At 61.3% G+C, this 57,671-nt stretch carries 52 protein-coding genes, 1 tRNA gene and 1 pseudogene (2 of these 54 running past the window's edge); 22 read left to right on the top strand and 32 right to left on the bottom strand.

Annotated elements, in window-relative coordinates; genetic code table 11:
* The 4 genes in view from mutL to IPM06_11720 are tightly spaced (at most 53 nt apart) and all read right to left on the bottom strand, a layout consistent with a single transcriptional unit that may run on beyond the window.
* Positions 1-689, bottom strand: partial view of a DNA mismatch repair endonuclease MutL gene (gene mutL, locus IPM06_11735; protein ID MBK8771090.1) — the 5' end (the start) only. It extends 1,063 nt beyond the left edge of the window; 689 of the gene's 1,752 nt are visible here — the first part of the coding sequence; it begins with the start codon at positions 687-689; its stop codon lies off the left edge, out of view.
* Between the two features lie 38 nt (positions 690-727).
* The gene (locus tag IPM06_11730; GenBank protein ID MBK8771089.1) at positions 728-1,195 is read right to left on the bottom strand and encodes a hypothetical protein; all 468 of its coding nucleotides are present in this window, start codon (positions 1,193-1,195) and stop codon (positions 728-730) included.
* A 39-nt stretch (positions 1,196-1,234) separates the two neighbouring features.
* Positions 1,235-1,681 carry a signal peptidase II gene (locus IPM06_11725; protein MBK8771088.1) on the bottom strand — a complete coding sequence of 149 codons (447 nt, stop codon included), beginning with the start codon at positions 1,679-1,681 and terminating at the stop codon, positions 1,235-1,237.
* Between the two features lie 53 nt (positions 1,682-1,734).
* On the bottom strand, positions 1,735-4,782 hold the full coding sequence (locus IPM06_11720; GenBank protein MBK8771087.1) for an isoleucine--tRNA ligase: 3,048 nt from the start codon (positions 4,780-4,782) through the stop codon (positions 1,735-1,737).
* Positions 4,783-4,879: 97 nt separating this feature from the next.
* Here IPM06_11720 and IPM06_11715 point away from each other — a divergent pair, with 97 nt between their 5' ends.
* Both IPM06_11715 and IPM06_11710 read left to right on the top strand, forming a co-directional pair.
* Positions 4,880-5,473, top strand: coding sequence for an urea carboxylase-associated family protein (locus tag IPM06_11715; GenBank protein MBK8771086.1), 594 nt, complete (start codon positions 4,880-4,882; stop codon positions 5,471-5,473).
* Positions 5,474-5,481: 8 nt separating this feature from the next.
* Entirely contained in the window at positions 5,482-6,144 is a 663-nt protein-coding gene (locus IPM06_11710) for a hypothetical protein (GenBank protein ID MBK8771085.1), read from the top strand.
* Here the strand turns inward: IPM06_11710 and IPM06_11705 are convergent.
* The 4 genes from IPM06_11705 to IPM06_11690 form a co-directional block, all read right to left on the bottom strand.
* Complete coding sequence (locus tag IPM06_11705) at positions 6,141-7,262, bottom strand: autotransporter outer membrane beta-barrel domain-containing protein (protein ID MBK8771084.1); 1,122 nt, start codon at positions 7,260-7,262, stop codon at positions 6,141-6,143. The two genes, IPM06_11710 and IPM06_11705, sit on opposite strands and share 4 nt — an antisense overlap.
* A gap of 472 nt (positions 7,263-7,734) precedes the next feature.
* Positions 7,735-9,096, bottom strand: a complete 1,362-nt coding sequence (gene gor, locus IPM06_11700; protein MBK8771083.1) for a glutathione-disulfide reductase — start codon at positions 9,094-9,096, stop codon at positions 7,735-7,737.
* Positions 9,093-9,806 (bottom strand): ribose-5-phosphate isomerase RpiA, encoded by a 714-nt coding sequence (gene rpiA, locus IPM06_11695; GenBank protein ID MBK8771082.1) that lies wholly within the window; start codon positions 9,804-9,806, stop codon positions 9,093-9,095. The genes gor and rpiA overlap by 4 nt, the downstream gene beginning before the upstream one ends.
* On the bottom strand, positions 9,803-11,278 hold the full coding sequence (locus IPM06_11690) for an NAD-dependent succinate-semialdehyde dehydrogenase (GenBank protein MBK8771081.1): 1,476 nt from the start codon (positions 11,276-11,278) through the stop codon (positions 9,803-9,805). Before IPM06_11690 ends, rpiA begins: the two co-directional genes overlap by 4 nt.
* Positions 11,279-11,368: 90 nt before the next feature.
* Between IPM06_11690 and gph the strand changes: the two genes are divergently transcribed.
* Positions 11,369-12,034, top strand: a complete 666-nt coding sequence (gene gph / locus IPM06_11685; protein MBK8771080.1) for a phosphoglycolate phosphatase — start codon at positions 11,369-11,371, stop codon at positions 12,032-12,034.
* Here the strand turns inward: gph and IPM06_11680 are convergent.
* On the bottom strand, positions 12,019-12,852 hold the full coding sequence (locus tag IPM06_11680) for an alpha/beta hydrolase (GenBank protein ID MBK8771079.1): 834 nt from the start codon (positions 12,850-12,852) through the stop codon (positions 12,019-12,021). The two genes, gph and IPM06_11680, sit on opposite strands and share 16 nt — an antisense overlap.
* A gap of 118 nt (positions 12,853-12,970) precedes the next feature.
* Here IPM06_11680 and IPM06_11675 point away from each other — a divergent pair.
* Positions 12,971-13,046, top strand: a tRNA-Val gene (locus tag IPM06_11675).
* Positions 13,047-13,260: 214 nt separating this feature from the next.
* Here IPM06_11675 and IPM06_11670 read toward each other — a convergent pair.
* The 4 genes and pseudogenes from IPM06_11670 to IPM06_11655 form a co-directional block, all read right to left on the bottom strand.
* Complete coding sequence (locus tag IPM06_11670) at positions 13,261-15,696, bottom strand: autotransporter domain-containing protein (protein ID MBK8771078.1); 2,436 nt, start codon at positions 15,694-15,696, stop codon at positions 13,261-13,263.
* Between the two features lie 347 nt (positions 15,697-16,043).
* Positions 16,044-16,808, bottom strand: a pseudogene (locus IPM06_11665) (6-chlorohydroxyquinol-1,2-dioxygenase).
* Positions 16,809-16,904: 96 nt separating this feature from the next.
* Positions 16,905-17,267 carry a VOC family protein gene (locus tag IPM06_11660; protein MBK8771077.1) on the bottom strand — a complete coding sequence of 121 codons (363 nt, stop codon included), beginning with the start codon at positions 17,265-17,267 and terminating at the stop codon, positions 16,905-16,907.
* Positions 17,194-17,421 carry a VOC family protein gene (locus tag IPM06_11655; GenBank protein MBK8771076.1) on the bottom strand — a complete coding sequence of 76 codons (228 nt, stop codon included), beginning with the start codon at positions 17,419-17,421 and terminating at the stop codon, positions 17,194-17,196. The genes IPM06_11660 and IPM06_11655 overlap by 74 nt, the downstream gene beginning before the upstream one ends.
* Positions 17,422-17,498: 77 nt before the next feature.
* Here IPM06_11655 and IPM06_11650 point away from each other — a divergent pair, with 77 nt between their 5' ends.
* The gene (locus IPM06_11650; protein MBK8771075.1) at positions 17,499-19,202 is read left to right on the top strand and encodes an extracellular solute-binding protein; all 1,704 of its coding nucleotides are present in this window, start codon (positions 17,499-17,501) and stop codon (positions 19,200-19,202) included.
* Between the two features lie 3 nt (positions 19,203-19,205).
* Here the strand turns inward: IPM06_11650 and IPM06_11645 are convergent, their stop codons facing one another.
* From IPM06_11645 to IPM06_11610, 8 genes are all read right to left on the bottom strand, one after another.
* Positions 19,206-19,988: a glucose 1-dehydrogenase gene (locus IPM06_11645; protein MBK8771074.1), complete on the bottom strand. Its 783-nt coding sequence runs from the start codon at positions 19,986-19,988 to the stop codon at positions 19,206-19,208.
* Between the two features lie 18 nt (positions 19,989-20,006).
* Entirely contained in the window at positions 20,007-22,526 is a 2,520-nt protein-coding gene (locus IPM06_11640) for an ATP-binding cassette domain-containing protein (protein MBK8771073.1), read from the bottom strand.
* Between the two features lie 70 nt (positions 22,527-22,596).
* On the bottom strand, positions 22,597-23,661 hold the full coding sequence (locus tag IPM06_11635; GenBank protein ID MBK8771072.1) for a substrate-binding domain-containing protein: 1,065 nt from the start codon (positions 23,659-23,661) through the stop codon (positions 22,597-22,599).
* Positions 23,658-24,578 (bottom strand): ABC transporter permease, encoded by a 921-nt coding sequence (locus tag IPM06_11630; GenBank protein MBK8771071.1) that lies wholly within the window; start codon positions 24,576-24,578, stop codon positions 23,658-23,660. Before IPM06_11630 ends, IPM06_11635 begins: the two co-directional genes overlap by 4 nt.
* A gap of 91 nt (positions 24,579-24,669) precedes the next feature.
* On the bottom strand, positions 24,670-25,731 hold the full coding sequence (locus IPM06_11625; GenBank protein MBK8771070.1) for an SDR family oxidoreductase: 1,062 nt from the start codon (positions 25,729-25,731) through the stop codon (positions 24,670-24,672).
* Positions 25,731-26,717, bottom strand: a complete 987-nt coding sequence (locus tag IPM06_11620) for a zinc-binding dehydrogenase (protein ID MBK8771069.1) — start codon at positions 26,715-26,717, stop codon at positions 25,731-25,733. The genes IPM06_11625 and IPM06_11620 overlap by 1 nt, the downstream gene beginning before the upstream one ends.
* Before the next feature lie 9 nt (positions 26,718-26,726).
* Positions 26,727-27,737: a Gfo/Idh/MocA family oxidoreductase gene (locus IPM06_11615; GenBank protein ID MBK8771068.1), complete on the bottom strand. Its 1,011-nt coding sequence runs from the start codon at positions 27,735-27,737 to the stop codon at positions 26,727-26,729.
* Entirely contained in the window at positions 27,737-28,804 is a 1,068-nt protein-coding gene (locus IPM06_11610; GenBank protein ID MBK8771067.1) for a 2,3-butanediol dehydrogenase, read from the bottom strand. The genes IPM06_11615 and IPM06_11610 overlap by 1 nt, the downstream gene beginning before the upstream one ends.
* A 452-nt stretch (positions 28,805-29,256) precedes the next feature.
* Here IPM06_11610 and IPM06_11605 point away from each other — a divergent pair, with 452 nt between their 5' ends.
* From IPM06_11605 to IPM06_11570, 8 genes are read left to right on the top strand one after another with little or no spacing between them, the layout of a single operon-like run.
* Positions 29,257-30,267, top strand: a complete 1,011-nt coding sequence (locus IPM06_11605) for a thiamine pyrophosphate-dependent dehydrogenase E1 component subunit alpha (protein MBK8771066.1) — start codon at positions 29,257-29,259, stop codon at positions 30,265-30,267.
* Complete coding sequence (locus IPM06_11600; GenBank protein ID MBK8771065.1) at positions 30,255-31,235, top strand: alpha-ketoacid dehydrogenase subunit beta; 981 nt, start codon at positions 30,255-30,257, stop codon at positions 31,233-31,235. Before IPM06_11605 ends, IPM06_11600 begins: the two co-directional genes overlap by 13 nt.
* A gap of 4 nt (positions 31,236-31,239) precedes the next feature.
* Complete coding sequence (locus tag IPM06_11595; GenBank protein MBK8771064.1) at positions 31,240-32,481, top strand: 2-oxo acid dehydrogenase subunit E2; 1,242 nt, start codon at positions 31,240-31,242, stop codon at positions 32,479-32,481.
* A 19-nt stretch (positions 32,482-32,500) separates the two neighbouring features.
* A complete protein-coding gene (locus IPM06_11590) occupies positions 32,501-33,757 on the top strand; it encodes an aminopeptidase P family protein (GenBank protein MBK8771063.1) in 1,257 nt (418 codons plus the stop codon).
* A gap of 35 nt (positions 33,758-33,792) precedes the next feature.
* Positions 33,793-34,893: a GTP-binding protein gene (locus tag IPM06_11585; GenBank protein MBK8771062.1), complete on the top strand. Its 1,101-nt coding sequence runs from the start codon at positions 33,793-33,795 to the stop codon at positions 34,891-34,893.
* The gene (locus tag IPM06_11580) at positions 34,893-35,759 is read left to right on the top strand and encodes an NAD(P)-dependent oxidoreductase (GenBank protein ID MBK8771061.1); all 867 of its coding nucleotides are present in this window, start codon (positions 34,893-34,895) and stop codon (positions 35,757-35,759) included. The genes IPM06_11585 and IPM06_11580 overlap by 1 nt, the downstream gene beginning before the upstream one ends.
* 36 nt (positions 35,760-35,795) lie before the next feature.
* Complete coding sequence (locus tag IPM06_11575; protein MBK8771060.1) at positions 35,796-36,857, top strand: hypothetical protein; 1,062 nt, start codon at positions 35,796-35,798, stop codon at positions 36,855-36,857.
* Positions 36,854-37,036 (top strand): hypothetical protein, encoded by a 183-nt coding sequence (locus IPM06_11570; protein ID MBK8771059.1) that lies wholly within the window; start codon positions 36,854-36,856, stop codon positions 37,034-37,036. The genes IPM06_11575 and IPM06_11570 overlap by 4 nt, the downstream gene beginning before the upstream one ends.
* A 201-nt stretch (positions 37,037-37,237) precedes the next feature.
* Here the strand turns inward: IPM06_11570 and IPM06_11565 are convergent, their stop codons facing one another.
* Complete coding sequence (locus tag IPM06_11565) at positions 37,238-37,786, bottom strand: cupin domain-containing protein (GenBank protein ID MBK8771058.1); 549 nt, start codon at positions 37,784-37,786, stop codon at positions 37,238-37,240.
* 115 nt (positions 37,787-37,901) lie between these two features.
* Between IPM06_11565 and hisD the strand changes: the two genes are divergently transcribed.
* The 6 genes from hisD to IPM06_11535 all read left to right on the top strand — a co-directional run bounded on the left by hisD (position 37,902) and on the right by IPM06_11535 (position 44,827).
* Entirely contained in the window at positions 37,902-39,221 is a 1,320-nt protein-coding gene (hisD, locus tag IPM06_11560) for a histidinol dehydrogenase (GenBank protein MBK8771057.1), read from the top strand.
* 19 nt (positions 39,222-39,240) lie between these two features.
* A complete protein-coding gene (locus IPM06_11555) occupies positions 39,241-40,770 on the top strand; it encodes an amidase (GenBank protein MBK8771056.1) in 1,530 nt (509 codons plus the stop codon).
* A gap of 25 nt (positions 40,771-40,795) precedes the next feature.
* Positions 40,796-41,902: a spermidine/putrescine ABC transporter substrate-binding protein gene (locus tag IPM06_11550; GenBank protein MBK8771055.1), complete on the top strand. Its 1,107-nt coding sequence runs from the start codon at positions 40,796-40,798 to the stop codon at positions 41,900-41,902.
* A 71-nt stretch (positions 41,903-41,973) separates the two neighbouring features.
* Positions 41,974-43,083, top strand: a complete 1,110-nt coding sequence (locus tag IPM06_11545; protein ID MBK8771054.1) for an ABC transporter ATP-binding protein — start codon at positions 41,974-41,976, stop codon at positions 43,081-43,083.
* On the top strand, positions 43,080-43,994 hold the full coding sequence (locus IPM06_11540) for an ABC transporter permease (GenBank protein ID MBK8771053.1): 915 nt from the start codon (positions 43,080-43,082) through the stop codon (positions 43,992-43,994). Before IPM06_11545 ends, IPM06_11540 begins: the two co-directional genes overlap by 4 nt.
* On the top strand, positions 43,991-44,827 hold the full coding sequence (locus tag IPM06_11535; GenBank protein ID MBK8771052.1) for an ABC transporter permease: 837 nt from the start codon (positions 43,991-43,993) through the stop codon (positions 44,825-44,827). The genes IPM06_11540 and IPM06_11535 overlap by 4 nt, the downstream gene beginning before the upstream one ends.
* A gap of 326 nt (positions 44,828-45,153) precedes the next feature.
* Here IPM06_11535 and IPM06_11530 read toward each other — a convergent pair whose 3' ends face one another.
* A complete protein-coding gene (locus tag IPM06_11530; GenBank protein ID MBK8771051.1) occupies positions 45,154-47,784 on the bottom strand; it encodes a sulfatase-like hydrolase/transferase in 2,631 nt (876 codons plus the stop codon).
* A 111-nt stretch (positions 47,785-47,895) separates the two neighbouring features.
* Between IPM06_11530 and IPM06_11525 the strand changes: the two genes are divergently transcribed.
* The gene (locus tag IPM06_11525; protein ID MBK8771050.1) at positions 47,896-48,078 is read left to right on the top strand and encodes a hypothetical protein; all 183 of its coding nucleotides are present in this window, start codon (positions 47,896-47,898) and stop codon (positions 48,076-48,078) included.
* Positions 48,075-48,323, top strand: coding sequence for a hypothetical protein (locus IPM06_11520; protein ID MBK8771049.1), 249 nt, complete (start codon positions 48,075-48,077; stop codon positions 48,321-48,323). Before IPM06_11525 ends, IPM06_11520 begins: the two co-directional genes overlap by 4 nt.
* A gap of 388 nt (positions 48,324-48,711) precedes the next feature.
* On the opposite strand, the gene IPM06_11515 is transcribed toward IPM06_11520, so the two are convergent.
* From IPM06_11515 to IPM06_11475, 9 genes are read right to left on the bottom strand one after another with little or no spacing between them, the layout of a single operon-like run.
* The gene (locus tag IPM06_11515; protein ID MBK8771048.1) at positions 48,712-49,764 is read right to left on the bottom strand and encodes a dehydrogenase; all 1,053 of its coding nucleotides are present in this window, start codon (positions 49,762-49,764) and stop codon (positions 48,712-48,714) included.
* A complete protein-coding gene (locus IPM06_11510) occupies positions 49,764-50,540 on the bottom strand; it encodes a hpch/hpai aldolase (GenBank protein ID MBK8771047.1) in 777 nt (258 codons plus the stop codon). The genes IPM06_11515 and IPM06_11510 overlap by 1 nt, the downstream gene beginning before the upstream one ends.
* Positions 50,540-50,857, bottom strand: a complete 318-nt coding sequence (locus tag IPM06_11505) for an antibiotic biosynthesis monooxygenase (GenBank protein MBK8771046.1) — start codon at positions 50,855-50,857, stop codon at positions 50,540-50,542. Before IPM06_11505 ends, IPM06_11510 begins: the two co-directional genes overlap by 1 nt.
* On the bottom strand, positions 50,854-51,948 hold the full coding sequence (locus IPM06_11500; protein ID MBK8771045.1) for an ABC transporter ATP-binding protein: 1,095 nt from the start codon (positions 51,946-51,948) through the stop codon (positions 50,854-50,856). The genes IPM06_11505 and IPM06_11500 overlap by 4 nt, the downstream gene beginning before the upstream one ends.
* Positions 51,949-51,950: 2 nt before the next feature.
* Positions 51,951-52,778: a carbohydrate ABC transporter permease gene (locus IPM06_11495; GenBank protein MBK8771044.1), complete on the bottom strand. Its 828-nt coding sequence runs from the start codon at positions 52,776-52,778 to the stop codon at positions 51,951-51,953.
* Positions 52,775-53,686, bottom strand: a complete 912-nt coding sequence (locus IPM06_11490; GenBank protein ID MBK8771043.1) for a sugar ABC transporter permease — start codon at positions 53,684-53,686, stop codon at positions 52,775-52,777. Before IPM06_11490 ends, IPM06_11495 begins: the two co-directional genes overlap by 4 nt.
* Positions 53,683-55,092 (bottom strand): sugar ABC transporter substrate-binding protein, encoded by a 1,410-nt coding sequence (locus tag IPM06_11485; GenBank protein ID MBK8771042.1) that lies wholly within the window; start codon positions 55,090-55,092, stop codon positions 53,683-53,685. Before IPM06_11485 ends, IPM06_11490 begins: the two co-directional genes overlap by 4 nt.
* Positions 55,093-55,148: 56 nt before the next feature.
* Positions 55,149-56,423 (bottom strand): D-amino acid dehydrogenase, encoded by a 1,275-nt coding sequence (locus tag IPM06_11480; protein ID MBK8771041.1) that lies wholly within the window; start codon positions 56,421-56,423, stop codon positions 55,149-55,151.
* Positions 56,420-57,268: an FCD domain-containing protein gene (locus IPM06_11475; protein MBK8771040.1), complete on the bottom strand. Its 849-nt coding sequence runs from the start codon at positions 57,266-57,268 to the stop codon at positions 56,420-56,422. Before IPM06_11475 ends, IPM06_11480 begins: the two co-directional genes overlap by 4 nt.
* 137 nt (positions 57,269-57,405) lie before the next feature.
* On the opposite strand from IPM06_11475, the gene IPM06_11470 reads away from it, so the two are divergent.
* Positions 57,406-57,671: the start of a DSD1 family PLP-dependent enzyme gene (locus tag IPM06_11470; GenBank protein MBK8771039.1), read on the top strand. It continues 829 nt past the right edge of the window; 266 of the gene's 1,095 nt are visible here — the first part of the coding sequence; its start codon is at positions 57,406-57,408; its stop codon lies beyond the right edge, outside the window.

The following is a 57,671-nucleotide window of genomic DNA, read 5'->3' as shown; positions in this document are numbered from 1 at the left end:
ACCACATCTTCGCCGCCATGGCTCACGGTGACGCTGTTTTCCATGAAGTCCGCGCCCATGATGCGGCCGATACGGGCCTCGCGCGTCTCGCCCGGCGGACAATCCAGCCAGCGCCGGTCCTCGCTGGCAAATGAAAAGCCGACGGCCGGGTTGGCCAGCGCGAGGCGCCGCACCACCTCCAGCGCCTCCGCCGTTTCGCTGCGGTCGGTCTTGAGAAACTTCAGGCGCGCGGGCGTGGCGAAGAAGAGGTCGCGGATTTCGGCTTCCGTGCCGGCCTTCAAGGCTGCGGGCCGCACGTCACTCCTGCGCCCGCCCTCCACCGCTATGGCATGGGCGGCATCGGCATCCACTGCGCGCGAGGTGAGCGTGAAGCGGGCAACGCTGCCGATCGATGGCAGGGCCTCGCCGCGGAATCCCATGGTGGCGATGGCGGAGAGATCATCATCCGGGAGCTTGGAGGTGGCGTGGCGTTCGAGCGCCAGCACCAGTTCATCGGCTGTCATGCCGAAGCCATCGTCCGAGACACGGATCAGGGACTTGCCGCCGCCCCGGAACACCACGTCGATGCGGCTTGCGCCGGCATCAATGGCGTTTTCCACCAGTTCCTTCACGGCACTGGCGGGGCGCTCGATCACCTCACCCGCAGCAATGCGGTTGACGGTGCCTTCGGGAAGGCGGCGGATTCGCATGGGCAGAGGTTAGCAGGCGGCTTTGCGCGGCCTCAAGTTCAGTTGAACAGTTCGCCGAAGTTCTTGAACGTGCCGTAGTTGGGGTTCTGCTGGCGCTTCTGGGCCTGGATGGCGGCGCGCAGTTCGAGGCTGAGTTCGGCGGTCGATTTCTTGGTACCGTCGGGCTTCAGCTTGTTGATGTTGTAGCAGGCGTAGATGTCGATGGCCTTGGTGCCATTGGGGCATTGGGTGTTGCCGATGCCACGGCGGGGCAGCGCCGAAGGGGCGCCATAGACATCCGCGTCCCCGCCCGGTGCGGCGGCAGGTGCAGACGGCTGGTAGGCCACCTGGGTGCCGCTTCCCGGTGCCGGAAGCTGCAAATCCGGCGGCATGGTGAGGTTGTTCCCGGCGGGAACACTGGTGGCCTGCGGTCCCCGGCCACGGTTCAGGAGGCCGGACGTCGAGCATCCTGCCAGGAAGAGGCTGGCAGCAAGGAGGCTCAAGTTCACGACGCGGACATTCAACATACTGGCAACCTGCTGCGGGATTCCGGCAAAACCATGGCCCTATGACGTGCTGTTCTGGCGTGGGAAAAAGCCATCATAGACGAGCAAAACCACCCCGGCAACGATGGCGATATCGGCCACATTGAAGATGTACCAGCTCCAGGTTCCCCAGTGGAGGTGAACGAAATCCGCCACCGCGCCATAGATCACCCGGTCAAGGGCATTGCCCAGGGCGCCGCCGATGATCAGGCCCAGCGCCGCCGCCGCCAGCGGATGCGTGGCCCGCGCCAGCCAGATCCACAGGACCACGGTGATCAGCAGGCTCATCATTACCAGGATGAACTGGGCATGGGTGGTGAGGAGGCCATAGGACACCCCCTTGTTCCAGGCCATGAGCAGGTCGGCGAAAGGCGTGAGCTGAATGGGCGGCCGCTCATCCAGATTGATGACACGCAGGATCCAGGCCTTGCTCAACTGGTCGAGCGCAAATACCCACACCGCCAGCATCAGCCCGAGCCGCGACAGAGGTCCCCAGAGCCGGGCGGTCATCGCAAGCGCCGTCATACCGTCTTGCCGAAGCGCGTCTGCCATTCGCGCACGGCGTCGGCATCGCGCGGGGTGATGTCGGGGAAATCCTTGTCGCTGCCAATCGCCTTCGAGATCTTCCACGAGCGCGCACACTTCGGACCTTCGGCCTTGGCGAAGACGACGCCCACGCCCTTGACGTTGTCGAGCGTGAAGGCTCCCGCCGGTGCAGCGCCGGCGATGACTTCGATGGCAGAGGTGATGCAGACCTCGGCAAAATCATTGGCCATCAGTGCCTCGACCTCGCCAGCGTCGCGCGCCACGTAGACCTTGGGAGCGGCTTCGAGTGAGGAGCCGATCGACTTGTTGGCGCGTTCGATTTCAAGCGCGCCCGTCACCACGCTCCGCACGTCGCGGATCTTTTCCCACTTGGCGGCCAGCGCATCGTCGCGCCATTCATCCGGCGCCTTGGCGAAGGGCATGAGGTGCACCGAGGAACCCTCGCCGCCGAAGCGCGAGAGCCAGACCTCTTCCATGGTGAAGACGAGGATGGGCGCCCACCAGGTGGTGAGGCAATGGAACAACTGGTCGATGACCGAGCGGCAGGACTTGCGCCTGGCGCTGGACCACGGGTCGCAATAGAGCGTGTCCTTGCGGATGTCGAAGTAGAAGGCCGAGAGATCGGCATTCATGAACTGGGTGAGTGCCGCGAAGATGCGCTTGTAATCGTACACCTTGTAGGCGGCGCGGACGATGCCATCCAGTTCCCACAGCTTGTGCAGCACATAGCGCTCAAGCTCCGGCATGTCCTTGCAGTAGACCTGCTCCCAGTCCTTGAGACCATCGAGTGCGCCCAGCATGTAGCGGAAGGTGTTGCGGAGCTTGCGGTAGGCTTCGACGTTGGACTTGATGATCTCGGGTCCGATGCGCATGTCGTCGGAATAATCCGAAGACGCCACCCAGAGGCGGAGGATGTCCGCGCCGGAATTCTTGATCACGTCCTGCGGGGCCACCACGTTGCCCAGCGACTTCGACATCTTGCGGCCGTCCTCGGCCATGATGAAGCCGTGGGTGAGCACCTGGTCGTAGGGCGCGCGGCCGCGGGTGCCGCAGCTTTCCAGCAACGAGGAATGGAACCAGCCGCGATGCTGGTCCGAGCCTTCGAGATAAATATCGGCCGGCCACTTCAGTTCCGGGTTGCCTTCCAGCGTGAAGGCATGGGTGCAGCCGGAGTCGAACCAGACATCAAGGATGTCGCGCACCTGCTCGTAGTCCTGCGAATTGTACTCGGGCGCGAGGAAGCGCGTCGCCGCGCCATCGGCGAACCAGGCGTCGGCGCCCTCTTCACAGAACGAGTCATAAACCCGTTGGTTCACCTTGGAATCGTTCAGGATTTCACCCGTCGCCTTGTTCACGAACACGGCAATGGGCACACCCCAGGCGCGCTGGCGCGAGATCACCCAGTCGGGCCGTTCGCTGATCATGCCGCGCAGGCGGTTCTGGCCTGCAGGCGGAAAGAACTGCGTTTGTTCGATGGCGGCCAGCGCCTTGTCGCGGAGCGAGTTGGGCTGGCCATCGCCCATGGAGATGAACCACTGCGGCGTGTTGCGGAAGATGATCGGCTTCTTGGAACGCCAGGAATGCGGATACTGGTGCTTCAGGCGTTCGCGCGCCACCAGCATGCCGGCCGCGCGCAGGGCCGCGATGACCGCCTCGTTGGCATCGCCCTTCTCGCCCTTGTCAGTGATGACGCGCTTGCCTTCGAAGCCCGGCGCATCCTTGGTGTAATATCCGTCGGCATCGACAGGTGTCGGGATCAGCGTGAAGTCGTGGCCGTATGTCTCGGCGAGTTCGCGCTGGTGGTGAATCCAGATGTTGTAGTCGTCCGCACCGTGGCTGGGTGCCGTGTGGACGAAGCCTGTGCCGGCATCGTCGGTGACGTGGTCGCCATCCAGCAGGGGAATGGCGTAGTCATAACCCATGGCCTTGAGGGGATGGTCGCAGACGATTGCTGCAATTTCCTTGGCCTCGACCACGCGAAGATCGCGCCAGCCTGTCACCTTCGCGGCCTTCATCACGGCTTCGATCAGCTTGCTGGCGATGATGAGCTTGTCGCCTGCGACCAGCCAGTTGCCCTCCGGTGCTTCCGTCACCTTCACGAGGCTGTACTCGATGCGCTGCGAATAGCTGATGGCGCGGTTGCCGGGGATGGTCCAGGGCGTGGTGGTCCAGATCACCACGCTGGCATCGTCAAGGGACTGGTCGGCGGTGAACTCCGCCTTGTCCACCGTCTGGCCGGGGTGGCTTTCGCCCGCCACAAGCGTGACGAGATCATAGAGGCGTTGCAGCACCGAGCCCGTGTGCGCCTTGTCGTGGCTGCGCACCGGGAACTTCACGGTGATCGCGTCGCTGGTGTAGTCCTGATATTCGACTTCGGCTTCGGCGAGCGCGGTCTTTTCGACCACGGACCACATGACGGGCTTCGAGCCACGGTAGAGCTGCCCCGTTTCGGCGAACTTCATCAGCTCACGGGCAATCACCGCTTCCGAGCGGAAGTTCATGGTGGTGTAGGGGTTGTCCCAGTTGCCTTCCACGCCGAGGCGCTTGAATTCGGCGCGCTGCACGTCAATCCAGCCTTGCGCGAACTCGCGGCATTCGCGGCGGAACTCGTTCACGGGAACCGCGTCCTTGTTCTTGCCCTTGGCGCGATACTGCTCCTCGATCTTCCATTCGATGGGAAGGCCGTGGCAATCCCAGCCCGGCACATAGTGCGAGTCATAGCCCGCCATCTGGGCCGAACGGGTCACCATGTCCTTGAGGATCTTGTTGAGCGCGTGGCCGATGTGGATATTGCCGTTGGCATAGGGCGGGCCATCGTGCAGCACGAACTTCTCGCGCCCCTTGCCCTGTTCGCGCATGCGGCGGAACAGGCCCATGTCGGCCCAGCGCTTGAGGAGCTGCGGCTCCTTCTCGGGCAATCCGGCTCGCATGGGAAAATCGGTTGCGGGCAGGAAGACGGTATCGCGGTAGCGGTCGGTCTTCGGATCGGATTTGGGATCGGATTTCTTGGGCTGGTCGGTCATGGTGGCGGGCTTGTAACTGCTTTGGTGCAATGAATAAAGTACTGTTGGATTGGACCCCGCGTCCGGCTTTTGGCATGCTGGGCCGGAAGGAGAACCCATGTCCCGCCACACCATCCCCGCCCGGGCCGGAAAGGCCCATCGCCTCGAAAAGGGCCAGTCCGTCCGCGTCGTCAATACCCACGGCAACCAGGTGGTGGATTTCTGGGCCTTCAATGCCAATGATTTCCGGGAATACATGGGCATGGAGCATTGCCGCGCCTTCTGGTCCCGGCTCTTCCCCGTGGCAGGCGACAAGATGATCACCAACCGCCGCCGCCCGATCCTCACCCTGACGGAGGACAATTCGCCCGGGCGGCACGATACGCTGATCGCCCCTTGCGACAACGAACGCTACGGCCTCCTCGGCTGCACCCACTACCACGACAATTGCCGGGACAACCTGCATGCGGGGCTGGCGGCCCTGGGCATCACCATTCCCTACACGCCGGATTCCCTCAACCTGTTCATGAACATTCCCTGGCGGCAGGACGGCGCGCTGGAATGGGGCAACTGCCTGTGCAAGCCCGGCGACAGTGTGGTGTTCAAGGCGGAAATGGATGCCATCATTGCCTACTCGGCCTGCCCGCAGGACATGCTGCCCATCAACAACGGCGTGACCACGGAAGCCCACTACGAAATCCTGACGGGCTGAACCGGCCGATGCCGCTCGTCGAAATGGTGGGCGCAAACGGAGTGGGCAAGAGCACGCTGGCGGCGGCGTTGCTGGCGGGCGAACCGGAAGACGGGTGGAAGGACCTCCAGTCTCTCGTCATCGATGCGGCAAGGTTTGAGGAGCCCCTGCCCCCGCCCTATCCCCACCTGATCGAGGGCAAGGCGCGATGGCTCGCGGCGCAGGGCGCGCCACCGGAGGTGATCGCCCGCGCATCGGAAACATCCGTTCACCGGGCGTGGCGCGACCATATGGTACGGGCAGAAAACCCGGAGCTGCTTTTGCTCTCAGATGAACATGTGCTGCAACACTTCTGCGGGGAAGTGCTGGACCTCGCCGTGCAGGAGCCTGCCATGGCGCGGACGTTCCTCGACCGGCGCTTCGTGATGTATCTGGAAAACACGCCAGCCAACATCCTCGCCAATCTCAAGACCCGCACTGCCGGTGGCGCAGCGATGCGGGAAGAGGCCGTGGTGCGCGACGTGACACGCTTCCAGCAGCGCCTGCGGGAGTTTGGTCACGTGCTGCATGCGTTGGGCGGCACCTGCATCTTCCTCGACATGCAACAGGGCCTGGCCGCTTGCGAAGCGCAGGCCCGTCTTTTCCTTGCAGACGTGAAGATGCTCGCAGAGGCTGGTGCAGGAAGCGCCTAGAACGCCCAGCCCACGGTAGCTGACGCCGCGATTGATTCACGCCCATCTCCCCGAAGCGGTGTCATGTAGCTGGCATTCACGCCGAAGCGCGGGCCATCTCCCAGCGGCACCCATTGGAGCGCGCCATCCACGATCGCTGCCGTGCCACCCGCTCCGCCAAAGTCGAGTGGCACGCCACTCAGTTGCACGCCACCGCTGTCGAGGAAAGCGTGGGACAGTGTGGCTCCGAGCTTGCCCGTGAGCTGATAATCACCCGAAGACGGGGCTGTGTATACAAGCTGAAGGCCTGCCTGGCCCTCAAAACGCGTGGCCTCGTCGAAGCTGTAGGTCATGGCGGCGCTATCGGTGAAGGTGTTGATCTCCGTATGCTGCACGACAGCTTGTACGCGAGGGATGACTGAAACCGATTCCGTCAGGGCGATACGGCGGCCCACTTCCGCGGTTGCGGCACCAGTCATGGCGTCGGTGCTTCCTGCCGCGCCGCCTGTCGTGGAAACATCGAGGTCATGGGCAACAAGAAGCGCTGATGCATCTCCATACCAGCCGGACGCGGCCAGCCAGGTGAGTGCCGCGCCAGCACCGAGCCCTTCCGTATCCACATCACCGGCCTTTCCCAGTGCGCCGTCGACGTCGCTGGCACTGGCAAGGTAGTGTCCAAAGACCGAAGCGACCAGGCGCGACTCCGCTGACGTCGCAAGCGTGGCGCTGCCGCCCGCCTGCAAGAAGCCACTCTGTTCTTCATAGCGTGCCGTGCCCAGGATGTTCGCGCCGACCGCCCCTTCATTCTCCGAAATTGCGCCCCCCACCCGCAGCCATAGCCCCGCCGCTGTCTCGCCGGCAGGTGCGGTGAAAGGATTGGCAACGTCTGCCGCGGGCGTGATGCCGCCACCCCAGCTTGCGGACATGCGGTCATCCAACGATCCGACAAGGTTGTGCACATCGCCGGCAATGATATCCGGAATCGTGGTGCCGACGAGATCCTGCTCCAGGGGCAGTACGGTGAGGATGAGGGACCAAGAAAACAGATAGCCGGGAACGGTGTAGCAACAGCCGTCGGATACAGCGAGGGTCCAAACCCCACTTTCGCTTTGCCCGTTGAATGCACTCAAAGGTGACAAGGGCTTGAATCCACTGCCCGAGAAAGCCATTCCCAACGCGTCAGGGAATTCGTCTCCCACCAGTATTGCTCCGGACGGATATTCTGGCCCACTGATGTATGAATAGAGCTGAACGTTGGTCGATCCATTGCTCAGTGTGATGTCAACAACCCTTGAGAGCATGTCCACGTCAAACACTACATTGACATCGGCTATCGTCCTCCCGCCCGTGGGATTGACGGAAGTGGATGCCGGGTTTTGATTGCCCAATGTCCAGTATACGGACTGATTGTCATTGGTCCACGTGCCGGCGAATGCTGTTGAGATCCCCAGCGTTGATGCGAAAGCGGCACACGCGAAGCGACTGATTTCCGCGAGACGGGGAATTGCCGGCATGATTCTGCGCCCTCTGATCAAACAACCCCCAGAAGAGATTGCTATGCGGTGGCATGCACTGCGTCAAGCGCGCGACCGGACCGCAATTGGAAGTTGATCAACCCTTCCAGGGTTCTCGCATGGTCACGAGTTCTTCTGCGGCTGTGGGGTGCACGGCCATGGTGGCGTCGAACTGCGCCTTGGTGGCGCCGCAGGTGATGGCGATTCCGAGGAGTTGCGCCATTTCGCCGGCGTCCGGACCTGCGATGTGACAGCCGAGCACGCGGTCGGTTTCGCCGTCGACGACGAGTTTCATCAGCATGCGTTCCTCGCGTCCTGACAGCGTATGCTTCATGGGCCGGAAGCTGGACTTGTAGATCACTACCTTCTCATGGCCCGCACGGGCCTGCGCCTCGGTGAGGCCCACTGTTCCCAGTTCCGGTTGCGAGAACACCGCCGTCGGGATCAGGGAGTGGTTGACGGAGGTCGGCTTGTTGCCGAACACCGTGTCGGCGAAGGCGTGGCCCTCGCGGATCGCCACCGGTGTGAGATTGACGCGGTTGGTCACATCACCCACCGCGTAGATTGAATCCACCTTCGTCTTCGAATGGGCATCGACGTCGATGGCGCCATGGGGTGTGCCATGCAGCCCCACGCTTTCGAGACCGAGGTCGAAGGTGTTGGGAATGCGGCCTGTGGCAAACATCACCTGGCCGGCGCCAAAGGCCGTGCCGTCGGTGAGTGTCACGCGCACGCCGTCTCCGGAGCGGGCGAGCTCATGCACATCCACGTTGGTGCGGATGTCGATCCCCTTCTTCTTCATTTCGGCGGCGAGATGATTGCGGAGGTCATCATCGAAGCCGCGCAAGATCTGTTCGCCGCGATAGAGAAGAACCGTTTCGACTCCGAGACCATTGAAGATGCCGGCAAATTCCACGGCGATATAGCCACCGCCCACGATCACCATGCGGCGCGGCAAGCGCTCGAGGTGAAAGGCCTCGTTCGAGGTGATCGCAAGTTCGCGGCCCGGCAGATGCTGGGGCACGAAGGGTGAGGCGCCGGTGGCGACGAGGATGTACTTGGCGCTCACCTTGCGACCGGACGCCAGTTGCACCTCATGGGGCCCGGTGATGGTGGCGCGCTCCGGGATCAGTTCCGCGCCGGAGGATTCGAGGTTGCGGATATAGGCCTTGTTCAGGCGGTCGATTTCCTTGTCCTTGTTTTCCACCAGCGTGGACCAGTCGAAGGACACCTTTTCCGTGGTCCAGCCGAAGCCCACTGCATCTTCAAACTCCTCGGCGAATTTTGAGGCGTAGACGAAGAGTTTCTTGGGCACGCAACCGCGGATGACGCAGGTGCCGCCGACGCGGTATTCCTCCGCCACCGCAACCCTGGCACCATGCCGTGCCGCGATGCGGCCGGCCCGGACACCGCCCGAGCCTGCGCCGATCACAAAGAGGTCGTAGTCGTAGGCGCTCACTTGGCCTTGATTTCCTCGGTTCCGCTTGCCGTCGCCATGATGACACGGGAGGCGATGCCATTGAAGAGGCCGTTGTTCACAACACCGGGAATGTTGTTCAACATCACTTCAAGGCGCTCGGGTTCCTTGATCTCGCCGCAGGCCGCATCGATAATGGCATTGCCCATGTCGGTGCGGAACATCTGCCCGTCACGCGCGCGCAGTGTCATTTTCGGGTTCATGCCGAGCATGCGGAACACGCGCTCGATCTTCCAGGCGGTGGCCTTGATCCCCATGTTGACGACTTCGATGGGCAGGGGGAACTGGCCCAGCATCTTCACGCGCTTGCTCTCGTCGGTGATGATGACCACGTCCTTGGCAGACGTCGCCACGATCTTCTCGATCAGCAAGGCACCGCCGCCGCCCTTGATGAGGCGGAGTTCCGGATCGAATTCATCCGCGCCATCAATGCAGAGATCGAGGAAGGGATGTTCGCCCAGCGTGGTCAGGGGAATGCCGAGTTCCTTGGCAAGATCGGCCGTTGCCTTCGAGGTGGGCACGCCCTTCACCTCAAGACCCTGCTTCACCTGCTCGCCGAGGCCACGGATGAAATGATTGGCCGTGGACCCCGTGCCGAGGCCGAGGTTCATGCCGGACTTCACAAGTTTCAGGGCCTCCAGCGCCGCGGCCTTCTTCTGTTCGTCGGCGCTCGCCACTTTCTTCGCACTCATTTGCCCAGGCCACCCATCAGCATGTATTTCACTTCGAGGTATTCTTCCATGCCGTGCTGCGAACCTTCACGGCCAATGCCAGACTGCTTGACACCGCCGAACGGCACCTCCGAGGTCGAGATGATGCCTTCGTTGATGCCGATCATGCCGTATTCCAGCGCTTCGCCGACGCGCCAGATGCGGCCGATGTCGCGGCTGTAGAAATAGCAGGCGAGGCCGAACTCGGTGGCGTTGGCGGCCTCGATCACTTCCTCTTCCGTCTTGAACGTGAAGAGCGGCGCGACGGGCCCGAAGGTCTCCTCGCGGGCCACGGCCATGTCCTTGGTGACGCCGGTGATGATGGTAGGTTCGAAGAAGTTTCCGCTCAGGCGCTTGCCGCCGGTGGCGATCTTGCCGCCCTTGGCCACGGCGTCGGCGATGTGCTCCTCCACCTTCTTGACGGCGGCAGGATTGATGAGCGGGCCCGTGGTCACGCCCTCCGCGGCACCATTGCCCACCTTCAGCTTCTTCACGGCGGCCGAGAGTTTCTCGGCGAAGGCTTCGTAGACGCCTTCCTGCACATAGAGACGGTTCGCGCAGACGCAGGTCTGGCCGTTGTTGCGGTACTTGGAGGCCATGGCGCCGGCGACGGCGGCGTCAAGGTCGGCATCGTCGAAGACGATGAAGGGCGCATTGCCGCCAAGCTCAAGACCCAGCTTCTTGATGGTGGGGGCGCACTGTTCCATCAGAACGCGGCCGATTTCGGTCGATCCGGTAAACGTCAGTCCACGGACAATCGGGTTGGAGGTCATTTCGGCGCCGATCTCGCGGGCGGAGCCGGTGATGACGGAGAAGACACCCGCCGGAAGCCCTGCGCGTTCGCCCAGTTCCGCCATGGCCAAAGCCGAGAGCGGCGTTTCCGCTGCCGGCTTGCAGACCATCGCGCAACCTGCGGCCAATGCGGCACCGGCCTTGCGGGTGATCATGGCGTTGGGGAAGTTCCACGGCGTGATGCAGGCGATGACACCCACGGCCTGCTTGATGACGACAGCGCGGCTCGTTGGGAACGGCACGGGCACAGTCTCGCCGTAGACGCGGCGGGCCTCTTCGGCGAACCATTCGATGAAGCTGGCGCCATAGGCGATTTCACCGCGCGATTCCGTGAGCGGCTTGCCCTGTTCGGCGGTGAGGATCTGGGCCAGGTCCTCCTGGTTCTCCATCATCAGGTTGAACCATTTGCGGAGGATGCCGGCGCGCTCCTTGGCGGTCTTCTTCGACCACAGCTTCTGGGCCTTTTCAGCGCCTTCGATGGCCTCGCGGGTTTCCTTGCTGCCGAGCTTCGGCACGGAACCGATCACCCGCTCATCCACCGGGTTGGTGACGTCGATGGAGGCCGCCCCGCCAACCCAGGCGCCGTTGATGTAGCATTTGTCCTTGAGCAGCGACTTGTCTTTCAATAAGTCGCGAAGCGCCTGCGTTTTTGCGATGTCCATGAAGTTCTCCTGAAGCGGGAAGCCATTCTCGCGCGGGGGCATAGCATGGGCGGCAGGCCAGAACAAACGGGCCAGAAGGCGGAGTTGGCAATGCCAGTTGATACATTGGTTTTCGATCTGGACGGTACGCTGGTGGACACCGCGCCCGACCTGCACGCGGCGACCAACCATGTCCTCTCCACGCTGAAACGGCGCTCGATTTCGCTGGATGAGGTGCGGGCATTCGTGGGCCACGGGGCGCGTGCCCTCATTGCCCGGGGCTGCGAGGCGACGGGTGATCCCGTTGATCCGCGCGCCATCGAGACGCTGTACCAGGAATTCGTGATCTACTACGCCTCCCACATCGCCGCCCACAGCAAGCCGTTTCCGGGGCTTCTCCCCTTCCTCGACCGCTGCAATGCCCGCGGCATCGGCATGGCCGTCTGCACCAACAAGCTGGAGGACCTTTCACACCGGCTGCTCAAGGCGCTGGGCATGGATGGCTATTTCGGTGCCGTCGTGGGGCCGGACACGATTGGCGTCGCGAAGCCCGATCCGCGCCCCTATTTCGAGGCGTGCAAGCGGCTGGGGCGCGACCCTGCCCGCTCCATCATGGTGGGTGACAGCGAAACCGACATCCGCACCGGACAGAACGCCGGAGTGCCGGTGATCGCCGTCACTTTCGGCTACACCGCCGCACCGGTCACGGACTTCCACCCCACGCATGTCATCAGTCACTTCGATGAGGCGTGGGGGGTTCTTCAGCAGTATTTGTGAAGGAAGGCGGCGGCGTCATCCAGAACCGGTGCACGGCCGCGCAAGGGCTTCGCCAGCGCCAGCAGGATGCCGACGTGGCCAATGCCATCGTAGATCTTCAACCCGGATGTGCGGCCGGCGCGATCATAGGCCGCCTTCATGTTCCAGCTGTTGTGCAGGCCCACGGTGGTGTCATCGCGGCCATGGAGCAGCAACAACGGCGGTGCATCCGCAAGGTCGGCGGAGACGGGCTGCGTCTCCTCGAGATTTGAAACAGCACCAAATGCCGCGATGGTCTTGGGCGAATCCAATGGCAGGAAGTCAAACGGCCCCGCCAGCGAAACCAGGGCCTTCACCTTGTGACGGAGGCCATTGCGCAGCACGGCCTGCACCCCCGTGTAGGCCCCCGCCGAATGCCCGGCCACGCAGAGGCGTGAGGGGTCACCGCCGAAGCGGCCCGATTCCGCCGCCAGCCAGGCCACAGCGAGCGCCGCGTCATCGACGAAATCGGGATAATGCGCATCGGGCACCAGGCGGTAGTCGGCGATGGCGGTGAGGAAGCCGCGCGCGGCGAAGGCGTGGCCCACGAAGCCATAGTCCTGCCGATGGCCCGAATCCCAGGAGCCGCCATAGACAAACAGCAGCACGGGAAACGGCCCCTGCCCCTCTGGCGTGTAGAGGTCGAGCCGGTGGCGCGGATCGGGGCCATAGGCGACGGCGGATTGCACGTTCGCCACGCCGGCATCCTTCGGCACCAGCAGGCTGAACACCCGCAGCGCGGCGAAATGATAGAGAAGGCCCAGAACCACAGCCAGAAACCCGAGGGACCACAGGAACATCCGCATATGCCAAATACGGCCTTTGAGGCCCTTTGGATGCAAGCGCCGAAAGCCCACTTCCCGGCATTGACTTTGCCCCACACCCCCGCCTATAGCGTGCCCACCCCAAAAGGATCACGGGCGATTAGCTCAGTTGGTAGAGCACTGTGTTCACATCGCAGGGGTCACTGGTTCGAGTCCAGTATCGCCCACCATTTCTGATAGATATTTCAAATATTCACGCTGGCGCTTACCTTGGGCGCCTGTCGTCCCCAATTTGCCGTGTCACCACCATGTCACCAAGTGACGAGTTCTCGGACTGGGAACGATCACCGGGCTATGCACTGAAGGTCTGGCGGTTGGATGCGCTGAATGCAGGCAGTTTGGCAACTCGTCTCTTATCCTGGGCGGCACCCCCCTCAGACGGTCTCAGAAGTCCCAGACGAGGCTGGCGGTGGCCTGTGCGGTGAAGGCTTGACGAGTGTCGTAACCCGCTTCGCTGCTGAGCTTGAGGCTGCCGCCGGTGGCCATGGCATAGGTGGCGTCAAAGCCCGCAAAGCCGCGCAACGTATCACTACCCGCTGCATCGACGTTCAGGCTCTGGGCCAGAAGCGTGGCAGAGACATCGCCGCCCGTGGTCATCGTTCCATCGACACCAAAGCGAAGGGTGGATGACAGGACGCCAGATTCTGTCTCGTGAGGGTTGAGCGCATAGGCCAGTTCCGCCCGGGCATCGAGGACGTTGATGTTGCGCCCGTCCACCGAGAGATTGGCGGTGGAGCCGCTCTCGTCATAGCCTTCTAGGAACAGGCCCGCATACCGCACCCGGACGCTGGGGGTGAGGATACCGCCCTGCATGATCATGCCGTGACCGAGGGTGAGCGACGGGCTGAGCAGGAAGCCGTCATAGTCTGCGCTTGCCGTTTCCATGCCGCCGGGCAGCTGGTTGTTGGTGATGTGGCGCTCGCTGTCAAAGCCGCTCCAACCTGCGATAAGCGCAGCATTGACGAAGCTCTGGCCCATGTCATGGCTGAGATAGGCACCGGCAAATGCGCTTTTGTTATCGAGGTCCTGACCATCGCCCTCGGTGTCGAGATCGGCGAGGGACGCACCGGCAAAGAGACCGGCCCGGGTATGTGTCGAGATCAGGGCATCGCCACCCACCACGAAACCGCCGAGCAGGGAGTTGAACGACCCCGTGTCACTGTCACCCTCCTGATCGCGCACCGAACCGAGGCCCGAGAGCCAGAGGCTGTTGCCGGGCCCGGCGGGAACGTCGGCAACGGCATGTACCACCGTGCCGTTCATGGCCGTGGAGAAACCTCGGCCCGCCGCACGTGCCGCGCCAAGTCTGGCATCGACGGCATCGGAGACAGCCCGCGTAAGGTCATTCACCATCTCGTCCTGAACCGAGAATCCGGTGACATCGACCGCATAGAGCTTGCCGCCATCGATGATGAAGGGAAGGCCGGTATCGACGATGGTGCCACCTGTATAAGCCAGCGCCGTGTTCAAACCGGGGCCGATGATCAGCCTGTCCGTTGGATTGTCTAGTAAGATCCTGCCCTCGATTTGGCTGCCAGCCAAAAGAGTGAGGGTGTTATTGGCACCAATGAAGTTAACCGCAGCTGAGACACCCGTGATCACCCCCGAATTTCTGATCGTGTTGCTGCTGTTAGCGGAAATGCCGTATATGCTACCTCTCACAGTTCCGGAGTTTGTGATCGTGTTGTTGTCGGCGGCGATAATGCCAATGATTGTTGATCCAGTTGCTGTACCCGAGTTGATGATCGTGTTGAAGTTGCCAACGGCGATACCGATGGAACCGCCTGTCGCAGTGCCAGAATTGCTGATCGTGTTGTGGTCGGTGGCGTTAATGCTGGCGAATGATCCAGTTGCTGTACCCGAGTTGGTGATCGTGTTGTAGCTACGACCGAAGATGCCGAACGATTGGCCTGTCGATGTTCCCGAGTTAGTGATTGTGTTGTGGTCGAGGCCAAAAATGCCGTCGAGGGTGGATCCTGTTGCTGTACCCGAGTTTGTAATCGTGTTGAAGCTACCGACGCGAATGCCGGTGACTGAGCCTGTCGATGTTCCCGAATTTGTAATGGTGTTTTGGTCGACAGCGTGAATGCCGTCGACGGTTGTACCTATTGCTGTACCCGAGTTTGTAATCGTGTTGTTGTTGACGGCGAGGATTCCAGTGCTGTTATTGCCGATCCCCACCGCCGTGCCCGAATTGGTGATCGTATTGCCGTCGAATGCGAGGATGCCAAACTGACCTGTCGCAGTGCCCGTGTTGCTAATCGTGTTGTTGTTATTAACGCTGATGCCAATGCTGCCAGCACCGATACCCGCCGCCGTGCCCGAATTGTTGATCGTGTTGCCGCTGTCGACGGCGATGCCTTGGAGACCTGTCGTAGTGCCCGAATTGCTGATCGTGTTGCCGACGAGGGCATTGATGCCGCTGATGCTACCTGTCCCGTTGCCCGTATTGCTGATCGTGTTGTCGCTGCCGTTGACGAAGATGCCGTAGATACCACCCGTGGCAGTGCCCGAATTGCTGATTGTGTTGTTGTTGTCGCCAAAGATAGCGAAGGCACTACCTATCGCGGAGCCTGAATTGGTGACGACACTGTTGTCATTCACATCGATGCCGTCTTCGGCACCCGTGACCGCACCCGCATTGTTGACCGTTACGCCATCGGTGCTGGCATTGATGCCATCGTCAGCCACAGCGTTGATTGTGCCGCCCTGTTCCACCGTTCCGACGTCACCCGGCGTATTGAGGATGCGGGTGGAGTTGAGCGTTTGGCCGTTGAGGATGGTGAAGCTATCTGCTTGAACCGATCCTGGAAGGGCCATTGCCGCTACGGCAACACCCGCGAGCAATGAACGCGACCTTCTCGAGAGCGACATCAACTACGTACCCTTCTGCCAGTGGCATCCCCCGGTGCGTCACAAGTAACAGTACATTTAATACTCGAAGTTGCGCAAGGGACCAAATCCAGCGGCCATATAAACGGGTGCGAACCGCATTCACGTCGCAGGGGTCACTGGTTCGAGTCCAGTGTCGCCAACCATTTTCCTTAAAATTTTCAAGTAGTTACGCTCACGTCGCACGTGATGGGCTAACGTCCATTTCTGCCGTGTCACCACCATGTCACCAAGTGATCGATTTTCAATTCTGGTATGTACTCAGTTCTGACGTTTCAATCTCTTGCCAATACAAAATTCCACTCAACTTCCCGGAACGGATTGGGCATTCCGAGTCTGGCTGCGCGTACTGGGTCATCCACCAAGCGAACTTTGGCGATCAGGCTTTCCTTCACGCCGAACACGGCGTCGTCCGTGAGCCAAGGACAATCCGGTGTGAAGATGTGGGTGATGAGCCTCTGGAATCCCGATGCGGTGATCATGAAGTGGAGATGGGCCGGCCGATTGGGGTTACGGTCAAGAGCTGTGAGCAATTCGCCCACTGGACCATCATTCGGAATGGGATAGAAACGCGGATATGCAGACTTCAAGCCCCAGCGGCCATCCGCATCCGTGGTGAAGATGCCGCGCAGGTTCATGTCTGGCTGAACACCCCTCTGCTGCACATCATAAAAGCCGTCTTCGTTGGCCTGCCACACATCGAGCGTCGCCCCTGCTATGGGCTTTCCGTTGGCATCTGTGACGCGGCCGAACACCCACACGGGCTCGCCCTTCCCGTCCAGACAAATACTGTCTCCGAAATTGTACCGGGGCGCATCAGGGACGTGGAATGGGCCGAGAACCGTGGATTCCGTTTCGCCGGAAAACTTCTCATGGTTCATGCTCTCGACCAGCATGGACACGCCCAGGACGTCAGAAAGCAGGATGAATTCCTGACGCCAGGCACTGCAGGCCTGACCTGTTCTGGTTAAGAACTGCACGCCTGCGATCCACTCATCCATGGTGGGCCGGGCTTCCTTGAGGAAGGCGTGCAAATGCTTGACGAGCGAGTTCTTCCGGGCGCAGGTCTCTTGGCCGGTAATTTCTTCCCGGACTTGGCGGGGCGACGTCTACCGGTTTTTGCACGTTGAGCCATGTCAGGCCTGCTTGTGGGCCCGCCACAGCCGCCTGGCCGTGTTCTTCTCATACCCCAGCCTGTCAAAGCTCGCGATTTCCAGGATTTGGCCCCACGGCGCGCGGAAATATATCCATTTGAACCCTTCCAGCGGACCTGAATCCACGACATTGGGCCCATCGAGCATTTCGACGCCCATGCCCTTCAATCGTTCGGCCGAGGCAAATACGTCCTCAACTTCAAAACAGATGTGGGAGCCACCTACCTCCGACGAGCGCTTCTGCGCGGCATTCTTGTCCTCGCCTTCATATTCAAACAACTCGACACTGGTGCCGTTTCCGCAGCGCAGGAAGACAAGGTCCCGGATGCGGGATGGGTGCTGCACCAAGCTTTGCCTTCATGAAGTTCGCGTCCACGTCGAAGGGGCCCGTCCGGAAGATTTCCTCTGCTCCGAACACCTTCTTAAAGAAGGCAATACCTTCCTCGATATCCGGCACAGTAACGCCGATATGATGCATTCCAAGCACAGCTTCCGCCATCTGATCCTCCCAGCGTTTTGACCGCCCAATTTGCAGGAATACTTGACCATCACTTCAGGATTTGCGCAACTACCGCCATGACGGAATACGAACTTCTGCGCATCATCTCCTTCCTGGAGCGCATGAGAAAGCCATATGATGATCTGTTGAGGACGGCAGAACCGGACCCGCATTGGAACATCGTTCTCTACCTCATGAAGCACCACCTCCGGGGGGAAAATGTGACCATGTCGTCGCTCGCATCGGCGGCCGATATTCCGTTCGCGAGCGCCATGCGACGCATCCACCAGCTCATCGACCGGGGCGATATCCAGCTCCGGAATCGGGGCACCACCGGTAAGTCACATTTCTTGGAGCCGAGCCGGAAGCTGGTCATCAGTTTCACGGAATATGCCGCGCGGGTGAAAGCACTGCTGGCGGATACCTTCGGGCTGCGCAGTGGCAGCGGAGATGCCGAAGACTACTATTTCGGCGGTTCTTACTTTGCAGGGCAGATCATTCCGCCCCTGGAAATCATGGAGAAAAAGCGCGAAGCCGGACCGGAACTGCGCTTCCTTCTGCACGACGACAACTATTTTGCCAGCATGCGCAACATGTGGTCGGACTTCCGCAGCAAGCTCTCGGCGCGCAAGAACTTCACCCTGATGGGTCTGGCAGAACTGCGCGCGGAGGTCTTCGATAATGCAACACGCAAGGAGAGCGCATACGACGTCATCGCCATCAACATGCCCTGGCTCGGTGAATGCGTGGCCAACGATGTGCTGCAACCGCTTACGCACCATCTGAAGAGCAGCAGCATCAATCCGCTCGACTTCCACCCGGCGATCTGGGCAACCGGAAGCTGGGACAAGACCCACTACGGCATACCGATCTACTGCACCATTGAAGCACTCGCACTTCGCAAGGATCTGTTCGAAGCACGCAAACTCCAGCAACCCGGCAACTTCGAGAAAGTGATCCAGGCTGCGAAGGCCCTCCACAATCCCAGGCGTGGGATGCATGGCGTTGTCTGGAATGCGGCACGGGGGATGCCGGTCTCCCATTCTTTCATGTTCTTCATGGGTGACTGCGGCAGCCCGGTGATCAACATCCCCACGCCCCGCCTTCACCTCGACTACAGCCAGATCAAGGGCGAGGCCATGCGACCTCGCGTGCTGAGCGAAGCCGGGCGGCAAACGCTGAAATACATGCACGAACTGCTGACGTACTCGCCACCTGACATTCTGTCGATCGATTGGAACAGGGCACTCGAATATTTCATGAGCGGACAATCGGCCATGATCTATTGCTGGACCATGCGCGCCGCGCGGTTTGAGTACGACATTCACTCCGTGGTGAAGCGCAAGGTGTCCTACCACTCGCACCCCGCTGGTCCGGGCGGCACAAGCCTTTCCCCCATCGGCGGCTTCCTGCTTGCCGTTCCGGCTTCGCTGCCACCAGAACGGGCCCACCTCGCCTTCGAAGCCATCTCATGGATGGCGTCGCCTGCAGCCATGAAGGAACATGTGAAAAACGGCATCCCGGCTGCCCCGCGTTTCTCCGTCAGCGCCGATCCGGAGGCTTCCGCCAGTACGCCCATCGTGAGCTTCGTCGACAAGCTCGCGAAACAGAACCGGATTCAGAACTGGCAGCGGCCACCTGTCCGCGAATATCATGTCATCGAAGAAATCCTCGGCGAAGAGATATTCTCTGCGCTCAATGGTGATTGTTCCGATGAACAGGCCCTGACCCGGAGCCAGAACCGCATCGACGCCGCGATGCGGGCCGCGGGCTATTACTGAGCTTCACACAAGGATCATGCCGCCATCGGACATGATGACCTGGCCGGTGATGTAGTCCGAATCTGCCGAGGCCAGGAACGCTGCGATACCCGCGAGGTCGACCGGTTTCGAGGGGAAGCCCAGGAGGATGCTGGACGAGAAGCTCTCGATAAACTCACCCTTCGCCTTGATGACTCCTTTTTCGATCATGTCCTGTTCGAGGCCATCCCAGAGCGGCGTCACCACCACGCCGGGGGCAAATGCATTGACTGTAATCTTGTGCTTGGCAAACTCGCGGGCACTGGCCTGGGTGAGCGAGATTACCGACGCCTTGCTGGCGCAATAGGGCGCAAACTCGGCATAGCCCTGGCGGCCAGCGATTGACGCCGTATTGACGATTTTGCCCCCATGCCCCTGCGCCATCATCTGACGGGCAGCTTCCTGAGTGCAAACCATTACGCCCCAGGCGTTCACCCGCATTATGCCGTTGAAGTTTTTTTCGTCCACATCCATGAAAGGCAGAGGTTTGTTGAAGCCTGCATTGTTGAACATCACGTCAAGCTTGCCGAAGGTGTTCACGGCCTTCCCGATCGCCGCCTGAACCTGGCTGCGTTCGGCGACATCGGCCTGCACTGCCAGGGCCTTGTGTCCTTGCTTTTTCAGGTCGCTGGCCACGGCTTCCGCCTTCTCGCCGTTCATGTCGGCAATGACGATGGCGCCGCCCTCGGCCGCAAGCCGCTGGGCGATGCCTTCGCCGAGGCCCTGCGCCCCACCTGTGACCATGATCACTCGGTCTTTCAATCGCATCGCAAAGTCTCCTTCTTATCAGGCGTCGGAACTGCCGCGGCGGCGCACGGCGGAATAGACCAGCGCCGCCACCACGATGAGCGCGCCTTGGAAGAAGTACTGATAAGTCTGAGTAAGGCCCAGGAATGTTACCGCACTCAGCACTTCGGTCAGCAGGACCGCGCCCAGCACCGTGCCGATAAAGCTGCCGCGGCCGCCCGAGAGTGCGGTTCCGCCCAGCACCACGGCGGTGATGCTTGAAAGCGTGTAGTTGATGCCCTGACGCGGGTCGCCAACCCCGATCTGGGTCATCAGCATGATCGCGCCCAAGGCGGTGAGCAGCGAACATGTCACATAGCCGGCGATGAATGTGCGGTCGATGCGCAGGCCCATGCGGCGCGCCGATTCTTCGTCGGAGCCGATGGCGCGGAGCCGCCACCCTGCTCTGTGCTTGCGGAGCGCATATTCAAGCGCAACGGCGACTAGCACCAGTGCCACGAATGCCATGGGCAACGGACCGATCTGCCAATTGATCCAGTCTGTGACCGGATAGCTGATGTAGCCATCGGGTGCATTGCGCAGCAGGAAGCTCGCACCCTGTATGGCGATATACATGGCGAGGGTGGCCGCAATTGGCGTGAAATTGGCAAAGCGAATGAGAAGACCGTTGATCGTTCCAACGGCAAGCGCGCCCAGAAACATCAGCGCAAATCCGAAGGCCATCACCGCCGCCGACTTGTCGTCATTGATGAAGAAAGATGCCACCACCACGAGGAACCCCGCGAGGGGCCCCACTGACAGATCGATTCCTCCCATGAGCAACGCCACGGTTTGCCCGAGCGAGATGAAGCCGAGGGCGGTTGCCAGCAGCAGGATGTTGTAGACGTTGAAGACCGAGAGGAAGTTGGTGTTCTGGTAGTTCACGAACAGCGCGAGAAGAACCGTGACGGTCGCCAATGCCACGGCTGGCGCATTGTCTGTCTGCAGGAAATGTCGGAGGCCTTTCATGGCGGTGCTGCTGGTGGAACCAAATGCACTGTCGCCCACATGTGACACCGCGCCTACGGCCGCGGCGACGATTTTCTCCTCGGTGACATCCGAACCCGTCAGTGTGGCGACAGCGCGGCCGCGCGACATTACGACAACCTTGTCGCACAGTCCTTCCAGTTCGGCAGCATCGGAGGAGTTAACGATCACAGCGGTGCCGGCGTTCGAAACATCGCGCAGGATGCGGTAGATTTCCGCGCGAGCTCCCACGTCCACGCCCTGGGTCGGTTCATCCGCCACGATCAGGGCGGGTTCCGAGAGCAGAGCACGCGACATCACGATCTTCTGCTGGTTGCCGCCCGAGAGAGACAGGATCGGCGCCTCGATACTGGGGGCCTTCACGGCGAGCGACTCGAACGTGCTCTTGACGTATTGCAGTTCCTTCTTGCGGTTCACGAGACCGCCCGAGGCAAACTTCTCAAGCGCACCAAAGGCGGCGTTCTCACGGACGGTCAGTCCGCTGGCGAGGCCCTCGGCATGGCGGTCCGAGGGCATGTAGGCAGCCTTGCCGATGAGTTCGCTATTGCGGACGGTTTGGCCCCGGATGCTGGCCGTTCCTTCGGACGGCACGAGCCCCGCGAGGGACCGCATGAGGTGCGACTGGCCATTGCCAGCAACACCGGCAATGCCGAGAATCTGCCCTTTCGGCACGTCGAAGGAAATGTCGCGGAAGCCGCGGCTCGTGAGACCCGAGACGGCAAAGCTGATCTCCTTGGTAGCCGCCGCAGCTTTGGGCGGAAAGGTGGAACCCAGTGTGCGGCCCACGATGAGGGCCAGTAGTTCCTCGTCGGTTATGTCCTTAACCAAGGATGAGCCGCGCCAGCGGCCGTCGCGCAGGACCGTGACGCGGTGGGCGATCTGCCTCAGTTCAGCGAGCCGGTGGGTGATGTAGATAACAGAGGTGCCCGACTTCACCACTTCGCGTACGCGGCCGAAGAGCATATCGGTTGCTTCCTGGTCGAGGGACGCGGTCGGTTCGTCGAGAATCAGCAGCTTGGGCTTGAGCGCCAGCGCTTTTGCCAGTTCGAGCAGATGCTTCTGGGCGATGGTGAGAGACTCGACCCTGAGGCGGAGCGGCACATGCAAGCCCACGGCATTGAGCATGTCCTTTGCAATCTGTTGCGGCGGGCGGCCAGCAAAGGCGGAGTCGGGAAGCGCCACGCGGAGGTTCTCGTAGACGCTGAGGTCTTCGAGGATGGCCGGATGCTGGAAGGAGATGGCGATGCCAAGGTTGGCGGAGACTTCCGGCGTCATTTCGGGGATGCGCTGTCCCTCGAACCATATCTCGCCGAGGGTGGGCTGAAGCGTGCCCGAAATGATGTTCATCAGGGTGGATTTGCCCGCGCCGTTCTCGCCCAGAATGGCATGGACCTCGCCCGGGTGGAATTCGACGGAGACGTCCCGCAGAGCCAGAACGCCGGAAAAGCCCTTGGAGATGTTGGCCAGCCGGATGGTCGGCCTGCCTTGAGGCTCCGTGCCCGCGTCCTGGGTTTTCGACTTGCTTGCCGCCACGTTAGTTCATCCATTTCCTGATGCATGGCTCCGGAGGGGCAACCCCTCCGGAACCTGTTGGTCAATGGTCTTACTGACCGCCAACCGCCTTGGCCTGCTCTTCGTCAGGGAGTTCGGACGAGAGGTAGATGGCACCAGGAAGATCCTTGCGGCACGTCACGGGGTTCGGCTTGCCCGATACCGAGTCTTCATACATCGGGGCCTGGAAGATGTTCTCAGCCGGAGGCGTGCCGCCCGTCACTGCTGCAACGGCGTGCATCACTGCGAGACGGACGTTGTCGTTGCCGGTCGCGACTGTGAAGAGCTTGAAGTCCGGATTGGTGGCCTTCATGTCTTCCCAGAAGCAGGCAAGCGAGTTGCCGTCGGAAGTAGCCAGCGCCGGGATGGACTTGCCCTGCTTGTTGAAGAGCGGCAGAGCGCCAACCAGCGACGGGCCGAAGTCGGAGATGATCACGTCGATCTTCTCGTTCTTGGCGATTTCGGCCGTGAGGACCTTTTGCGTCAGCGCCGGGTCCCAATTGGTGACAGCGAAGGGCTCAGGGTTCACGAACTTGTATTCAGGGCCAAGCACGTTGCGCAGGCCCTTCAGTTCGTCGAGTCCCTGGCTGTTGCCAGCAGGGCCCGAGAGGAAGAGCATGTTGCCGCCGCTCGGCAGGATGCCCTTTATCCACTTGCCCCAGTTTTCGCCGTCATTCACGAAGGATGCGCCGATGAACTTGGTGTAGTTCTCGCCTTCCTTGCCGCCCACGTCGACGCGGTACGGCACGATCACCTTGCCTGACTTGAAGACGGAGGTGATGGCAGGGAGAACAGCGGGGCCTGCGTCACCGAAGACTACGAGCGCGTCGATGCCTTTGGCTGCCATGGACTTGATGTCCGAGATGGACTTCTGGGTGTCGCCCTGTCCGTCGGCATATTCATACTTGGTGATGCTGGGGCAGAGTGAAGCGGTTTGCTTGCCCGACGCGGTGGTTACCTGGCGCCAGGAATTGCCGCCATAGCCGTCGAGAAGCGCCAGCGATGCTTCCTTGGGGCCGCACCAAGAGGGATTCTCGGCGTTGGCGATGCCTGAACTTCCAAGTGCGAGCAATGCTGTGGCTGCAGCAAGGGCCAATTTCGTTTTCAGAGACTTCATGGTTTTTCCTCCACTTTCTTTGGTTCAGTCGCTTTGCCTTGGCTTACCGTCCAACGGAACGAGTAAACCCCGATGCCAAAACCCAGAGCCAAGGCCTGGATGATGGTTTGGGCCGAATACGGCACTCCGACTGCGAGTGCGAACTGGCTCAATTGGTTCAGGAAAAATGCGGCGACGACGGTGGAGACGGGAAAACCCCGCCCGCCGAGAAGGGATGTACCGCCCAGCACCACAACTGCCACCGAGGGTAACAGGAGCGAGTCACCCTGAAACGCCGTCGGCTCGCGCGTGATGCCCGCGATGAGTGTGCCCGCGAGGCAATAAAGGAGCTGCGCGTAGACGTAGGCCATGCATTGATGTCGGCGCACCGCCAGTCCCGCCGCCCGCGCCGCCAGCGGATTGGCTCCGACGGCTTCAAACCTGCGCCCAACAACGCTTTTCTTCAGAACGAAGGTGACGACAAGCAAGGCGGCGAGCGCAAACCATACCGAGTTTGGCAAATTCAGGAACTCGCCCGCTGCAATCTCCGCAAGAAGATCGGTAGTGATGGAAGGCGTGCCGCCCGAAACGGCAAAGACGAGTCCATACATCAATGCATTCACGCCGATCGTGGCGATGATGGCATTCAGCCTGAAGAAGCTGACCAAAAACCCGTTGAGCATGCCGGCGCCAAGCGCGAAGCAGACTGCAATCATCACCGCTGGCAGCAGCAATGCATTGTCCTGCTGTGGATAATGTGTCGCCTGCACCACGGCCAAGGAGACCGCACCGGGAAGCGAGAGATCAAATCCTCCCTGTTGCACCACGAGCAACTGCCCCAGACCCACAATGGCAATGATCGCGGCAAAGGGCAGGCTCCCCGAAAGCGCGCCGAACGACACGCTCGATGGTGCGAAGATGATGCACGCAACAAGCAGCACAAGAGTCGATGCCAGCACCGTCACAAAGCTGCGCGCCAGTTTCATTCTCTGGAAAGGTCCCGGTTGAATGGCGCTGGCAGTGCTCATGTCAGGGCAAAACCTTCGCTGCGCGCAGGCGGTCAAATGCGTCGGTGAAGGATCTGACCGAGTTCTGGTAGGCGGTGAAGCCTTTGTCGCGGCTCTTGGTCATGTCGGTGAAGTTCTCGATAACGCGGCCGAGATCGGCATCGGAATGCCACCACGAGGCAACCGAGGAGAGCGGGTTCTTTTGCAGGCCGTGCTTGGCGACGATCTTGTCCCAAACCGGCTCCATCCCGGCCATCTGCTTCTCCAGCGGTTGGGCATGGCCGGGATATTCGGCGGCGGTAATACCGAAATGAGCGGCGAGCTTCGGCCACATCCAGTTCCAGCGGAAAACCTCGCCGTTGACGATGTTGAAGGCCTCATTGCGCGCTGCAGGCTTGGTGGCGGCCCACAGGAGGTGCTTGGCCATGATGCGGCCATCAGTGATATCCACCACGGCCTCATATTGCTGCGGCGAGCCCGGGAAGACGAACGGACGGCCAGTTTCCTTGCAGATGGCGGCATAGGCGCCGAGCGTGGCCGCCATGTTCATCTGGTTGCCGACGGTGTAGCCGATCAGCGTGTGCGGGCGGTGCACCGACCACGAGAAGCCCTGCTTCTCGGCGGCGGCATAAAGCTCGTCCTCCTGATCGTAGTAGAAGTTCTGGTAGGGAAGGCGCGGCTGCTCCTCGCGGAAAGGCGTCACCATCTTCGACTTGGCGTAGGCCTCGAACGGACCCATGTAATGTTTGAGACCCGTCACCAGCGCGACGTGCTTGATCTTCTTCCCGTCCATGGCGCCGAGAAGATTGCGCACCATGCCGGCATTGACCCGGCAGTTCTCCGCTTCAGTAGGCTGGCGGAGCCACGTCGTGATGAAAACGGCCGTCGGATTCACCCGCTTCAGCGCCGCCTTCACAGCGTCTTCGTCAGTGAGGTCGACGGCCACATGCTTCACACCCTTCGGCAGATCATGCTTGTGGCGCGAGATGCCGGTCACCGACCAGCCCTTCGTGGCCATCAGGTGTTCCGCCAAATGGCGGCCGATAATGCCGGAAACACCGGCGATGAGTGCATGGCGGGCCATCAGTGCTTGGCTCCCGTGGTGAGTGTGATCTTGATGCAGGCCTTGGGATCCTGGCCCAGTTCAAAGCCTTTCACTGCGTCGGTGAGGGAGAACTTGTGGGTCTGGATGGGCGACAGATCGATGCCGGTCTTCTCGAGGAAGCGGATGGCAGCAGGCCATACGCCCGGCGAACCGATGCAGCCACGAATCGTCAGGTTCTTGAGCTGCATCAGACCCATGTTCGAGGCGATCTTGCGGCCAATGTTGATGCCCACCATGGAGATACGGCCGTCCTGGCAAGCATAGTCGAACACCGAGGCGATGGAGGCGTCGTGGCCTGCGCATTCGACCACCAGATCGGCCCCTTTCCCGCCCGTCATTGCCATGACCTGCTCGGAACCCCGGTCGGTAGGATCGATGGCTTCGGCTCCCAGCTTCTGGGCAATCTCGCGGCGGCGTGGAATGGGATCGGCGACGATAACGCGCGCACCCATGCCGAGGGCGGCAGCAGCGGTGACGAGGCCGATCGTTCCGCCACCCGAGACAACGACGGTTTCCGACGCGTTGGTGCCGCCCGAACGCAGCACCGCGTAGAAACCGCAGGTGAAGGGCTCGATCAGGGAGCCCCGCATGTCATCCACGGCTTCCGGCAACTTGTGCAACCAGTCTGGATTGACATTGAAGTATTCGCGGTCGGCACCATCCATGGAGAAGCCGAAGTGGTGCAGGCGTTCCGGCGTGCGCACCACGCATTCGCCCACCACGCGGTCACCCACCTTGAAGTTCTTCACCGCCTTGCCAACCTCGACAATCTCGCCGCACCATTCGTGACCCGGCGTCACGGGATAGGAGATCGGGATGATGTACCGGCCCGCCAGCAGTTCATAGTCGGAGTGGCAAATGCCGACCGTGCGAGTCTTGACCATCACCTCCGTGTCCTTGATCGACGGCATGGGCACATCCGCAATCACAGGCTTGTTCGGTGTTTCGAAAATCAGCGCTTTCATGAGCGGCTCCTAGAGTTTCACGACCGCGCCATCCTTGGCGGCGGATTTGATGATGGCTTCGAGAATTGCGATGTTGGTGACGAGGTCCTTGCCCGTGATCGGGTAAGCGGCCTTGCGGCGGACCGCGTGGGCGAAGGCGACGAGGTTGTCCTTCACCGGTTCTGCCGGCGGCACCTCGGTCACGGTGATGGGGCCACCCGCCTTGGCGGAGGTGACGACCCAGCCCGCAGGCGCTTCCACGTGGGCCTTGTCGCGGATCTCGATCCAGCCCTTCGAGCCGAAGACAGCGAAGCGTGAGATGAAGGGCATGGCGAGCGAGGCCGAGACATAGGCCGTGCCGCCCTTCTTGAAGCGGATATGGACGCTCATGGTGTCGCCCTGCGGGATCTTTGACGAAAGTTTCTCGCAGGACACGCGGAGGTCGCGGGCCTCGCCGAGAAGTGCCGCGGCGAGGTCGGTGAGGTGGATGCCCGTGGCGGTCATGCCGCCCACCGGCGCTTCCTTTTGGTTCAGGCGCCAGTTCTTCCTGTCCAGCGTGGTGAACTTGTCGTGGCTGAAGTTGCCCTCGACCTGCTGGATGCGGCCGAGTTCACCGTTCTTTGCCATCGCGAGCATATTTGCGACCGGTGGCTCCCAGCGGCGTTCGTGGCCCATGCCGAGTACCAGTTTGTTGCGGGCACAGGCCTTGACTGCAAACTCCGCACCCTTGCGGGTGAGTGCCAGCGGCTTTTCGCAGAAGATGTGCTTCTTCGCCGCTACCGCCATGCGGATCTGCTCGTCGTGCAGAGAGTGAGGCGTCGCGAGGATGACCGCCTCGACGCCGGGATGGGCCAGCGCCTCGCGAATTGTGGGGTAATGGGCGAAGCCGTTTGCCCTGGCGAATTCCTCGCCCGCCGGATTGGGCTCGGCAGCGCAGACGATCCTGATATCATCGCCCGCCTTCTGCAGCACCGCGGTCATCTTCTTGCCCCACCAGCCGAGGCCGATCATGGCAACATTCACAGGCCCGGAGTTCGCCATCACACTGTCACCAGGATCTTCATGTGGTTGACCGATTTGTCGAGCAGAGCATCGAAGCCCTGATTCACGACATGGTCGGATGCAATATTGGCGGTGACGATCTTCTCGATCGGGAAAATGCCTGCCTCAACCATGCGGATGATCCGCGGCCAGCATTGCACGGGATAACACCACGTCGCCTCGACGGTGATGTCCTTCAACGCCCAGAGCATGGCGTCAATTGCGGCGGGCTTCATATGAAGGCCTGTCTGCACCACCTTGCCCTGGCGGCGCACGGAGGCGGCACAGGTGTTGAGGCTCGCTTCGAGGCCGACGCATTCGATGGCGACATCGACGCCCACACCTTCCTCGGTCATCGAGCGGATGACTCCCGACACATTCTCCGTCATCGGATCGATGACGATGGCGGATGGAACGAGTTCCTTCGCCATCTTGCGGCGGAAGGCATTGGGTTCGGAGACGAAGATCTGGCCCGCACCTGCGGCCTTAACGGCGAGCAGGGTCAGCGCACCGATGGGACCGACGCCGGAGACGAGCACCGTCGAGCCAGCCTGCACGCCGCCGCGATCCGCAGCATAGACGGCAACAGCTGCAGGCTCGATCATCGCGCCCTGGATATCGCTCACGCCATTGGGCAGCACAGCAACGTTATAGTCGTTGACGACGGCGTATTCACTCATGCCGCCCCAGGCCCAACTCAGTCCGACACATCCCATCTTCTCGCTGAGATGATAGAGGCCACGCCGGCCGTAGTAATCGTCACGCGGAGAAATCAAAGGTTGGATGGAGACGCGGTCGCCCACCTTAACGTGCGCTGCGGCAGATCCCTTGTCTGCGACGATAGCACTGAACTCGTGGCCGAGGATCTGCGGGTTGGTGGCGCCGGTGTAGACATGCGGCGTCTGCGGCGTGACAATGGGACCTGCAATATATTCATGGAGATCGGTGCCGCAAATGCCGGTCACCAAAGGCTTGACGAGCACGTCGTTGGGGCCGAGCTTCTTTGACGGTGCCGACACATCTTCGACACGAATATCTTTTGCAGCGTGAAACCGCACGGCCTTCATGATCAAATGTCCTTGTGTTGGATTGCGTTGCAGCCGTCGACGCCGTCCCAGGCGGAGGGAATGCGCACAAGCATCATGACAGACCGCTCGTTGCGGCCCGGCACTGCATTGGTCAGTTTGCCTGGAATATCGCAAGACACCTTGCGTCTCCTCCCTGGTGAACGCAGCAGCAGAACAGGCTCGCTCAAACGAGCTCTTGTTGCCATCCATCCTAACCAAGCACGCCCCGGAGCAACGCTTGAAAATTCTCATTTTGAGAAATTTGCGGGAACCGTTCGCGGCATTGCATGCAACAGTGTCGACAGCAACTACAAAACTGAAGAAGCGTTCGGGAGGACTCCTTGCATCTTGCCAGTGGCATGAAAGAGCTGTGCGTTGCGGCACCTTCGTTCGCCAATGCTGCGGGTGCAAACGGTCACATCCTTCACTCACGACACAACATCCGGTGAGACATGGCTGCTGCGAAACCCAGAGAGAACGACGACATCGGAACGGAGACCCGGCGCGAGCTCTATCGTCTCCAGATCGAGATCCGCGATGCGGAAAAGCGCGCCTATGATCTCTTCCTTCAGAACCTGATCAAGGGCACAAGCCACCTCTCGCTTGGGCAGGAAGCCGTTGCTGCAGGCTTCGGTGCCGCCATGAAGAAGGGCGACAAGACCTTCTGCACCTATCGCGGCCATGCCCATACCCTCGCCCGCGGCGCTCCCATCGAAGGCGTGCTCGGCGAATTGATGTTGCGTGACAACGGCTTGATGCGCGGCAAGGGTGGCTCCATGCATCTCACCTCGGCCGAACACGGCGTCATGGGCTCCTACGCCATCATCGGCGCCCATCTCTGCATTGCCTGCGGCTCTGCGTGGCGGGCGCAATACCTGGGAGAGAAAGATGTGACCGTCTGCTTCTTCGGTGACGGGACCACGAACATCGGCGCCTTCCACGAGGCGGTGAATTTCGCCGTCATTTGGAAACTGCCGGTGGTGTTTGTCTGCGAGAACAATCTCTACATGGAATACACGCCGATCGGCGACGTGACTGCAGTCGAACACCCCGCCGCCGACCGCGCCGCAGCGTATGGCTTGCCGCGCATCCTCATCGACGGCAATGACGCAGACGTTGTCTACCGCACCGCACGCGATGCGATTGCAAAGGCGCGCGATGGCGGCGGGCCATCCCTGATCGAATGCCTGACCTATCGCCATTCCGGCCATTCCCGTGCCGACCCCGGCAAGTACCGCCCCCCCGGCGAGTTGGAACGCTGGCTGGAGCGTGACCCGATCAAGATCTACAAGCAACGCCTCAAAGACTTCGGCTTCCCGGAGGCGCAGATCGAGGACATCGATGCCGAGAGCAAGCGCAAGGTGGAAGAGGCAACTGCGGCCTGCAAGGCAGCGCCGCAAGCCCCGAGCGAACTTCTCACTGCGCATGTCTATGCCGATGGAGGCTGGGCATGGCGGAACTGAGTTACCGTGATGCGGTGATCCGCGCGATCTCGCAGGAAATGCGCCGTGACAACAATGTCGTGTTCCTCGGCGAAGACGTGGCGAAGGCTGGCGGCGTGTTCAAGGCCACCGTCGGCCTTTACGAGGAATTCGGTCCTTTGCGTGTGCGCGATACGCCAATTTCGGAGCAGGCGATCCTTGGCGCGGCCATGGGTGCGGCCATGACTGGCCTTCGCCCTATCGCCGAACTCATGTTCTCGGACTTCGCCGCGGTGTGCTTCGACTTCATCGCCAATGAAATGCCGAAGCTTGCCTACATGACCAACGGTCAGCTCAGTTGCCCGCTGGTCATCCGCACTGGCAACGGAGCAGGTGTGCGTTTCGGCGCACAGCATTCGCAGTCGATCGAGAACTGGACGATGATGATTCCCGGCCTCAAGGTCGTGGCGCCCTCCTCGCCCGTCGATGTGATCGGCCTCTTTGCGGCAGCCGTGCGCGACAACAATCCCGTGATCTTCCACGAGCACAAAGCGCTCTATGCCACCAAGGGCGAGGTGCCGGATGGCGAGATCGTCGATACCCTCGGCACCGCCAAGATCCTGCGGCCAGGCAAGGACTGCACCATCCTGGCGCTCGCCCTCATGGTGCCGCGCGCCCTTGAAGCAGCGGAGATCTTGGCGCGCGAACACGGCATCGATGCGGAAGTGATCGACGTGCGCTCGCTGGTGCCGCTCGACACCCAGACGATTCTCGGGTCAGTGGCGCGCACCAGCCGCCTCTTCACCGTCGAAGAGAATCCGCGGCTGCTGGGCTGGGGTGCGGAGATCGCCTCGATCGTCGCCGACGAGGCCTTCTGGGATCTGGATGGCCCGATCGTGCGCATCACCACGCCGCATATTCCGCTCCCTGCGGCCGATCACCTTGAAGACCTTGCGCTCCCGAATGCGGCGCGCATCGTCGACAAGATTGCGCGCGTCATGAACGGGTAACGCCATGGCCGACACCATTATCATGCCGCAGCTGGGTGAGACCGTGGCCGAGGGCAAGATCCTCGCCTGGTACAAGGCCGTGGGCGATGATGTGAAGATTGGGGACAAGCTGTTCGAGGTCGAAACCGACAAGGTGACGGTCGAGGTAGAAGCCATTGCCGCTGGAAAACTCACCGAGATCAGGGTGGGTGCCGGGGTATCAACCAAGGTCGGTTCCACTGTGGCGGTGCTGGGCGGGTCCGCGGTGGCAACCGCCGCGCCCTCGTCCGTACCTGCACCGAAGGCAGCAACGGCTACCACCACGCTGTCACCCTTCGAGGAAGTGCGTACGGCATCAGGTCACCACGGAAAAGCCAAATCGGCGAATGGACTTTCGATCTCGCCATTGGCCCGGCGTGTCATTACCGAAAGCGGCATTTCGGTTGACACCGTAACAGCCTACGCCGCCGCCAAGGGCTTGCGGCGGATCGGCGAGAAGGATGTGCGCGCTGCTCTCGCGCAATCAGGGTCTGCGCCCGTTGCGGCCCCCACATCCGGCGGCATGCCCCTCTCAGCGATCCGCCAGAAGACGGCGCAGCGCCTGGCCGAGAACTGGCGCAACATTCCGCATGTCTTCCAGACCATCGAGGCCGACTTCACCTACGTCGACAAGGTGCGCCTGCCGATCCGCGAGGCCTTCAAGCAGGCGAATGGCGTCTCGCTTACCTACCTGCCCTTTATTGCGCGCGCGGTGTGCCTCGCGCTCAAGGACTTCCCCAACATCAACGCCACATTCGACGGCACCGCGCTCAACCCGCGGCGGGAGATCAACCTCGGCATCGCCATCGATCTCTCCCACAACGGTCTTGTCGTGCCGGTGGTGAAACAGGCGGGCGATCTCACGGCGGAAGGACTGGCGAAGGCCATCGCCCGCCTCACCGACAAGGCCCGTGGCAACACGCTCACCGCCGACGACCTGAGCGGCGGCACATATTCCATCACCAACAACGGCGCCTTCGGCACGCTGTTCACCTCACCCATCATCAATGCCCCGCAGGTGGCGATCCTGTCCACCGATGCAATTCGCAAGCGCCCAGTGGTCGTCACCACCGCCGAGGGTGATTTCATCGCCGCGCGCACCACCGGCATTCTCGGACAAAGCTTCGATCACCGCGCCTTTGACGGAGCATATGCGGCCTCGTTCCTGTCGCGACTGAAGCAGGTCATCGAAACACACACATGGTCAACAGAAATCAGCGGACATTAGACTCCGAGCGGAGGAAGAGATGAAATACAACAGCCCCTATGCAACAGCCTCCTGGGGCCAGATGGCCAAGGACTGGGAAGAAGGCGTGGATTACAGCCGCATGTCGAAAGAGCGCCTTGCGCGCGCGCAGGCTGCCGTCCGCAATGCCGGCTTGGGCGCTGTCCTTTGTTTCAACTTCGACAACATCCGCTACGTCACCGCCACCCACATCGGCGAATGGGCTCGCGACAAGTTCTTCCGCTATGCTCTCTGCCCCGGCGAAGGCAGCCCCTTCCTGTGGGACCCGGCCCCGCCCGCCAAGCGCATCTCCTCGCCGTGGATCAAGGACAACGTCGCCGCTCCCATCACCACCATGCAGGGCGCCATTCCGCCCACACTTGGCGTGCAGCAGGATTTCGCCAAGCAGATCAAAAAGGCTCTCGTTCACTACGGCATCGCCAACCAACCGCTCGGCATTGACCTCATGGAACTCGGCATGCTCCGCGCCCTCGAGGCGGAAGGCATCGAAGTGGTGGATGGCCAGCAGGCCATGCTCGATGCCCGCGAAGTGAAGACGCCGGACGAGATCGAACTTCTCAAGATGGCAGCCGGCATGGTGGATGCGACCTATGTGGATATCGCCCGCGCCATCCGCCCCGGCACCAAGGAGAACGAGCTCGTCGCCATCGCCAACGACCGCCTGTTCCGCATGGGCTCGGAGCGCGTTGAGTGCATCAACTCGGTATCGGGCCGCCGCGGCCGCCCGCATTCCCACACCTTCTCCGACCGCATGATCCAACCTGGCGACATGATCTTTCTCGACATCATGCACAGCTACAACGGCTACCGCACCTGCTACTACCGCACCTTCATCTGCGGCCAGCCCAACAACCACCAGATCGACGCATACGAAACCGCCTCGAAGTGGCTCGCCGCTTCCATGGACATGGTGAAGCCCGGTGTCACGCCCGACGAGGTCGCCTCGGTTTGGCCGGATGCCCACGAGTTCGGCTACAAGAACGAGGACGAAGCCTTCCTCCTGCAATATGGCCACGGCGTGGGCATGTCGCTGTGGGAGCGCCCGATCTTCTCCAAGCGGTTCAAGGGCCAGACCCGGCCCCTCAAAGAAGGCATGGTCTTTGCGCTCGAAACCTGGAAGGGCTCCAACGACGGCTCCGGTGCCGCCCGCATTGAGGAAGAAGTGGTCGTCACCCAAAACGGCTGCGAGATCATCACCAACTATCCCTCCGACCATCTGATTTCCTGCGGCCTGCCCGGCTGCGAAGTCGTCGCTTAGTGCCCGCCCGCTCAAATCACCGCAGCCGTATCCCTGTGACCATCGTCACGGGCTTCCTCGGCAGTGGCAAGACGACCCTGATCAATGCGGGGCTGACGTCGCCGGAGCTTTCGCGCACCGTCGTGGTGGTGAACGAGTTCGGCGAGGTGGGCCTCGATCACCAGCTCTACACCAGCAGCAATGATGCAGTGGTGGTGCTGGAAAACGGCTGCCTCTGCTGCACGGTGAAGAGCGACCTCGTCGCCACCATGAACAACCTCTATCACGACCGCGTCCGGGGCGACCTGCCGGACTTCGACAATGTCGTGATCGAAACAACCGGATTGGCCGAGCCCGGCCCCGTGATGCAGGCTTTCCTGTCTGAACCGACGCTGGACGGGCTCTACCGTATTACCAACGTCGTCGCCATGGTCGATGCGGTGAACTGGCGGACGACGGCGGAGAAGCATCAGGAAGCGCTGCGTCAGGTCGCCCTTGCCGATGACATTCTGGTTTCAAAGCTCGATCTTGCCGATGAGTCGGCCTTCACCAGTCTCGCGTCCGAACTCCATCGCATGAACCCGGCGGCGAACATCGCTCGGGCGGATTTCAACATGGCGGCGGTCGTTCCCCTGCTCACCCATGCGGGCTTTGATGCGGCCGATGCCATGGCCGACCCATCCGATTGGCTGGCGATTGCGGACTACGAAACCTACGAGCAAACGGCCGCCACGCCCGATGGCGTGAAGGATCAGGACCTGCCGCACCACCTCGCGGCCAAGGGCATCGAGAGTTTCGTCCTCACCCGCACGAAGCCCATGTCGCGTGAAGAAATCCAGTTCCTGCTCGATGGCATTGGCCAGAACCTGGGCCCGAGCCTGCTCCGCGTGAAGGGGCTGATCAATGTGCTGGAGGAACCAGGCCGCCCCGCCGTGGTGCAGGGTGTGCAGCATCTCCTCCATAACATGACATGGCTGGAGAAGTGGCCGAACGCCGATGAGCGCACGCGCATCGTTTTCATCACCCACGGCATCGCTCGCGACAACCTGAGAGAGATGATCGAACTGCTCGACCGCATGAGCGAACGTACTTTCGCTGCTCGTGAACGGGCACGCCTCGCCCGGCTCGCCGCCGAACAGAGCGAACAGGTGGCGTGATGGCCGTCATTGCTTGGATTGGCGCGGGGAAAATGGGCTTGCCCGTGTGCAAGCGCCTCAAGGATGCAGGCCACGATGTGCGCGTGCTGGGGCGCTCGGCCGAGCGCGAAGCGGCCCTTGAGGCGGAAGGTCTGGCCACCGCCTCCACCGTTCCCGCTCTCATCAATGGCGCGGACATCATCTTCACCTGCGTTTCCTACGACACTGCGCTTGCCGATGTACTGCTGTCCGATGGTTTTGCAGCGTCTGCGCCCTCGGGCGCAACGCTGATTGACATGAGCACCGTCTCGCCCTCGATCTCGGCGGAAGTTGCGGGCAAACTTCCCGCAGGGCTGGCCTATCTCCGCGCGCCCGTCTCGGGTTCGACTGCGATGGCAAGGACGGGAACATTGACAGCATTGGTCTCGGGTCCCGAACAAGCCTTCACTGCCATGACACCTGTGTTCGCGGCCTTCACCAAGAAGGCTTTCCATCTTGGCGCAGGCGAGGAAGCGCGCGTGCTGAAACTGGTGATCAACAGCCTTGTCGCCGCCACCTCGGCGCTTCTCGGCGAAGCGCTAGCCGTGGGCCTGAAGGGCGGCCTCAATAACGAGGCGATGCTTGAGGTCATCAACCAAAGCGCCGTCGCCTCGCCGCTCATCGGCTACAAGACCGCCATGATTGCCAAGGGCGACTATGCCCCCGCCGCCACACTCACCATGCTGATGAAGGATGTGGAGCTTTTCCTCGATGCCGGCCGCAGCACCGGTGTGGACCTTCCCTTGAACAGCATGATCGGGGATATCTACAAGGCCGCGGCAGGGCGAGGCCTCGGAGAGCAGGACTTCTTCGTGCTGGTCCGGGAAGCGGCGGCACGCACCTCCTGAGGCACGAAAGAAAACAAAAGGATTTGGGAGCACGAGATGGGCTGGAACACGGAAAAGGGACCGCGCATTGCCTTCCTCGGCACAGGAGCCCAGGGCGCCTCCATTGCGGCGGATTTCGCGGCTGCAGGCCTTGACGTCACCTTCATCGACCAGTGGCCGGACCATATCGAGGCGATCCGGCGGAATGGTATTACCGTCAATCTGCCGAAGCGCAGTTTCAATGTTGCGGTCCCGGCCCTGCATCTTTGCCAGGTCGCCGAGGTGAAGGTGCCATTCGATCTCGTCTTCATCGTGATGAAGGCCTACGATACCAGGTGGGCCGCCGAGCTGATCAAATCGGTGCTTGCCGATGACGGTCTTGTGGTCGGCCTTCAGAACGGCATGACCCACGAGGACATCGCTGCGGTGGTGGGGCGCCACCGCACCATTGGTGCAGTGATCGAGATTGCATCCAACATGTGGACGCCCGGCGTCACCAACCGCCAGAACGATGTCGATGAATCCTGGTTTGCGCTTGGTGCCCTTGATCCGAACACTCAACCCCGCGTCGAAGCGGTGGCGAAGATCTTGCGCCATTCAGGCCGGGTCGAAGTCATGGACGACATCAAGTCAGCCAAGTGGATGAAGCTTGTGGTAAACGCCGCTGAACTCATCCCGTCGGCCATCGTCAACCTGCCGCTCAACGACGCAGCGCGTTTCCCCGGCATGCTGGAGGTGATGCGACTTGCTGGCTATGAGGCGATGCAGGCGGCTCAGGCAGACGGTGCCAAAATCATCCCGATCATCGGCATGCCACCGGTCACATCCAATCACCCCGAGCGCTACGTGGACGCAATATTTGATGAAGTGCTCAAGACTTTTTCGAAGCCCGATACCCTCGTTACCTCGCTACAGGATTGGCGCAAGGGCAGGAGGGCCGAGGTGCAGGACGTGAACGGCTGGGTCGTTGATGTCCTCAAGGCCCACGGGCAGCCCTCCCCCATGAACCAGCACGTCGTCAAAATCGCATATGAAATTGAACGCGGTGAACGCTTGGCCGACTCCGAGAATGCAAGCACACTGGTGCGTGAATACGAGAGGATCGTCCACTCCAAATGAAACCAGGAACCGCAATGGCTGTCTTCGGGAAGGTCAGTGCGGCGTTCAAGTTGATTTGTGAAACCGCTGGGTGCCGACTTCTGTTGATTGATGAAGTACCAACAGCGTTGCGGAACGAAAATTCCGATCCAAAACTGTCTTCACCAAAACAAAAGCGTGAAGCCGATCCGCGTGAATAATCCGGCCTATACAGTTCAGTAAGCGCTTCAGGGATAGCTGAAGCCCCTACACTGGCTTCCAGTTCACTATGGAGGAGATCTTCAATGGCAGGTCGGTCAGTCACCCAAGTCGGAATTTGATCTAATTTGCCCAACCCTGAGATAAGGGTCGGCGAGACTAGGCAGCCACAAACAGCGTTCATTATCCTGTCCAACCCGCGCCTAGTAAGTCGGAGGGGTCACGGCGCTCAGTATCTCGCTCGGGCCTTTGTCGACGTTGCGGAAGCGGTGTGGCTTACGGCTGTCGAAGTAGTAGCCGTCGCCGGCGCGCAGCACGCGCCTGTGATTGCCGACGAACACTTCCACTGCCCCGCTGACCACCACGCCTGCCTCGTGCGCAGCATGGGAGAAGACCTCTCCTGTATCTGCGCCGGGTGCATAGGTTTCACGAAGCATGAGAAGTTGCCTGTTGGACTGATTGATACCAATGACCTTGTACGAAATCGTGTGCGGATTGCCGATCTCTGCCGCTTCCTCGGCCGGATAGAAGGGCGAGACATCCGCCTCGGGTTCGATGCCCGAGAAGAAGGCCGTGAGCGTGCCCCCCAAGGCGTCAACGATCGCCGTCAAGGTATCTACGCTCGGACTGATCATGTCGCGTTCAATGAGTGATATGGTGGAATGGGAAACCCCAGACCTCACCGCCAGTTCGCGCACCACAAGGTTGCGGCGGCGGCGAAGTTCCCTCAGCTTTGCTCCCACGCGTGACATGTTGCACCTCTCCCTGCGTTGACCGATGTCTAGTATTATAGACAAAGACTCCGATGGCAATTGCCACCGCCATGTCTTTGCCGGATGTTCCTCCCTCTGTTTGAACGGGATCGCCATGCAGGAACCAGCAGGATTTGAAGGCAAAGTCAGCTTCATCAAGGCGCCGGAGGCGGGGGCGGAAACGAACCTGTCCGCCATCGAGACCACGGTGCGCGACGTCCTCGCCAACGTCAAGGCACGGGGAGATGCGGCTCTGCGCGACTACAGCAGGACCTTCGACAACATTGACGTTGACGCCATCGAGGTGAGCAAGGCGGACCAGGACAAGGCCGTCGCCGCAATCGACCCCCAGACCCGCCGGGACACGGAGTTTGCGATCGCACAGGTGCGGAACTTCGCCGAGGCGCAGAAGCGGACGATGCTGCCGCTGGACATTGAAACGCTCCCCGGGGTCCACCTCGGACATCGCATCATTCCGATCAGCAATGTGGGCGTCTACGTGCCGGGCGGGCGTTATCCCCTGTTGTCGGCGCCGATCATGACGCTGGTCCCGGCAACAGTTGCAGGCTGCAAGGAGATCGTTGCCTGCCTGCCGCCCACGGCGCATCAGGCGATGATCGCGGGCTGCGTGCTCTCGGGGGCACAGCGCATCTTCCGCGTCGGCGGTGCGCAGGCGATTGCAGCCATGGCATTCGGTACGGAATCCGTTCCAGCGGTTCATAAAATCTTCGGCCCGGGCAATGCTTTCGTCAACGAGGCCAAACGCCAGGTCTTCGGCCCCGTTGGCATCGACCAACTCGCGGGACCGAGCGAGATCTTCGTGGTGGCCGACGAGACAGGAGATGCCGAGATGATCGCCGCCGATCTTCTCGCTCAGGCCGAGCATGACGTGCGGACCCGCGTCGGCCTCATCACCACGAGCGAAAAACTGGCCAGGGAAACGGCCGCGGTGATCCTCAAGTTCCTCGAGCACCTGCCCACTGCGCAGGTGGCCGCTCCCGCATGGCGGGTCTTCGGTCAGATCGCGTTGTGCAAGGACGAGGCCGCGATGATCAAATACTCCGATCACGTGGCGGCGGAACACCTGCAGGTGCACACCCGCGATCCGCATGCCACCGGAGAGAAGCTCAGCAACTACGGTTCGCTCTTCATCGGCACGCGCTCGAGCGTGGTATTCTCCGACAAGTGTTCCGGAACCAATCACACGCTGCCCACCATGGGCGCGGGGCGTTACACGGGCGGTCTCTGGGTGGGATCCTATCTCAAGGTCGTCACGCATCAGTGGCTTGACGACATGGGTGTGCAGGCCGTCGCGCCCCCTGCAATCCGGCAGAGCACAAGCGAAGGCATGGAAGGCCACCGCCGCGCCGCGGCGCTCCGCCTCGACCGGGAAAGCGTGATCAGGGCATATACCGGAGACTCGCCAAAGCGATGATGATGTGGACGCACCGCGCATGAAGATACCCACAGTCGAGGACCTTCGACGGCTCGCCAGCACCAGTGGTCTCGCACTGAAGGATACCGAACTGCGTGAACTCGCTTCACTGTGTGAGGGCCTTGCCCCCGCCTACGACCGCATCGAACACCTCGCGGCTCCCCGGCTCCCCGTGAAATATCCGCGGGAGCGCGGCGCGGCCCCCAACCCCTCCCGAAATCCCCACAATGCCTGGGCCTGGCGATGCGAGATTGCCGGTGCGTCCGGAGGGCCGCTCTCCGGCATACGCGTAGGCATAAAGGACAATATCTGCGTGGCGGGCATGCCGATGCGGAACGGCAGCGACCTGCTGGCCGGGTTTGAACCGGACGAAGATGCGACCGTGGTAACACGCATTCTCGACGCCGGTGGGATCATCGCCGGAAAGACCACTTGCGAGGATCTTTGTTTCTCCGGCGGCAGCCATACGAGCAGACCTCAACCGGTGCGCAATCCCCATGACCCGACCCGGTCCGCCGGCGGGTCATCAAGCGGCAATGCCGCAGCAATCGCCGCCGGCGATCTCACGATGTGCGTCGGTGGAGACCAGGGTGGCTCGGTGAGAACCCCGGCTAGCTGGTGCGGGGTCGTAGGCCTCAAGCCCACGCATGGCCTTGTACCCTATACCGGCGCTTTCCCCATCGAACCGACGCTCGATCACCTCGGGCCGATGGGAAAAACAGTGGCAGACTCGGCCTTGCTGCTCTCTGTCATCGCGGGCCCCGACGGGTTCGATCCGCGCCAGCGTCAAAGCAGCGTTCAGGTAGACTATCTCTCGGCACTCAACCTGCCGCTGAAGGGCATGCGGATCGGTCTTGTTCGGGAGGGATTTGGCCGCCCCGAAAGCCATCCCGTAACCGACCAACTGGTCCGCACAGCGCTTGGGGCCATGGAACGGGCGGGAGCCGAGGTCGCGGAGGTTTCGATCCCCTGGCACCGGGACGGCTACGACATTGCAACCGCAGTTGTGCTCGAAGGGTCCGCCCGCTTCCTGTTCGGGCAGAATTTGGTCGGCTTCGGCCAGAACGGGCACCACCCCGAGGCGATGGCCGCAGCCTGGGCAAGAGCATGGCGGGCAGAGCCCGACAAGCTGCCAGACATCGGAAAATTCGCCTTGCTGTTCGAGGCTTTCCTTTCGGAGCACAGACCCGGAACCTACTACGGGAAGGCCCAGAACCTCAGGCGGCCCTTGCGGGCGGCCTATGATGAGGCCCTCACCCGCTTTGATGTGCTTGCCATGCCGACCACGCCTTTTCCTGCAACGCCGCTACCCCCGGAGGATGCCGGGTTCGCCGAAAGGGTGAGCCGCGGACTCGACATGGAGGGCAACACGGCCCCGTTTGACGCCAGCGGACACCCTGCCATCTCATTGCCCTGTGGCCGCGCCGGCGACCTGCCCGTTGGCCTGATGCTCGTCGCACGGTACAATGACGAACAGAGCCTATTGCGCGCTGCCGCCGGTTTCGAAATGCTTGGCGACTGGAAGTCCAACTCTGTGGCGCGGACTTGAATTGGACAACAAAGGGAGAAAGCAAATGACCCATCACACCCATCGTCCCCTGACCGGCATCACGCGCCGCAGGTTCCTCCACAGCGCCACTTCCGTTACCGCACTCGGCCTCTTTGCGCCCTGGAACAAGGCCCACGCCGAGGGCGTGGAGCCGCAGCTCAGCATGATGGGCTGGGCCGACTACATTGGTCCCGATGACATCAAGGAGTGGGAGAGCCAGAACAGCAGCAAGCTCGTCTACGACAGCTATGCCAGCAATGATGAAATGTATTCCAAGCTGCAGCTTGCCCAAGGCAACAGCGGCTATGACCTTGGCATGAACACCGACTTCATGATCAAGCTCCTTATCGACAAGCAGCTCATCCAGAAGCTGGACAAATCCCTCATCCCGAACATCGGCAACATCCGCCCCGAGTTTGCCAACCCGGGTTTCGACCCCGAGAACGCCTATACCATTCCGAAGAGCACCGGCTCGCAAGGCTTCATCTACGACAAGAGCGTGATCACCCGTCCGATGAAGACGTGGGGCGACTTCCTTGAAGCGGTGCAGAACGAGGGCAGCGGCCGCACCTCGCTGCTTGATGATGCGCTTTCGATCGCTCCCATCTTCTGGTCGAAAGGTCTGTCCTGGAACACCACTGATGAGGCGGCACTGAAGGATGCGGAGGCAATGGTGGAGACTCTTGCCAAGCACATCAAGACCTTCAACTCCTACCCGGTGCAGGATGTGGCGTCCGGCTCCGTCATTTTGGCCCAGTGCTGGAACGGCAATGCCCGCCAGGCCATCGACTCCTCGAAGAACGAAAACCTCGTGTTCGTCTATCCGGAGCCCAAGTCGGAGCTCTGGCTCGACAGCTACCATATTCCTGCGGGTGCCAAGAGCCTGAAGGCGGCTCATTCCTGGATCAATTACGTGCTCGACCCTGCCGTTGCGGCAAAGGAGACGACGTATACGGGCTTCCTCTCACCCGTTGCTGGGATTGAGGCCCATCTCGATCCCAAGGTGGCAGCCGATCCGCTGATTTTCCCGCCAGCTGATGCGATCAAGCGCGGTGAAAGGACCGAGCGCAACGAAACCTATGACCGCCGCGTTGCCATCCTGACGAAGTTCAAGGCGGCGGCGGCACAGTAACGCCGCACCGCATGGCCAAACGCACCGGGCCGCGAGGTCCGGCGCGTTCCTCTTGCTAATTTGGGAAAGACATGGCGGCTGACGTTGAAGTGGAGCGGGTGAGCAAGATCTACGGCGGGTTCAAGGCCGTCGATGATGTGACGCTGCGCATTGCGAAAGGATCCTTCGTATCCCTGCTGGGCTCATCGGGGGCGGGCAAGTCCACCATTCTCCGGATGATCAGCGGGTTCGAGTTCCCGGACTACGGAACCGTGAGGATCGGCGGAAAGGACGTTACCATGCTGCCGCCCTATTCCCGGGATGTGAACACCGTCTTCCAAAACTACGCGCTCTTTCCGCACATGAGCGTGGCAGAGAACGTGGCCTATGGCCTCAGACAGGATGGCGTTCCCGGCGATGAGCGGCGCAAACGCGTGCGCGAGGCGCTCGAGATGGTGGAGATGTTGGCTTTTGCCGAACGCCGCCCCAATCAGCTTTCCGGCGGACAGCAGCAGCGGGTCGCCCTGGCGCGGTCATTGGTCAAGCGCCCGTCGGTCCTCTTGCTCGACGAGCCCCTCGGCGCACTAGACCGGAAGCTGCGCCAACAGATGCAGGTTGAACTCAAACTGCTGCAGCGCCAGCTCGGCCTCACCTTCGTGTTCGTCACTCACGACCAGGAGGAAGCGCTTGCCATGTCCGACCAGATCGCCGTCATGCGCCACGGCAAGATCGAACAACTGGGCGGACCCACGGAACTCTACGATGCCCCGGCCACCGCCTTCGTGGCAGGATTCGTCGGGACGCAGAACTTCTTTCCTGGGCAGCGCCGTGAGGCGACGCAGGCGATGACAAGTGATGCGGGAACGACGTTCATGGCCGCGCGGATTGCGGGCGAACCCGCACGCAATGCCCGCGTCCTCGGCGCGGTGCGGCCCGAGAACATCCTGCTGTCGGAGCGCGAGCCGGTGGCGTCTGCCAACCGCCTCAAGGCGCGCGTCGATGCCAGCGTCATGCTCGGCGATACGTTGGAGTTCGTTCTGTCGCTGCCGGACGGCACGCAATTCATGGCGCGTGTGCCGCGCCGCGGAGCCCAGCAATTTGCTCCGGAAATAGAGGTCTGGGCCCATTGGGAACCCGAATTCTTCACGCTCTATCCCTACGAGGACCTGCAAGGCAACCGGACCGGAGCGGGGCCCGCATGAGCGCTGCGGCGCCACCCCTTCGCATGCGCCGCCAGGTGCTGCCCAATTGGATGATGGCGTGGCCCGCTCTCGCCTGGTGGACCGTGTTCTTCGTCATCCCGCTGGCCTGGATCGTGGTTTACAGTTTTGGGGCGAAGCCAGCGGCTGACGCCACCGGCGCAGTCGATCTCTCGCAATTGTCCCTGGGCAACTATGCCGCTGCCCTTGATGAAATCTTCTTCCGCGTCTTCCGCATCACCATGCGTACGGCGGGGCTGGGAACCATATTGTGCGCCCTGCTCGGCTTTCCTGTTGCCTATGCCCTGGCCTTCCATGTGCCGCAGCGCTGGCGTTCGCTTCTCGTCTTCCTGCTCATTCTTCCTTACTGGACAAGTTTCCTGCTCCGCACCTTCGCCTGGCGCATCATCCTGGCACCGGATGGCACGCTGGCGCACATCCTCAAATCTACCGGTCTGAACAATGGCCCCCTGCTGGTGCTCGACACGAACGCGGCGGTCCAACTCGGCATCATCTACAACTACATGCCCGTCATGATCCTGCCGATCTTCGTCGCGCTGGAAAAGATCGATGGATCGCTCATCCAGGCGAGCATGGATCTGGGTGCGGGGCCAATACGCACCTTCTGTTTCGTCACACTTCCATTGGCGGCGCCCGGCCTGTTCGGCGGCATGCTGCTGACCTTCATTCTCGCGGCTGGCGACTATGTCGTGCCCACGATCCTGGGCGGAACAAAGGGGCTCATGGTCGGCAATCTGGTGGCAACGCAGATCCTCGCCTCGCAAAACCTCCCGCTGGGCGCGGCCATGGCCGTCATGCTCATTGCCCTGCTCACACTCGTTGTCGCGGTGGTGGGCGGGTGCCTCTGGCTGCTGCGCGCCTTTGTCCGCAGGATTGTGGGGCCTGCGCTATGAGCATCCCCGTTCCCGCCAACCGCCAGCCACGCGACCTTGCCCGCGCCGCCCTACTGCTTTGGACGGCGCTGATGTTCTTCTTTCTCTTCCTGCCGATCTTCGTGATCGTGATCTACAGCTTAAACGGCGGCCGGAATCTCTATGTGTGGACCGAATGGTCGACGCACTGGTATGCGGAGGCGCTCGGGAACAGCCGCGCAATCGGCGCGCTGTGGGTCTCGTTGCAGACCGCGCTTGCCAATGCGGTGATTGCCGTGCTGCTGGGCGTGTTCGCCGGCATCGCACTCGCCCGCCGAAAGGGTGCGTGGACCGGTCCCTACCTCGCACTCATCTTCGTCATTCTCTGCATTCCGGAGCTCGTCTCGGCGATTGGCCAGATGATCTGGCTGGACCGCATCGGTCTCTTCAATGGTCTTGCCCGCCTGTCCATCGGCCATTCCCTGTTCAACACCGCCGTCGTCGCACTGGTCGTCAAGGCGCGCGCCGAAGGCATGGGTGAGACGCTGGAACAGGCGGCGGCAGACCTCGGTGCACGGCCTTGGCGCAGCTTCCTCGATATCACGTTGCCGATCATGTTCCCGGCGGTTTTTGCCGGCCTCCTGCTGTCCTTCACGTTTTCATTTGATGACGTCATCATCTCACTCTTTGTGCAGCGGCCGGGGACATCGACGTTCCCGATCTACATTCTGTCATCCATGAAGGCGGGCCTCAAAGGGGATGTCGCAGCGCTGGCGGTCATGACCCTGATCCTGAGCTTCGTTGGAATCGGCGTTGCCGCTCTTCTCCTGGCACGGGGAGGAAAGGGTAAATCCCTCGGTGGGCTTATGGGATGACCTGAAAAAGAAGATAAACAATGGTCGCAGGCGAGCCAATGCAGGTGCAGAGCCCTGAGCGAGAAGAGCACACTGCCTCCAACAATCCACTCCGTGAATGTTTCGACCAACAAAATCGCAGCGCAGCTACCAAACAATATTGACCCGGACTCCAGGCCAATCTCCACTTTGCCTGCAGGGGAGGGCTCTTCGGTGGATTGAAATATTCCAAATTGACCCTGTCTTCACAGGACATTGGAGCTGTGGAACAGTCCGCGTCATGGCAAACGGCACAAAGAACGTCGCCCAGTTCGGTAGCTGTGTCACCGCCAAGTCACACATTGCGGTCAGTTCGTTCCCGCGTTTCGCATGAGAGTGGCTTCTTCATCCACATCCAGACTTGTGGAGGCGATGCGGGTGCCGTTGCCGTAAATGTCGATCCTGTAGGTCCCGGTCTGGCTGAATGTGCCTGCGGGCACGGGCACCCAGGACGTTTTCCACCCTTTCAGCAGGTTGAACGAGAAGACGTTTTCGCTGCCATCGGGCGCCACAACCACGGCGCTGTGCAGCGCATCTGCCTGCAACGGCATCAGCCCGAAAAGAAGCGAGACATCCTGTTGCGGATTGATCTTGTTCGTCACCTGAAACTCGTCGCCAAAGACAAGCGCGGTTCGCACGAAACGGACGCCGGGCGTGGTGTCGAAGGCTGACCATATCAGTTGCGCACTGCGAGAGACCTTGAACTCTGTCTGGATCAGAACTTTCCCGGCAGATTCCAACCGGACTTTCCAGAGTCCTTCCTCCCTGCTCCTCGAGAGCGGCGCAAAGTAGTTGACGTTCACCCAGTCTGTCTTGTGCACCAAAGTCTGTCTGAACTCTTCGCCCGATGGCGCGGTGAAGATGTAGTCCACGGGCGTGTCTTGCTTGAACACGCCGCCGTAAGTCCAGACCGTGAGTGTTTCGTCGGGATTGACCTCCTTCAGCTTCCGGAAAGGGAGCGGATCAATGCTGGAACCGATGGCGATCTCAACCGGCCCCTCCTTTGATACATCTCCAAGAGCGACCTGCGGAACATTGTCGTCTGCGCTGAGTGACAGGTTTTCGCGGAAAGACTTGTCGAGATAGACATACCAGTTGGCTGCAAGCTTGCCGTAGAGAGCGGCGCGCTCGGGGTACTCGCCCGCAATGTCTGCTTTTTCACCGGGGTCGGCAACGAGATCATAAAGCGCGAATTTCTCCGGCTCCAGGCGATTGGCGATGAACTTCCACTGCCCATCGCGAACGCCCCACTGTTCGGGGTATGCGCTCTTGAAGAAAAATGCCAGGCGCTCCTGGTAACCGGGAGACATCAGGTCCTGCCCCACCAGTCCGTCGTGCGGTTTCATGCCCTGCATGCCGATGAGTGTCGGCATCACATCCGCGATGGTGCCTCTGCGATGCGACGCGGCGGGAGGCATCGTCTTTCCGAGGTCAATGATCATCAGAAAATTTCCGATGTTCTCTTCAAAGAGAAAATTCTTGTGGGTGAAGTTGTCCGGGTGAAGATCACCGAAGGCCTCGCCGTGATCGCCGATGACGACGAGCACGGTGTCCTCGCTTGCTCCCATGTGTGCCACGTCACCCGCCAGATCACGCAGCAACTGATCGGTGAAGCGGATGCTGGATTCGTATTTTGACAGATTGTCACTGCCACCGAATTGCGCCGCATACTTTGGCGGCACCACATAGGGGTGATGGGTGGAAATGGTCTGGTAGTTGAGAAAGAAGGGCTTCGGGGCGTTGCTTGCCCATGTCATCGCACGTTGCAGCACCGCGTATTCGTCGACACCCCAACCACCGGGGTTTGCATCCTTTTCAAGCCCGCTGGCCGGATTGTCCGCGGTGACTACCATGTCAAATCCAAGCCGGTCGTAGAATGATTTCAGGTTCTCGTATTTGAGATATGCAGAAGAATAGAGCGCCGTGGCCCATCCCGCTTTCCTGTACTCCGAAATGATCGTCTGCCCCTGATAGGGATAAACCAGGCTGGAGGTGACGGAGGACCAGGTCGGAATGAACCCGCCCGTGTTCATGCCGACATGGGCGCGGGTCGAGCCGGGATACTGGTTGGCCAAGCTGTCAAAGATCACGGCGTGGGCGGCGGCGTCATGCAGGAACGGCGCAAGATCGGGACGCGGCTTGCCATCCCTCAGCAATTGCCGGCTGCCCACGCTCTCCAGTACCACCATGATGACGTTGCGCTTGCGCGACTGGAGGTAAGACCGCGCTTGGGAGAGAGCGCTGGCGGTCGCCGTAACATCAAGCGGCTGGCCATGGTGCAGCTGCCAGAGGTCCGGCGGCAGAATGAGGTCTTTCGATGCGACATCAGCCGATTGCTCGGGCGCGAGGCCCCGCCACACCGTGAGAGCGATGTAAGCCGTTGCTCTTCCGACCGGGCTCTGGGGGTCGGGCTGGAGGAGATACAGAGAAAGCCCCGAAAGCAGGAACAAGGCAGCCCCGGCAAGCATCGCCGGCACCCGCGCGACTGTCAGCAAGGACCTATTGCTCCATCTGCGCTCGGCCAGCAGGAGTGCGGCAGCGGAGAACAGAATGAGCAGGAGGTTGATGAATTGATAGCGGCCAAACTCCGACCGGAGAGAGACTGCGAGATTGTCCGCATCTCCCACGTTGAACTCGTCGAGATGCGAGATTGTCAGTGAGTCCTGGAATACCTGGTAGAAGAACTGATTGCTGGCGAGAGCCAGGAGCAGCAGAAAAAACAGCACATAGAAAGACCAGAACCCCACGCGGTGGCGGCGCATGATCTCATACAGAATTGCGCAGGCGGCGCTCGCTGACAGGGTCGTCCACTGCCATGGCAGGATGTCAGTAAATGCGAGATGGGAACTGAGTGCGGCGTTCTCGAGATGCGCGACGAACATGATTGCCGCGTGAACGAGAAAGACCACGGCACTGATCGGGGAAAGGTTGGTTTTCATACCCGGCCAACTTGATGTGCGCGAACACCCGCAATGAGGCGGCCTGACAAGGGGACCCTCTCCCTATTCACGGTCAAGGGCCCCCGTTGTTGGAAACACTTCAAGCGTTAGTTGACGGCTGTGCTGGAGCTTGAGCTTGAACTTGCACTCGCGCTTGCGCTTGCGCTGGCACTCGCGCTTGCGCTCGCACTAGCGCTCGCACTGGCACTGGCACTGGCACTGGCACTGGCACTTGCGCTCGCACTCGCACTTGCGCTGCCGCTGCCGCTGCCAGATGGCACCGGAACGACGTGAATGCCATCGCCCTGATGCCCGTCGTTGATGCCGTGTGCGGTCAACAGCTTGCCGCAGGCCCCGTTCACCCAGTTGATGGTGCAGGTTGCAGCCTGACTATTCACAGTTTCAAATGGTTTGAGTTCAAATCCGGTGGCGGCAAACAGCACACCGATCCCGAACACGAAAGCTATCGCCTTGACACTTTTCTTCATGCCGTCAGTCCTTTCACTAACTTACAGACCCCCCGGCACCTCAAAAGTTAAGACTTTCTTAACTCATTTGCAACCTCTGGGCATGCATGCGACGATCATCCGCATACGGAATGATACTCATGTTCAGGTTGCATCAATTGCGTTGTACTCGCGAATTGCAATCCCAGCGTGTTACTGTGACCATCGCAAGACTGTGACCGTCGCAAGACTGTGACCGTCGCAAGAATGAATTGGCAGCCGATCCATGCTCTAGAGCACGCAAAATCCGGCAGTCGAGTCGAGTCCAAGGGCGTCGTGACGGAGTGGACGGCGTCACATGCGTGAGTCCCTTTTCCTCCGACTTCTTCTCCGTAACGGCGCGCAAGAGCCAACACGTTCATGTCATCAAGAAGCCCAGCCCGGGATTTGGCAACGGCAACGACGAGTCTCTGCGTGCGCGTCAGCCTTTTCGGCTGCCGTGCTGAAATGAGTTGAGCTTGTCTTTGAAGCTGCTGCGTTCCAGCACGTCGCGGTTGACGACGCCGCGAGGCACCATGCCCTTCTGGATGTCGAGAACGGCCTTCACGTCGGCGGCACCGTTCCCGGCGAAGCACTGGTCGGTCCAGCACAGGGCGTGAGGCGCCAGAATCACGTTGTCGAGTGAGAGCAGCGGATCATTGGAGTCAGGCGGCTCGACTTCAAACACGTCAAGCCCCGCACCGGCGATGCGGCGTTCCCGCAGCACCTGTGTCAGCGCCTGCTGATCAACGATCGGACCACGGGCCGTATTGATGAGATAGGCCGTCGGCTTCATCAGCGCCAGGCGCTGCGCATTGACGATGTGATGCGTCCCGGGCGTCAGCGGGCAACTCACGGAAAGCACATCGGCGCGGGCGAAGAGGTCTTCGATGGTAACGAGTTCGATTCCCAGTTGCGCGCAAAGATCCCGGTCGGCGAAGGGATCATGGGCGATGAATTTCATGTCGAAGGGCTGGAGCAGCCGGAATGTTTCCGCTCCAATGTTGCCCACGCCCAGCGAGCCGAAGGTCCGTCCCACCAATCCCACGCCCATGTGATCACCACGCGCGGCAAACCCGGGCGCACCCATGCGGGCCAGCCTGTCCTTGGTGGTGAGTTTGCCGGTCAAGGCCAGGAGGAATGCCACGATGGAAACGGCAACCGGACGGCGCACGCCGTCGGGCGTGATCACGAGAGCGATGTCAGCAGCAGTACAGGCCGCAACATCCACGCTGTCATACCCCACGCCGAAACGCGCAATGACGGCGAGACGGCCTGATGCGGGGACGCTTTCCGCTGCGAAGCGATGGCCGAGCAGGATAAGGGCATCGAAATCATCAAGCTGCGATGCCTTGAGCGGGCTGTGCGACTCGAGGAACTGCATCTCGACATCAGGTGCCGCCCGCAGCGGCGTCAGATCGAAATCCGGAAAGGTCGGCGATCCATCTGCCTTGCGGAAATCGCCCGAAAGGGCGACGCGGAAAATCTTGCCCATCACACGCACCCCTTGCGCAGTGTCGTGACGGCGGCGGAGAGCGCATCGCGCAGCACCCATACGTCGCCCGAATAGCAGCAGAAGGTGAAGCCCTTTTTGAACCACGCCACGCCCTGATCCGTGTTCGGCACAAGGCGGCCCAAGGCCTTGCCGTGTGTGCGCGCCGCGGCCACCACGCGCGCCATGGCATCCACGAATACCGGATTGTCGAATTCACCGGGAATGCCGAGCGACACGGACAAGTCGAAATGGCCAATCCACAGGCAATCCACGCCCGGCACGGCGGCGATAGCATCGATGTTGGCAATGCCCTCGGCCGTCTCGATGAGACAAATGACGGCTGTGCGCTCGTTGGCGGATGCGAGCGCCTCGGCCACCGGCGCGTTGCGGTAATTGTCGTGCGCCATCTGCAAGCCGACGCCGCGCTTGCCAGCGGGAAAATACTTGACGCTGTCCACCATCGCCTGCGCCTGCGCTGCCGTCGAGATCATGGGCGCGATCAGGCCTTCTGCGCCCATGTCACAGGCGCGGGCCAGCATGTCGTTCTCCAGTGCGGGCACGCGCACGATCACCGGAAGGTCTGCTGCTTCGAAATAGCGGAGCGCGCTCTTGATGGTTTCGAAGGTGAAGCCGGAATGCTCCATGTCCAGGAACACGAAATCGCATCCGGCCTGCTTGAGGATGTGGCCGATGCCGGGTGTCACAAATTCCACAATGAAATGCCCGACCTTCAACTCCGGGCTCTGCATCAACTGTTTGAGGCGTGTGCGTGACATCAGACTTCTCCCGCCGTTGAGCCCTCGCAGTCCAAGGCATGGAACTGCACGGCCTTGCTGATGACGTAGTCCGCGCTGCCGCGGTCGAAGGTGTCGAAGTGGACGGTCTTGGTGTGCGCATCGAAGGCCGCGCGATCCTCATAGATCTCATAGAGGAAGATGCTGTCCGGCGTATCGTGTGGCACAAGCACATCGAAGCGGTGACAACCCGGTTCGAGACGGCAGGAGTCAATCGCATTGCGGTCCATCAGGGCGCGAAAGGATTTCATTGTCCCGGGCTTCAGGCGGAACTCCACCGTGACCACGAATTTCGTCATGCGCCTGCTCCGCTTCCGGGTGCCACGGTTCGCGCCGTGACAGGATCAATGAGGACCACCTTGGTCATATCGAACTTCAAGGCCAGCATCTGTCCCGGCACGCAATCCGGCCCCACTTCCAGATCGGCGATCACGGAATTGCCGTCGAGCGCAAATGTCACCAGCGCCCGCGTTCCCGTGATCTGCACAAGGTCAGCTGTGACGTGGAACACGCTTTTGTCCGTCTTCGGGGCGCGGCCCGCCCGGAAGATGTGCTGTGGGCGGATGCCGAGGAGGACCTGCATGGCGGCTGTATTCCTCGCGGCCGGCACAGGCAGCACAACAGATGTGCCGATGTTGAGAACGCCCTTCGACAGTTTTGCAGGCAGCATGTTCATGCGCGGGCTTCCGAGGAACTCGGCCACGAAACGCGACTTCGGACGGTCGAAGAGATCGAGCGGCGCGCCCTGCTGCTCGATGTTTCCGTCGCGCAGCAGCACGATGCGGTCGGCGAGCGTCATGGCCTCGATCTGGTCATGGGTGACGTAGACCATGGTGCGCTTCAGTTCCTGATGCAGGCGCTTGATCTCCACACGCATCTCGTCCCGCAACTGCGCATCGAGATTGGAGAGCGGCTCGTCGAAGAGAAAGATCCGGGCGTCGCGCACAATGGCGCGGCCGATGGCGACGCGCTGCCGCTGGCCGCCGGAGAGCTCGCGCGGACGGCGTTCCAGCAGACTTGTGATGTTGAGCATCTCGGACGCCCGCCCGACCCGCTTCCTGATCTCACCATCCTCCATCTTGCGGGCGCGCAGGCCGAAGGCGATGTTCTCGTAGACACTCATGAAGGGGTAAAGCGCATAGCTCTGGAACACCATGGCGATGTCGCGGTCGCGCGGGCGGGCATAGGTGACGTCGCGCCCGCCGATCTCGATTCGGCCCCCATCCACCTCCTCCAGACCCGCAATGCAGCGGAGCAGCGTGGACTTCCCGCAACCGGATGGACCGACGAGCACGGTGAACTCGCCGGAGGGGATGGCGATGTCGACGCCCTTCACGGCGTGAAGCGCGCCATAGTGCTTGTGCAGATTGGAAATCGTCAGATCAGACATGGCTATCCCTTGACTGCTCCCAGACTGATGCCGCGCACGAGGTAGCGCTGCAGCAAACTCACCGCGACGAAGACGGGCAGCGTGCCGAGAACCGACATGGCCGCGATCTTCGCCCAGAAGGTGGATTGCGATCCGAAATACTGGCTGATCTGCACGGTGAAGGTGATGACCTCCGTGCGCGTAAGGATGAGCGCGAAGAGGAACTCGTTCCACGAGAAGACGAATGCGAAAATCGCCGTGGCGATGAGGCCGTTTCGCGCCATGGGCACCGTCACCTTCCACAACACGGCAAGGTGCGAATAGCCATCGACGAGGGCCGCCTCTTCCAGTTCCACGGGCACGTCCATCAGGTAGCCGCGCATCATCCAGATCACATAGGGCAAGGCGAAGGCCGTGTAGAGCAGCACCAGTCCGGCGTAGCTGTCCGACAATCCGAACGAGGCATAGGCGAGGAAGATCGGGAACACGACGGCGATGGGCGGCAGCATGCGCTGGGAGAGAATCCAGATCGCGAGGTTTTCTCCGCCCGTGCGAAAGCGCACGATGGCGTAGGCGCAAACGGTTCCCAGCACCATGGCCACGAGCGTCGAGAGACCCGCGATCACCAGGCTGTTCCACAGCGACCACACGTCACCATCCTTGAAGAGGGCGATGTAGCTGCCAAGTTGCGGTTGTGCGGGGAACCATGCCGGTGGTGATTTGAAGATTTCCTCCGGCGCCTTCAGCGAAATCATGAACATCCAATAGATGGGAAACAGGAAGATGACGGTGACGAGCGTGGAAATCACGTACCAGGCCGCGCCCCGAAGAACTGGATACCGCGCCCTCATCGCGCAATCTCCATGCGCCGGAGCAGCACCGTGACAACAAGCGAGAGGACAATCAGCAGCACGGCCACGAGGGCTGCCGTGTAGCTGGTTTCGAAACTCTGGAAGCCACGGACGTACATGAAGATGGAGATGGTCTCCGTCTTGTTGCCCGGGCCACCGCGCGTCAATTGCCAGACGGCATCGAAAATGCGGAACAGGTCCAGGGCGCGGATGAGAACGGCAATGCCGAGGACGGGCGTGATGGCGGGCAGCACGATGCGGAAGAAAATCCGCAAGCGCCCTGCCCCGTCGATCTCCGCGGCTTCCAGTTGCTCCTTGTCCACATTGGCGAGTGCAGCGAGCAGGATGATGAACATGAAGGGTGTCCACTGCCACACCTCGGTGATGAGGATGGCCCAGAACGCGAGGTATGGCTTGATGATCCAGAGGAGCACAACGGGCTCACCCATGATCCAGCCGATGATCTGGTTGAAAGGGCCGAACTTGTGGTCGAGCATCAACCGCCACATGGAACCCGCCACCATGGGCGAGACCATGGCCGGCAAAACAATGAGGGCCACGAACAGGCGTTTCAGGGGGCGGTCTTGCTGGAAGTGCAGTGCCAGCAGCAGGCCCAGCACAAGCTCCAGCGGCAAGGCCACGGCGAGGAGCAGCAATGTCCGGCCCAGCGCCGCCCACACGCGCGCATCCGTCAGCAGTTTCTGATAGTTCGCAAGGCCGATCCAGTTTCCATCCTGCTTGGAACCTGCGAGATCCTGGAAGCTCACGGCGATCGACCACAGGAAGGGGAAGAGTCCCACCAGCAACATGATGAACACGGCAGGCGCCACAAAGCTGAGCCCTGTGCCGCGCCGGCCGGCCCAGAAGGGCCGGCCGTTCGTTGTCGTCGTGGTAATGTCAGCCGTCACTCGCGATAGGCCGAAGGCTTGGAGGCCCAGACCTTGTAAGCCTCGCGCTGCTTGTCGACGCCGACAGACTGGGTGATCTGGTCCCATTCCGCCGCAAGCGCATCAAGAGTGGCCTTGGGGTCTTCACCACCAATGGCCGCGGTGACGGCCCGCGACATGGAATCCTGATACTTGAACGTGTCGATCACCGACAGATCGGCATAGCCGGCCGCGGCACCATCCTGCAGCACCTTCAGGTAATCCTTCGCGCCGCCCCAGAGGTTCTGGTATTCGGGCGAATTGTAGTGGGAGATGCGGAAGGGATCGCGCAGGCCCACAGGACGCATCACATTCTTCAGGCTCTGCGCCTTGGAATGCATCCACTGGGCATAGAGGTAGGCGGCGTCCTTGTTTTTCGAGTCAGGCGATACACCGGAGAGGAATCCGGATGCGAGCTGCGGATGGCCGCCGGGATTGATGGCATAGCCGATCTTGTCGGCGACCACCGTCTTCGGCACCCACGACAGGGCTTCGTCCTGGATGTTCACGCCTTGCGTCCAGCGGCCAAGCGGTGGCCACGAGATCGTCATGGCGATGGTGCCGGCGTTGAGAGCGGAAAGGTTCTCCGCGAAGCCCCAGGTTTCGATGCCGGGAGACATGCACTTGTTCTGCTCCACCATTTCGGTGAGGGCCTGCACGCCGGCATCGCTGTTGATGGTTGCCTTCATGGACTCAGGATCAAAGAACTTGCCGCCGTGCGCGCGCAGCCGTTCTGAGAAGAAGAAGTGCAGGTAGCCGGTGTTGATCACGCCCGCGCCATAGATTTGCGGCTGATACTTGTCGGTGAGGAAGCAGGCGATGTCGCCGAACTCCTTGTAGGTCTTGGGCGCGGCAAGGTCGTAGCCGTATTTTTCCTTGAAGGCCTTCTGGTTACCGGCGTCCTCAAAGAGGTCCTTGCGGTAGTAGGTGACGAGCACGTCACCATCGACCACGAGGCCGTAGGTCTTGCCGTTGTAGGTCATCCAGTCCCTGAAGGCCGGATTGATGTCATCGAATTCCTTGTCGGCGCCGTACTTCTTCACGTAGTCGTCGAGCGGCGCCACCGCGCCATTGTTGACCATGTCGGCCAGCAAGGCGGGCGAAATCAGCATGACGTCATATCCGCCGGTGCCGGCTTGTTTTTCAAGGATTGTCTTGGGATAGATTTCTTCATTGGGCAGTTCGACAACCTTCACCTTGATACCGGTCAGCTTCTCCCATTCCGGTCCGGTGTATTGCGTGTCGAGCAGCGCTTGCAAACCTGCTTCGGCCACAACGGTGATGCTTGTACCTGAATATTGCTTGGCGGCGTTGACGGCGGTCGTTGCCGCGTCATCCTCCGCGAAGACCGGTGCAGTGGCCGCAAGTCCTATGATTGCGGCAGTCATTAACAGTCGTCTGATCATGACGTTCCTCCACTTTCTTCAAGGTTATGTTGGCGGCGTCACACCGCCGTTGCGAGAACGGCTCCTTGCGGTGCCGGAGTCGGGATTGCAGGCCTCCTTCCGTTGATCATGTCTGCGGCGACGCGGCCAGAGCCGCATGCCAGTGTCCACCCCAGGTGCCCATGGCCAGCGTTCACCCACAGACCCTTGACGTCGCGGGCCTGCCCGATGATCGGCGTGCCGGCGGGACTGACCGGCCGGAGCCCGGCCCAGACGCGGGCCTTCGACATATCGAGGTGACGCTTGATGTCGGGAAAGGTGAAACTGGCATTGTCGATGATGGCTTGTGCGCGCGACATGGCGGGCGTTGCATCGTATCCGGTGATTTCCGCAGAGCCTGAAATGCGCAAACGCTCGCCCACGGGCACAAGGCCAAACAGCTTGGTGTCATCGATCACGGGCACACGCGGTGCGCCATTCCATGCGCCGCGCTGGAATGTGATGGAGATTCCCTTCACCGGATAAATCGGCACGCGGACGCCCAGGCTCGCCAGCAGCGGCGCGGTGAAACTTCCCATCGATACCACCACCGCATCCGCCGGCAGGCGGCCCTTGCTGGTGATGACGCCAGTCACGCGGCCGCCTGAAACCTCGATAGACGAAACCGTTTCTCCAAAATGCAGGCCAACGCCATTCCTTGCGCAGGCGGCGGCAAGGCCCTGGGTGAACTTGTTGCAATCGCCAACTTCATCACGGGCAAAATAGAGCGCGCCCGCCAGCGTGGGCGCGGTGTCCTTCAACGCCGGTTCGATCTCGACCGTGCGGGCGGGGTCGATGCGCTCATAGAGAAGGCCGTGTTGCGCCAGGAAATCGCAGGAGCGTTGCGCTCCGTCGAGCGACTCGCGGGAACGGTAGATCTTGAGCACGCCGCGCGTGGCGCGGTCGTAGTCAATGCCGGTCTCGGCGCCAATTTCCTGCAGCGATTGCAAGGAGTGAAGGGCGAGGATCAGGTTGTATCTCGCGTTTTGCCGGAAGCGCTCCGTCGTGCAGTTGCGGGCAAATTCCAGGCCCCAGCGCCACATGTGCGGAATGGCGCCGTAGCGCAGCAGCAGCGGCGCGTTTTCCTTGCCGAGCCAACCGAGAATCCTTTGGGGCATGCCCGGTTGCGACCACGGCTCCACTTCGCTGGCGTGGATGACGCCGCCATTGCCCCAGCTTGTCTCCATGCCGGCCTCGGTCTGGCGCTCGACGATATCGACGTCGTGTCCGGATTTCCGGAGATACCACGCTGTCGCAACGCCGACTGCGCCTGCACCGAGGACGACGATCTTCATGGCTCAGGCTTTCGTTTCTTGCCGGACTTGTCGGCAGAGGCGCGGTCGACGCGCAGGCTGCTCCACATGGCCTCGTTCTCACGGTCCACGCGCGCCGCCACATCCTTTGCGACGTTGCGCATGATTTCATCGTGGAGGCGCTTCGATTCCTTGTAGAGCTGGCTGATGAGGCGGAGATGCGATGTCATCTCATGGAAGGCGCGCATGGGATCATGTTGCGCCACCGCTTCATAGACTGCGGTGTGATCGCGGATGGACAAGCGGTCCGCGTCCGGCATGTGAATGGTGGTGGTGCGCTGGTCGATGAGCCATTGCACGAGAATATCGTGAATGGCGGAGAATACCGGATTGCGGGTGATGACGGTCAGTTCATAGTGGAAGGCGACGTCGGTGCGGATGAATTCCGCGGTGTCACCGATGGCTGCCGCATTGTTGTCGAGTGCGAGCTTGAGGCGCTTGATGTCCTCGTCGGTGGCGCATTGCGCGGCCTGCCAGGCGACGCCAGCTTCGAAGAGGAGGCGCGCCTTTTCAAGGTGGCCCTGGCCGCCGCCGCGCGAGGCGATGCGCTTCACGAGGCCGGCGAGCTGGTTGGTAAGGAACTGGGCGTTGGGGGCGGTCACTTCGGCGCGCGCACCACTGGTGATCTGCACAAAACCCTGCTGCTGCAGGAGGAACAGTGCTTCCCGCACGGAAGGCCTGCCGACACCGAAGCGTTCCGCGAGGTCCTTCTCCGATGGCAGCTTGCTTCCGACCTCGAATTCGCCGGCAGAAATCGAACCCTCGATGAGTTCGGCGATCTCGTGGGAGCGCTTGCGACGGCCGACCGGCATATTTGGCATATTCATGTGTACGTCTGGATCCTGTTGCCCAACTGTGCACCGATTTAAGCACTTCATGGCGGATTTGACAAAATGTCAATAGTGGACCAACCTGTCACCACTTGATCATTCTGGCTGGCAAGCGGGGGAGCGCGGGAGTTGGCATGGCAGTAAACATGAGCCGGAGGGCGGTCAGGACACCTGCGCTGATCCTCGACATCGATATCCTCGACCAGAACATCGCCGCGATGACTGCGCGGGCCAAGTCCATGGGTGTTGCCATGCGGCCCCATGCGAAGTCTCACAAGTGCGTGGAGATCGCGCGCAGGCTGGCGGAAGCTGGCGCGGTCGGTGCCTGTTGCGCCACCATCGGCGAGGCAGAGGCCCTGGCGGCAGGCGGCATTCGCGGCCTGCTGATCACATCGCCCCT

The organism is Hyphomicrobiales bacterium (genome assembly GCA_016710435.1).
Taxonomy (GTDB): domain Bacteria; phylum Pseudomonadota; class Alphaproteobacteria; order Rhizobiales; family Aestuariivirgaceae; genus Aestuariivirga.
The sequence above is the reverse complement of the archived record's forward strand: the minus strand, read 5'-3'. Positions and strand labels throughout refer to the sequence as shown.

What these genes read in the sequence shown, in the direction of transcription:
- IPM06_11730 (MBK8771089.1), bottom strand. Translation starts at nt 1,195, where the DNA reads ATGTTGAATGTCCGCGTCGTGAACTTGAGCCTCCTTGCTGCCAGCCTC.
- IPM06_11725 (MBK8771088.1), bottom strand. Translation starts at nt 1,681, where the DNA reads ATGCTGGCGGTGTGGGTATTTGCGCTCGACCAGTTGAGCAAGGCCTGG.
- IPM06_11720 (MBK8771087.1), bottom strand. Translation starts at nt 4,782, where the DNA reads ATGACCGACCAGCCCAAGAAATCCGATCCCAAATCCGATCCGAAGACC.
- IPM06_11715 (MBK8771086.1), top strand. Translation starts at nt 4,880, where the DNA reads ATGTCCCGCCACACCATCCCCGCCCGGGCCGGAAAGGCCCATCGCCTC.
- IPM06_11710 (MBK8771085.1), top strand. Translation starts at nt 5,482, where the DNA reads ATGCCGCTCGTCGAAATGGTGGGCGCAAACGGAGTGGGCAAGAGCACG.
- rpiA (MBK8771082.1), bottom strand. Translation starts at nt 9,806, where the DNA reads ATGAGTGCGAAGAAAGTGGCGAGCGCCGACGAACAGAAGAAGGCCGCG.
- IPM06_11690 (MBK8771081.1), bottom strand. Translation starts at nt 11,278, where the DNA reads ATGGACATCGCAAAAACGCAGGCGCTTCGCGACTTATTGAAAGACAAG.
- gph (MBK8771080.1), top strand. Translation starts at nt 11,369, where the DNA reads ATGCCAGTTGATACATTGGTTTTCGATCTGGACGGTACGCTGGTGGAC.
- IPM06_11680 (MBK8771079.1), bottom strand. Translation starts at nt 12,852, where the DNA reads ATGTTCCTGTGGTCCCTCGGGTTTCTGGCTGTGGTTCTGGGCCTTCTC.
- IPM06_11670 (MBK8771078.1), bottom strand. Translation starts at nt 15,696, where the DNA reads ATGGCCCTTCCAGGATCGGTTCAAGCAGATAGCTTCACCATCCTCAAC.
- IPM06_11655 (MBK8771076.1), bottom strand. Translation starts at nt 17,421, where the DNA reads ATGGCGGAAGCTGTGCTTGGAATGCATCATATCGGCGTTACTGTGCCG.
- IPM06_11650 (MBK8771075.1), top strand. Translation starts at nt 17,499, where the DNA reads ATGACGGAATACGAACTTCTGCGCATCATCTCCTTCCTGGAGCGCATG.
- IPM06_11645 (MBK8771074.1), bottom strand. Translation starts at nt 19,988, where the DNA reads ATGCGATTGAAAGACCGAGTGATCATGGTCACAGGTGGGGCGCAGGGC.
- IPM06_11635 (MBK8771072.1), bottom strand. Translation starts at nt 23,661, where the DNA reads ATGAAGTCTCTGAAAACGAAATTGGCCCTTGCTGCAGCCACAGCATTG.
- IPM06_11625 (MBK8771070.1), bottom strand. Translation starts at nt 25,731, where the DNA reads ATGGCCCGCCATGCACTCATCGCCGGTGTTTCCGGCATTATCGGCCGC.
- IPM06_11620 (MBK8771069.1), bottom strand. Translation starts at nt 26,717, where the DNA reads ATGAAAGCGCTGATTTTCGAAACACCGAACAAGCCTGTGATTGCGGAT.
- IPM06_11615 (MBK8771068.1), bottom strand. Translation starts at nt 27,737, where the DNA reads ATGGCGAACTCCGGGCCTGTGAATGTTGCCATGATCGGCCTCGGCTGG.
- IPM06_11610 (MBK8771067.1), bottom strand. Translation starts at nt 28,804, where the DNA reads ATGAAGGCCGTGCGGTTTCACGCTGCAAAAGATATTCGTGTCGAAGAT.
- IPM06_11605 (MBK8771066.1), top strand. Translation starts at nt 29,257, where the DNA reads ATGGCTGCTGCGAAACCCAGAGAGAACGACGACATCGGAACGGAGACC.
- IPM06_11600 (MBK8771065.1), top strand. Translation starts at nt 30,255, where the DNA reads ATGGCGGAACTGAGTTACCGTGATGCGGTGATCCGCGCGATCTCGCAG.
- IPM06_11595 (MBK8771064.1), top strand. Translation starts at nt 31,240, where the DNA reads ATGGCCGACACCATTATCATGCCGCAGCTGGGTGAGACCGTGGCCGAG.
- IPM06_11590 (MBK8771063.1), top strand. Translation starts at nt 32,501, where the DNA reads ATGAAATACAACAGCCCCTATGCAACAGCCTCCTGGGGCCAGATGGCC.
- IPM06_11580 (MBK8771061.1), top strand. Translation starts at nt 34,893, where the DNA reads ATGGCCGTCATTGCTTGGATTGGCGCGGGGAAAATGGGCTTGCCCGTG.
- IPM06_11575 (MBK8771060.1), top strand. Translation starts at nt 35,796, where the DNA reads ATGGGCTGGAACACGGAAAAGGGACCGCGCATTGCCTTCCTCGGCACA.
- IPM06_11570 (MBK8771059.1), top strand. Translation starts at nt 36,854, where the DNA reads ATGAAACCAGGAACCGCAATGGCTGTCTTCGGGAAGGTCAGTGCGGCG.
- IPM06_11565 (MBK8771058.1), bottom strand. Translation starts at nt 37,786, where the DNA reads ATGTCACGCGTGGGAGCAAAGCTGAGGGAACTTCGCCGCCGCCGCAAC.
- hisD (MBK8771057.1), top strand. Translation starts at nt 37,902, where the DNA reads ATGCAGGAACCAGCAGGATTTGAAGGCAAAGTCAGCTTCATCAAGGCG.
- IPM06_11555 (MBK8771056.1), top strand. Translation starts at nt 39,241, where the DNA reads ATGAAGATACCCACAGTCGAGGACCTTCGACGGCTCGCCAGCACCAGT.
- IPM06_11550 (MBK8771055.1), top strand. Translation starts at nt 40,796, where the DNA reads ATGACCCATCACACCCATCGTCCCCTGACCGGCATCACGCGCCGCAGG.
- IPM06_11545 (MBK8771054.1), top strand. Translation starts at nt 41,974, where the DNA reads ATGGCGGCTGACGTTGAAGTGGAGCGGGTGAGCAAGATCTACGGCGGG.
- IPM06_11540 (MBK8771053.1), top strand. Translation starts at nt 43,080, where the DNA reads ATGAGCGCTGCGGCGCCACCCCTTCGCATGCGCCGCCAGGTGCTGCCC.
- IPM06_11535 (MBK8771052.1), top strand. Translation starts at nt 43,991, where the DNA reads ATGAGCATCCCCGTTCCCGCCAACCGCCAGCCACGCGACCTTGCCCGC.
- IPM06_11530 (MBK8771051.1), bottom strand. Translation starts at nt 47,784, where the DNA reads ATGAAAACCAACCTTTCCCCGATCAGTGCCGTGGTCTTTCTCGTTCAC.
- IPM06_11515 (MBK8771048.1), bottom strand. Translation starts at nt 49,764, where the DNA reads ATGGGCAAGATTTTCCGCGTCGCCCTTTCGGGCGATTTCCGCAAGGCA.
- IPM06_11510 (MBK8771047.1), bottom strand. Translation starts at nt 50,540, where the DNA reads ATGTCACGCACACGCCTCAAACAGTTGATGCAGAGCCCGGAGTTGAAG.
- IPM06_11505 (MBK8771046.1), bottom strand. Translation starts at nt 50,857, where the DNA reads ATGACGAAATTCGTGGTCACGGTGGAGTTCCGCCTGAAGCCCGGGACA.
- IPM06_11500 (MBK8771045.1), bottom strand. Translation starts at nt 51,948, where the DNA reads ATGTCTGATCTGACGATTTCCAATCTGCACAAGCACTATGGCGCGCTT.
- IPM06_11495 (MBK8771044.1), bottom strand. Translation starts at nt 52,778, where the DNA reads ATGAGGGCGCGGTATCCAGTTCTTCGGGGCGCGGCCTGGTACGTGATT.
- IPM06_11485 (MBK8771042.1), bottom strand. Translation starts at nt 55,092, where the DNA reads ATGACTGCCGCAATCATAGGACTTGCGGCCACTGCACCGGTCTTCGCG.
- IPM06_11480 (MBK8771041.1), bottom strand. Translation starts at nt 56,423, where the DNA reads ATGAAGATCGTCGTCCTCGGTGCAGGCGCAGTCGGCGTTGCGACAGCG.
- IPM06_11475 (MBK8771040.1), bottom strand. Translation starts at nt 57,268, where the DNA reads ATGAATATGCCAAATATGCCGGTCGGCCGTCGCAAGCGCTCCCACGAG.